The organism is Amycolatopsis sp. NBC_00348 (assembly GCF_036114655.1).
In the GTDB taxonomy this organism is placed as follows: domain Bacteria; phylum Actinomycetota; class Actinomycetes; order Mycobacteriales; family Pseudonocardiaceae; genus Amycolatopsis.
Genome location: NZ_CP107994.1, coordinates 619,011 through 674,978, shown reverse-complemented (window position 1 = coordinate 674,978; position 55,968 = coordinate 619,011). Strand labels below are relative to the sequence as shown.

The 55,968-nt window shown below is 72.3% G+C and carries 52 protein-coding genes, 1 pseudogene and 1 riboswitch (2 of these 54 running past the window's edge); of the genes and pseudogenes, 21 read left to right on the top strand and 32 right to left on the bottom strand.

Annotation, left to right across the window (positions count from 1 at the left end; all coding sequences use genetic code 11):
• Together OHS58_RS03240 and OHS58_RS03235 are read right to left on the bottom strand one after the other, a co-directional pair.
• Nucleotides 1–1,134 carry the 5' portion of a pyridoxal phosphate-dependent decarboxylase family protein gene (locus OHS58_RS03240; RefSeq protein WP_328647071.1) on the bottom strand. The gene continues 252 nt to the left of window position 1, outside the view, so the window shows 1,134 of its 1,386 coding nt (coding positions 1–1,134); it begins with the start codon at nucleotides 1,132–1,134; its stop codon lies off the left edge, out of view.
• 482 nt (nucleotides 1,135–1,616) lie between these two features.
• Complete coding sequence (locus OHS58_RS03235) at nucleotides 1,617–2,519, bottom strand: phosphatase PAP2 family protein (RefSeq protein ID WP_442875513.1); 903 nt, start codon at nucleotides 2,517–2,519, stop codon at nucleotides 1,617–1,619.
• 110 nt (nucleotides 2,520–2,629) lie between these two features.
• Between OHS58_RS03235 and OHS58_RS03230 the strand changes: the two genes are divergently transcribed.
• The 3 genes from OHS58_RS03230 (at nucleotide 2,630) to OHS58_RS03220 (ending at nucleotide 5,210) form a co-directional block, all read left to right on the top strand.
• Nucleotides 2,630–3,319, top strand: a complete 690-nt coding sequence (locus OHS58_RS03230) for a response regulator transcription factor (protein WP_328647070.1) — start codon at nucleotides 2,630–2,632, stop codon at nucleotides 3,317–3,319.
• Between the two features lie 65 nt (nucleotides 3,320–3,384).
• Entirely contained in the window at nucleotides 3,385–4,725 is a 1,341-nt protein-coding gene (locus OHS58_RS03225) for an ATP-binding protein (protein WP_326960157.1), read from the top strand.
• Entirely contained in the window at nucleotides 4,722–5,210 is a 489-nt protein-coding gene (locus OHS58_RS03220) for a hypothetical protein (protein WP_326951898.1), read from the top strand. Before OHS58_RS03225 ends, OHS58_RS03220 begins: the two co-directional genes overlap by 4 nt.
• Nucleotides 5,211–5,228: 18 nt before the next feature.
• On the opposite strand, the gene OHS58_RS03215 is transcribed toward OHS58_RS03220, so the two are convergent.
• Nucleotides 5,229–5,819 (bottom strand): NADPH-dependent FMN reductase, encoded by a 591-nt coding sequence (locus tag OHS58_RS03215; RefSeq protein WP_328647068.1) that lies wholly within the window; start codon nucleotides 5,817–5,819, stop codon nucleotides 5,229–5,231.
• A 97-nt stretch (nucleotides 5,820–5,916) separates the two neighbouring features.
• Here OHS58_RS03215 and soxR point away from each other — a divergent pair, with 97 nt between their 5' ends.
• On the top strand, nucleotides 5,917–6,396 hold the full coding sequence (gene soxR, locus OHS58_RS03210; protein WP_247054440.1) for a redox-sensitive transcriptional activator SoxR: 480 nt from the start codon (nucleotides 5,917–5,919) through the stop codon (nucleotides 6,394–6,396).
• On the opposite strand, the gene OHS58_RS03205 is transcribed toward soxR, so the two are convergent.
• The 3 genes from OHS58_RS03205 to OHS58_RS03195 form a co-directional block, all read right to left on the bottom strand.
• Nucleotides 6,397–6,903: a mycothiol transferase gene (locus OHS58_RS03205; RefSeq protein ID WP_326951391.1), complete on the bottom strand. Its 507-nt coding sequence runs from the start codon at nucleotides 6,901–6,903 to the stop codon at nucleotides 6,397–6,399. It abuts the gene before it with no gap.
• A 73-nt stretch (nucleotides 6,904–6,976) separates the two neighbouring features.
• Nucleotides 6,977–7,552, bottom strand: coding sequence for a hypothetical protein (locus tag OHS58_RS03200; RefSeq protein WP_328647067.1), 576 nt, complete (start codon nucleotides 7,550–7,552; stop codon nucleotides 6,977–6,979).
• 2 nt (nucleotides 7,553–7,554) lie between these two features.
• Nucleotides 7,555–8,343, bottom strand: a complete 789-nt coding sequence (locus OHS58_RS03195; protein ID WP_328647066.1) for a hypothetical protein — start codon at nucleotides 8,341–8,343, stop codon at nucleotides 7,555–7,557.
• A gap of 269 nt (nucleotides 8,344–8,612) precedes the next feature.
• Between OHS58_RS03195 and OHS58_RS03190 the strand changes: the two genes are divergently transcribed.
• Complete coding sequence (locus OHS58_RS03190) at nucleotides 8,613–9,353, top strand: SDR family oxidoreductase (RefSeq protein WP_328647065.1); 741 nt, start codon at nucleotides 8,613–8,615, stop codon at nucleotides 9,351–9,353.
• A 29-nt stretch (nucleotides 9,354–9,382) separates the two neighbouring features.
• Entirely contained in the window at nucleotides 9,383–10,270 is an 888-nt protein-coding gene (locus OHS58_RS03185; protein WP_328647064.1) for an SDR family oxidoreductase, read from the top strand.
• Here the strand turns inward: OHS58_RS03185 and OHS58_RS03180 are convergent.
• Nucleotides 10,251–10,691 (bottom strand): DUF6314 family protein, encoded by a 441-nt coding sequence (locus OHS58_RS03180; RefSeq protein ID WP_328647063.1) that lies wholly within the window; start codon nucleotides 10,689–10,691, stop codon nucleotides 10,251–10,253. The genes OHS58_RS03185 and OHS58_RS03180 overlap by 20 nt on opposite strands.
• A 148-nt stretch (nucleotides 10,692–10,839) precedes the next feature.
• Between OHS58_RS03180 and recQ the strand changes: the two genes are divergently transcribed.
• Entirely contained in the window at nucleotides 10,840–12,690 is a 1,851-nt protein-coding gene (gene recQ / locus OHS58_RS03175) for a DNA helicase RecQ (protein WP_326951891.1), read from the top strand.
• Between the two features lie 7 nt (nucleotides 12,691–12,697).
• Here recQ and OHS58_RS03170 read toward each other — a convergent pair whose 3' ends face one another.
• The 3 genes from OHS58_RS03170 to OHS58_RS03160 form a co-directional block, all read right to left on the bottom strand.
• Nucleotides 12,698–12,910 (bottom strand): antitoxin, encoded by a 213-nt coding sequence (locus OHS58_RS03170; protein WP_442788184.1) that lies wholly within the window; start codon nucleotides 12,908–12,910, stop codon nucleotides 12,698–12,700.
• A gap of 328 nt (nucleotides 12,911–13,238) precedes the next feature.
• Entirely contained in the window at nucleotides 13,239–13,574 is a 336-nt protein-coding gene (locus tag OHS58_RS03165; RefSeq protein WP_328647062.1) for an ArsR/SmtB family transcription factor, read from the bottom strand.
• Nucleotides 13,571–14,026 (bottom strand): SRPBCC family protein, encoded by a 456-nt coding sequence (locus tag OHS58_RS03160; protein WP_247054460.1) that lies wholly within the window; start codon nucleotides 14,024–14,026, stop codon nucleotides 13,571–13,573. The genes OHS58_RS03165 and OHS58_RS03160 overlap by 4 nt, the downstream gene beginning before the upstream one ends.
• Nucleotides 14,027–14,157: 131 nt before the next feature.
• On the opposite strand from OHS58_RS03160, the gene add reads away from it, so the two are divergent.
• Nucleotides 14,158–15,132, top strand: a complete 975-nt coding sequence (gene add / locus OHS58_RS03155) for an adenosine deaminase (protein ID WP_328647061.1) — start codon at nucleotides 14,158–14,160, stop codon at nucleotides 15,130–15,132.
• On the opposite strand, the gene OHS58_RS03150 is transcribed toward add, so the two are convergent.
• Both OHS58_RS03150 and OHS58_RS03145 read right to left on the bottom strand, forming a co-directional pair.
• Nucleotides 15,110–16,471, bottom strand: a complete 1,362-nt coding sequence (locus OHS58_RS03150; RefSeq protein WP_326951889.1) for a vWA domain-containing protein — start codon at nucleotides 16,469–16,471, stop codon at nucleotides 15,110–15,112. The two genes, add and OHS58_RS03150, sit on opposite strands and share 23 nt — an antisense overlap.
• Nucleotides 16,468–17,349, bottom strand: coding sequence for an AAA family ATPase (locus OHS58_RS03145; RefSeq protein WP_247054467.1), 882 nt, complete (start codon nucleotides 17,347–17,349; stop codon nucleotides 16,468–16,470). Before OHS58_RS03145 ends, OHS58_RS03150 begins: the two co-directional genes overlap by 4 nt.
• 78 nt (nucleotides 17,350–17,427) lie before the next feature.
• Here OHS58_RS03145 and mgrA point away from each other — a divergent pair, with 78 nt between their 5' ends.
• The 3 genes from mgrA to OHS58_RS03130 all read left to right on the top strand — a co-directional run bounded on the left by mgrA (nucleotide 17,428) and on the right by OHS58_RS03130 (nucleotide 20,102).
• Nucleotides 17,428–18,456 carry an L-glyceraldehyde 3-phosphate reductase gene (gene mgrA / locus OHS58_RS03140; protein ID WP_328647060.1) on the top strand — a complete coding sequence of 343 codons (1,029 nt, stop codon included), beginning with the start codon at nucleotides 17,428–17,430 and terminating at the stop codon, nucleotides 18,454–18,456.
• A 93-nt stretch (nucleotides 18,457–18,549) separates the two neighbouring features.
• Nucleotides 18,550–19,215, top strand: coding sequence for a TetR/AcrR family transcriptional regulator (locus tag OHS58_RS03135; RefSeq protein ID WP_326951887.1), 666 nt, complete (start codon nucleotides 18,550–18,552; stop codon nucleotides 19,213–19,215).
• Nucleotides 19,216–19,232: 17 nt separating this feature from the next.
• A complete protein-coding gene (locus tag OHS58_RS03130) occupies nucleotides 19,233–20,102 on the top strand; it encodes a TIGR03564 family F420-dependent LLM class oxidoreductase (RefSeq protein WP_328647059.1) in 870 nt (289 codons plus the stop codon).
• Between the two features lie 180 nt (nucleotides 20,103–20,282).
• On the opposite strand, the pseudogene OHS58_RS03125 reads toward OHS58_RS03130, so the two are convergent.
• Nucleotides 20,283–21,194, bottom strand: a pseudogene (locus tag OHS58_RS03125) (PucR family transcriptional regulator); the annotation flags it as partial.
• 174 nt (nucleotides 21,195–21,368) lie between these two features.
• Entirely contained in the window at nucleotides 21,369–21,881 is a 513-nt protein-coding gene (locus OHS58_RS03120; protein ID WP_328647058.1) for a PadR family transcriptional regulator, read from the bottom strand.
• Between the two features lie 90 nt (nucleotides 21,882–21,971).
• On the opposite strand from OHS58_RS03120, the gene OHS58_RS03115 reads away from it, so the two are divergent.
• Nucleotides 21,972–22,532 (top strand): hypothetical protein, encoded by a 561-nt coding sequence (locus tag OHS58_RS03115; RefSeq protein ID WP_326951884.1) that lies wholly within the window; start codon nucleotides 21,972–21,974, stop codon nucleotides 22,530–22,532.
• Nucleotides 22,533–22,536: 4 nt separating this feature from the next.
• Complete coding sequence (locus OHS58_RS03110; RefSeq protein ID WP_328647057.1) at nucleotides 22,537–23,835, top strand: carotenoid oxygenase family protein; 1,299 nt, start codon at nucleotides 22,537–22,539, stop codon at nucleotides 23,833–23,835.
• A 4-nt stretch (nucleotides 23,836–23,839) separates the two neighbouring features.
• On the opposite strand, the gene OHS58_RS03105 is transcribed toward OHS58_RS03110, so the two are convergent.
• Complete coding sequence (locus OHS58_RS03105) at nucleotides 23,840–24,580, bottom strand: DUF427 domain-containing protein (protein WP_328647056.1); 741 nt, start codon at nucleotides 24,578–24,580, stop codon at nucleotides 23,840–23,842.
• Between the two features lie 101 nt (nucleotides 24,581–24,681).
• Here OHS58_RS03105 and OHS58_RS03100 point away from each other — a divergent pair, with 101 nt between their 5' ends.
• Nucleotides 24,682–25,881 (top strand): ROK family protein, encoded by a 1,200-nt coding sequence (locus OHS58_RS03100; RefSeq protein WP_247054490.1) that lies wholly within the window; start codon nucleotides 24,682–24,684, stop codon nucleotides 25,879–25,881.
• 124 nt (nucleotides 25,882–26,005) lie between these two features.
• Nucleotides 26,006–26,332 (top strand): nuclear transport factor 2 family protein, encoded by a 327-nt coding sequence (locus tag OHS58_RS03095; protein ID WP_328647055.1) that lies wholly within the window; start codon nucleotides 26,006–26,008, stop codon nucleotides 26,330–26,332.
• Here OHS58_RS03095 and OHS58_RS03090 read toward each other — a convergent pair.
• Nucleotides 26,329–26,835 (bottom strand): PaaI family thioesterase, encoded by a 507-nt coding sequence (locus OHS58_RS03090; RefSeq protein WP_326951411.1) that lies wholly within the window; start codon nucleotides 26,833–26,835, stop codon nucleotides 26,329–26,331. The two genes, OHS58_RS03095 and OHS58_RS03090, sit on opposite strands and share 4 nt — an antisense overlap.
• Nucleotides 26,836–26,969: 134 nt before the next feature.
• On the opposite strand from OHS58_RS03090, the gene OHS58_RS03085 reads away from it, so the two are divergent.
• Genes OHS58_RS03085 through OHS58_RS03075 form a run of 3 tightly spaced genes read left to right on the top strand, consistent with a single transcriptional unit; the run spans nucleotide 26,970 to nucleotide 30,485 of the window.
• Nucleotides 26,970–27,344 (top strand): ArsR/SmtB family transcription factor, encoded by a 375-nt coding sequence (locus OHS58_RS03085; RefSeq protein WP_247054496.1) that lies wholly within the window; start codon nucleotides 26,970–26,972, stop codon nucleotides 27,342–27,344.
• Nucleotides 27,345–27,353: 9 nt separating this feature from the next.
• Complete coding sequence (locus OHS58_RS03080; RefSeq protein ID WP_326951412.1) at nucleotides 27,354–28,082, top strand: HAD family hydrolase; 729 nt, start codon at nucleotides 27,354–27,356, stop codon at nucleotides 28,080–28,082.
• Nucleotides 28,083–30,485: a glycoside hydrolase family 65 protein gene (locus tag OHS58_RS03075; RefSeq protein ID WP_328647054.1), complete on the top strand. Its 2,403-nt coding sequence runs from the start codon at nucleotides 28,083–28,085 to the stop codon at nucleotides 30,483–30,485.
• A 75-nt stretch (nucleotides 30,486–30,560) separates the two neighbouring features.
• Here OHS58_RS03075 and OHS58_RS03070 read toward each other — a convergent pair whose 3' ends face one another.
• Together OHS58_RS03070 and OHS58_RS03065 are read right to left on the bottom strand one after the other, a co-directional pair.
• Nucleotides 30,561–30,743, bottom strand: coding sequence for a hypothetical protein (locus OHS58_RS03070; RefSeq protein WP_247054502.1), 183 nt, complete (start codon nucleotides 30,741–30,743; stop codon nucleotides 30,561–30,563).
• Nucleotides 30,744–30,793: 50 nt separating this feature from the next.
• Nucleotides 30,794–31,765 carry a Ppx/GppA phosphatase family protein gene (locus OHS58_RS03065; RefSeq protein ID WP_326951414.1) on the bottom strand — a complete coding sequence of 324 codons (972 nt, stop codon included), beginning with the start codon at nucleotides 31,763–31,765 and terminating at the stop codon, nucleotides 30,794–30,796.
• Nucleotides 31,766–32,016: 251 nt separating this feature from the next.
• Here OHS58_RS03065 and OHS58_RS03060 point away from each other — a divergent pair, with 251 nt between their 5' ends.
• The gene (locus tag OHS58_RS03060; protein ID WP_328647053.1) at nucleotides 32,017–32,628 is read left to right on the top strand and encodes a class F sortase; all 612 of its coding nucleotides are present in this window, start codon (nucleotides 32,017–32,019) and stop codon (nucleotides 32,626–32,628) included.
• 10 nt (nucleotides 32,629–32,638) lie between these two features.
• Here OHS58_RS03060 and OHS58_RS03055 read toward each other — a convergent pair whose 3' ends face one another.
• The 4 genes from OHS58_RS03055 to OHS58_RS03040 all read right to left on the bottom strand — a co-directional run bounded on the left by OHS58_RS03055 (nucleotide 32,639) and on the right by OHS58_RS03040 (nucleotide 41,144).
• A complete protein-coding gene (locus OHS58_RS03055) occupies nucleotides 32,639–33,679 on the bottom strand; it encodes an LLM class F420-dependent oxidoreductase (protein WP_247054508.1) in 1,041 nt (346 codons plus the stop codon).
• Between the two features lie 39 nt (nucleotides 33,680–33,718).
• Complete coding sequence (locus OHS58_RS03050) at nucleotides 33,719–34,648, bottom strand: YihY/virulence factor BrkB family protein (RefSeq protein ID WP_326951417.1); 930 nt, start codon at nucleotides 34,646–34,648, stop codon at nucleotides 33,719–33,721.
• A gap of 299 nt (nucleotides 34,649–34,947) precedes the next feature.
• Nucleotides 34,948–36,159 carry a fumarylacetoacetase gene (gene fahA / locus OHS58_RS03045; protein ID WP_328647052.1) on the bottom strand — a complete coding sequence of 404 codons (1,212 nt, stop codon included), beginning with the start codon at nucleotides 36,157–36,159 and terminating at the stop codon, nucleotides 34,948–34,950.
• Nucleotides 36,156–41,144 (bottom strand): DUF885 domain-containing protein, encoded by a 4,989-nt coding sequence (locus tag OHS58_RS03040; RefSeq protein ID WP_328647051.1) that lies wholly within the window; start codon nucleotides 41,142–41,144, stop codon nucleotides 36,156–36,158. Before OHS58_RS03040 ends, fahA begins: the two co-directional genes overlap by 4 nt.
• 134 nt (nucleotides 41,145–41,278) lie before the next feature.
• Between OHS58_RS03040 and OHS58_RS03035 the strand changes: the two genes are divergently transcribed.
• On the top strand, nucleotides 41,279–42,298 hold the full coding sequence (locus OHS58_RS03035) for an AsnC family protein (RefSeq protein WP_328647050.1): 1,020 nt from the start codon (nucleotides 41,279–41,281) through the stop codon (nucleotides 42,296–42,298).
• Here the strand turns inward: OHS58_RS03035 and OHS58_RS03030 are convergent.
• The 10 genes from OHS58_RS03030 to ileS form a co-directional block, all read right to left on the bottom strand.
• Nucleotides 42,295–43,224, bottom strand: a complete 930-nt coding sequence (locus OHS58_RS03030) for an RluA family pseudouridine synthase (RefSeq protein ID WP_326951421.1) — start codon at nucleotides 43,222–43,224, stop codon at nucleotides 42,295–42,297. The two genes, OHS58_RS03035 and OHS58_RS03030, sit on opposite strands and share 4 nt — an antisense overlap.
• Nucleotides 43,221–43,838: a signal peptidase II gene (lspA, locus tag OHS58_RS03025; protein WP_328649764.1), complete on the bottom strand. Its 618-nt coding sequence runs from the start codon at nucleotides 43,836–43,838 to the stop codon at nucleotides 43,221–43,223. The genes OHS58_RS03030 and lspA overlap by 4 nt, the downstream gene beginning before the upstream one ends.
• A gap of 75 nt (nucleotides 43,839–43,913) precedes the next feature.
• Nucleotides 43,914–44,171 (bottom strand): hypothetical protein, encoded by a 258-nt coding sequence (locus tag OHS58_RS03020; protein WP_328647049.1) that lies wholly within the window; start codon nucleotides 44,169–44,171, stop codon nucleotides 43,914–43,916.
• Nucleotides 44,111–44,749, bottom strand: coding sequence for a hypothetical protein (locus OHS58_RS03015; protein WP_328647048.1), 639 nt, complete (start codon nucleotides 44,747–44,749; stop codon nucleotides 44,111–44,113). The genes OHS58_RS03020 and OHS58_RS03015 overlap by 61 nt, the downstream gene beginning before the upstream one ends.
• Before the next feature lie 16 nt (nucleotides 44,750–44,765).
• Complete coding sequence (locus tag OHS58_RS03010; protein ID WP_326951872.1) at nucleotides 44,766–46,109, bottom strand: aminotransferase class V-fold PLP-dependent enzyme; 1,344 nt, start codon at nucleotides 46,107–46,109, stop codon at nucleotides 44,766–44,768.
• A gap of 38 nt (nucleotides 46,110–46,147) precedes the next feature.
• Nucleotides 46,148–46,262, bottom strand: a riboswitch (SAM riboswitch).
• Between the two features lie 93 nt (nucleotides 46,263–46,355).
• Entirely contained in the window at nucleotides 46,356–47,006 is a 651-nt protein-coding gene (locus tag OHS58_RS03005; RefSeq protein WP_328647047.1) for a M23 family metallopeptidase, read from the bottom strand.
• Nucleotides 47,007–47,760: 754 nt separating this feature from the next.
• Nucleotides 47,761–49,239 carry a potassium/proton antiporter gene (locus OHS58_RS03000; protein WP_247054527.1) on the bottom strand — a complete coding sequence of 493 codons (1,479 nt, stop codon included), beginning with the start codon at nucleotides 49,237–49,239 and terminating at the stop codon, nucleotides 47,761–47,763.
• 97 nt (nucleotides 49,240–49,336) lie between these two features.
• A complete protein-coding gene (locus tag OHS58_RS02995) occupies nucleotides 49,337–50,017 on the bottom strand; it encodes an ArsR/SmtB family transcription factor (RefSeq protein ID WP_328647046.1) in 681 nt (226 codons plus the stop codon).
• 44 nt (nucleotides 50,018–50,061) lie between these two features.
• Nucleotides 50,062–51,690, bottom strand: coding sequence for a penicillin-binding transpeptidase domain-containing protein (locus OHS58_RS02990; RefSeq protein ID WP_328647045.1), 1,629 nt, complete (start codon nucleotides 51,688–51,690; stop codon nucleotides 50,062–50,064).
• A 153-nt stretch (nucleotides 51,691–51,843) separates the two neighbouring features.
• Nucleotides 51,844–55,011 (bottom strand): isoleucine--tRNA ligase, encoded by a 3,168-nt coding sequence (gene ileS / locus OHS58_RS02985; RefSeq protein WP_328647044.1) that lies wholly within the window; start codon nucleotides 55,009–55,011, stop codon nucleotides 51,844–51,846.
• Between the two features lie 372 nt (nucleotides 55,012–55,383).
• On the opposite strand from ileS, the gene OHS58_RS02980 reads away from it, so the two are divergent.
• On the top strand, nucleotides 55,384–55,968 hold the start of the coding sequence (locus OHS58_RS02980; protein ID WP_328647043.1) for a hypothetical protein. The gene runs 984 nt beyond the window's last position; only the first 585 of its 1,569 coding nucleotides appear in the window; the start codon lies at nucleotides 55,384–55,386; its stop codon lies off the right edge, out of view.

Genomic DNA, 55,968 nt, shown 5'->3' with positions numbered 1-55,968 from the left:
GAGGCGCTGCCCGAGGTCCCGGGCCAGCGCGACACAGCGCTCGACGATCTCGCGGTGCCCGTCCCGGCCGTAGGCCACGAGCGAGAACCAGGCGGGCAGGGCGCGCAGCCGCCGGGAGTTCTCCGGCGTCAGGTGCAGGAAGTCCGGGGTCTCGCCGATCTCGCCGAGGTAGGCGGCGTTGTTGCTGAACACCCGCAGCTGCAGGTCGCGGCGGCGGGTGAACTGGACGGCCGAGTCGTAGGGCACGTTGAGCCACTTGTGCAGGTCGACGACCACGGAGTCGGCCTGGTCGAGGCCCGCGGTCAGCGCGGCGTGCTCCGGGGCCAGTGCGGCGAACCCGCCGAACGCGGCGTCGACGTGCAGCCAGAAGTCGTGCCGCTGCTTGAGCGCCGCGATGGCGCGCAGGTCGTCGAAGTCGACGGTGTTCACCGTGCCCGCGTTGGCGACGACGACGGCCGGGCCGTCGAGCGCTTCGAGCATCTCGTCGAGCTTCGCGACGTCGACGGCTTCACGCCCCGGCAGCACCGGCACCTTCCGCAGCGCGGACCGGCCCATCCCGAGGAACGACAACGCTTTCGGGATGCTCGAGTGCGGCGAGCCGGACAGCACGGTGACCGGACCGAGCGCGGCGGCGCCGTCGTCGGTGACGGACACGCCGGCCCGCTCACCGAGCCATTCCCGCGCGATGGCGAGCCCGGTCACGGTGGACATCGTGGCCCCGGTGACGAAGGCGCCGGAGAACTCCGCGCCGAGCCCGAACAGCTCGGCGAGCCAGCCGACGGTCTCGCGCTCCAGGTCCTGCGCCGAGGAGTCCATGCCGCTGGCGGGGTTCTGGTCGTAGGCGGCGGTGAGCCAGTCCCCGGCCAGCGACGCGGGCGTCGCCCCACCGGTCACGAACCCGAGGTAACGAGGCCCGGCACTGGCGGCGAACCCGGGTTCCCACCGCTGCGCGAACTCGTCCAACGCCCCGAGGCCCCCGACCCCCTCGACCGGCAACGGAGCCCGGGCCATCACCCCAGGCGGCACAGCCGCGGCCCGCCCATCCAGCCCGGCAAGCGCCTCCCCGGCCAGTTTCCGCGTGGCGTCAAGAAGATCGGGCAGGGCGTTCAGGTCATGGGCCAGCCTCGGGTGCATGTCCCCGACGCTAAGCCCCGCAAGAACGCCTGTCGCGGGCCAATCCCCCAAAACTGGCCCGCCACCCACCGCACCGTGTCGACCCCCCAATCACGCGAGTCGACCCCAGGATCACGCGAGTCGACCCGCCAATCACGTGCGATGCCCCTCCAGACACACGTGATGACTCCCCGATCACGCGCGATGCCCCGCGAATCACGCGTGACGCCCGCAACCGCGGCAGCAACCTCGGCCGCAGCCGGGCGAACCGGGCGGGATTCTCGGACACCCGGTCCTCCCTCGCCCGACCGGACAGCCCGCACGCCCGCACGCCGGACGCCCGCCGGAGAACCCCGGGCACCGGCTCCGGCCGCTGGAACCGGCCGCCGGATCAGCGGCATCGGCACCGGCACCGGCTCCGGCCGCCGGCGGCTGCTGGGCGGCCGCCGGGCGGCTCCGGCCGGCGGCCGCCGGGCGCCGACCGCCGGATCAGCGGCGTCGGGTCAATGGCGCCGGAGCCGCCGGATCCGGCTCTCGGCCGGGTCGAACGCCACCCGGCGCAGCGGGCCCGTGAGCAGCAGCACGACCGCCATCGCGGACAGCGCGGCCAGCACCATCGCGGCGACGAACTGGGCCGCGCCGGACGTCGCCGTGGCCAGCACCGCGAAGCCGGCGAGCACCAGCGCCGGCGGCGCCAGCAGGCCGCAGAGCACCGGGACCAGCGGCACGCGGTCACCGTCGGGGCGGCGGGCGGACACCACCGCCGCCCCGGCGCAGGTGACCGCGGCGACCAGGAGACAGCCGCCGACGGTGTCGCTCAACCGGTGCCAGCCCAGCGCCACGGCCGCGGCCGCGACCCAGGCGACGCCGACCCCGCCGGCCACCAGGACCTGCAGGCGGAAGCGGCGAGGCAGGACGATCGCGAGCGCCAGCAGCACGGCCATCGCCGCGCTGACGTGCCCGCTGGGAAAGCTGTTGTGGGCGGCCACGCCCAGCCGGTCGCCGGTGCTGGGGCGGTCCAGGACGTACAGCTTGAGCAGCTGCGCCACCACCAGCGGGGCCGCGAGCAGGATCAGGGCCGTCACGCCGAGCGCGAACCGGCGCCGCAGCAGGGAGATCACCACGAGGAGCACCGCGACACCGCCGAGCACGACCACCAGGTCCAGGTCCGCCAGTGGCTGGGCCCAGCTCACCGTCGCCCCCGCGGACTGGGCGCTGCGGACGACGCCGTTCTCGACGCTGCGCCCGGCCTCGGTGCGCACGAAGAGCAGGTAGGCCGCGACGAAGGCGAGGGCGAACCCGGCCGTGCCCGCGAGGAGCACCGCGGTACGGGACGCGGCCCGGGTCACCAGGGCGTGCCGCGCGGGGCGGGCGGTGGGGGGTGCCTCGAAAAGAATCACTGCCATGTCCCCGAGTCTGGAGCCGGCATTTCGAGATCCCGTCAGCACGATGTCATGGTTTTGCTACAAGATCGCCCTGAGTCGCCACGACGTGCGGTTTTCCGAATAATGGCGCCGTGGCCGAGGTACTGGTGGTAGAGGACGACGCGGCGGTGCGGGAGGGACTGGAACTGGCCCTGCGCCGGCAGGGACACGTGGTGCACACCGCGGAGTCGGGCGAGGCCGGCATCGAGCTGCTCGTGCTCCGCAGACCCGACATCGTCGTGCTCGACCTGATGCTGCCCGGCATGGACGGCTTCGAGACCTGCCGCCGGATGCGGGCGTCGGGGCCGATCCCGATCGTCATGCTGACCGCGCGCAGCGACGACTTCGACATCGTCGCCGGGCTGGAAGCGGGCGCGGACGACTACGTGGCCAAGCCGGTCGAACCGCGGGTGCTGGACGCGCGGATCCGCGCCGTGCTGCGCCGCGCGGTCAGCGAACGGCCCAGCGAGCAGCCCGCCCCCGAGGAACGGCACGGCGACCTGGTGATCGACCGGGCCGGGCTGGAGGTGACGAAGCGGGGCACCCCGGTTTCGCTGACGCCGACCGAGCTCAAGCTGCTGCTGGAGCTCTCGCGCACCCCCGGGCAGGTGTACAGCCGCCAGCAGATCCTCTCGTCGGTGTGGGACCACGACTACCTCGGCGACTCCCGCCTGGTCGACGCCTGCGTGCAGCGGCTGCGCGCGAAGATCGAGGACGTGCCCGCGAGGCCGGAGTACGTGCAGACCGTCCGCGGCTTCGGCTACCGGTTCGGCCGGTCGTGACCTCGCGGATCCGGTCGTGGCTCGCCGGGCTGAGACCCCGGCTGGTCGCGGCGTTCGCGGTGATCATGATCATCGGCGCCACCGCCGCGGCGGGCGCCAGCTACGTCTCCGCCCGCAACGCCATCCTCGGCGGCTTCCAGGACCAGACGATGCTGAAGCTGCGCGACCAGATCGTCGCGTACCTGCCGACCGTGTCCCTGCCGCCGACCCAGGCGAGCCTCGACGCGTTCGGCACGGCGCTCAAGTCCAGCAACGCCGTCGTCGTCTACCACGGCCTGCGCTCGGGTTCGGGCATCAGCGTGGACAGCGTGCCCGCCGACCTGCGCCATGCCGTGTCCGTCAGCACGAACATCCAGTTCCAGCGGGTCGACACCGGGGGCTTCCCCCAGTTCTTCGTCGGCGTGCCGGTGCAGACCGGGACGAGCGGCCGGACCAGCGGCATCGAGGTCTACACGATGGTGTCGCTGGTCCAGCAGCAGGCCGCGATCGACGAGCTGGCCCGCACGGCCTGGCAGACCTCGGCGCTGGCGCTCCCGTTCGCGGTGGTGCTGGCGCTGCTGGCCGCGCGCCAGGTGCTGCGGCCCGTGCGGGCGCTGAACACCGCGGCGAGCCAGCTCGGCCGGGGCAAGCTGGACGTGCGGCTGCGGGTGAAGGGGTCCGACGAGCTGGCGCAGCTGGTCACGACGTTCAACAACACCGCGGCGGAACTGGAGCGCACGGTCGGCACGCTGCGCACGATGGAGTCCGAGGCGCGCCGGTTCGTCGCCGACGTCTCGCACGAGCTGCGCACCCCGCTGGCGGCGATGAACGCGGTCACCGACGTCCTCGACGAGGACGCCGACCAGCTGCCACCGGACACGGCGGTCGCGGCGCGGCTGGTGTCGGCCGAGACCCGGCGGCTGACCCGGCTGGTGCAGGACCTGATCGAGATCTCCCGGTTCGACGCCGGCCGCGCGGAGCTGCGGCGGGAAGACCTGGACGTCGCCGCCGCGGTCACCGACAGCCTCGCCGCGCGGGGCTGGGAACCCGGCGCCGACGTGGTCGCCGACCTGCCGCCCGGCATCACGGCGCGGCTCGACCGGCGACGGCTCGACATCGTCGTGGCGAACCTGGTCGGCAACGCGCTGCGGCACGGCGCGCCGCCGGTCGAGGTGTCCGTGCGGGCGGCGGGCGGCGACATCGTGCTCACCGTCACCGACCACGGGCCGGGCATCCCGGAGGCGGTGCTCCCCCGGGTGTTCGACCGCTTCACCAAGGCCGACACGGCCCGGGCCCGGTCCGAGGGCAGCGGGCTGGGGCTGTCCATCGCGCGCGAGAACGCCCGCCTGCACGGCGGCGACATCGTCGCGGTCAACACCGGCACCGGTGCCCGGTTCGAGCTGCGCCTGCCCCGGGAGGCGTGGTGAAGAAGCTCCTCGTCCTGGCCGCGCTGCTCCTGGTGAGCGCGTGCGGCGTCAAGCCGACGCCGGTCGTCCCCGCCGGGCCCGCGCCGACCCTGCGGAACCCGGCGACGAATGGGCTCGGCACCGACCTGACCCTGTACTTCGTCCTCGACGGGCGGGTGACGCCGGTGACCCGGTCGACCGGTGACGCGGTCGGCGTCTCCGAAGCGTTGGCGACGTTGCTGGGCGGCCCGTCCTACGCCGAGACGGCCGACGGCTACGCGACGATGCTCCCGGCCGAAACCGGCCCGATCACGCTGAGCTCCGGCTCACCCACGACGATCACCTTTTCGTTCCCGCTGAAGCGGCTCACGCAGATCGCGGTCAACCAGCTGGTCTGCACCGCGGTCGCCGCCCTGGTCGCCGACGGCGGCTACGTGGCCGACGGCGCCATCACCCTCGCCGGCTCCGACTTCCAGCTCCCGTCGCAGACCTGCCAGGCGTTCTGAGCGACCCCGGTCCCGGCGTCAGCCGGGGTAGGGCCGGGCCGCGCGGGCCTCGGACAGCGATCGCGCCCACCACTGCAGCTGGTCCAGCAGCGCCTTCGCCGCGACACCCGCGCTGTCGTCCGCCGGGACGCCGTCGGCGCCGAACCGGGTGTGCGCGCCGTGGAAGCTGACCGTCTCGCGGATGGTCACCGCGTGCAGCTCGGCGAAGACCGCGCGCAGGTGCTCGACCGCGCGCAGGCCACCGGACATGCCGCCGTAGGAGACGAACGCGACCGGCTTCGCGGCCCACTCGGTGCGGTGCCAGTCGATGACGTTCTTGAGCGACGCCGGGTAGCTGTGGTTGTACTCCGGGGTGACCACGACGAACGCGTCCGCGGCCGCCAGCCGCGGCGTCACTTTGGCGGCCTCGGCGAGCACCGCGGGCGACGGCGTGCTCCCGAACGCCGGCATCGCCAGCGGCAGGTCCGGTTCGGCGAGGTCGATCACGTCGACGTCGAACCCGCCGTGCTCGCCCGCGACGGCGGCCAGCCAGTCCGCGACCACCGGGCCGAACCGTCCTTCCCGGACACTTCCCACGATCACGGCGACCCGTACCGGAACTTCGGACACGCTTCCTCCTTGACACAGCGGCGTTGTTGCCGTCCGGGTCAGGATGAGACTTCAAGCTCGCTTGAAGTCAAGCGCGCGGCTGTGGTTGGCTGGGAGCATGGTGAACGCCACAGCCCGGAGGCTGCCCGACCTCACCGTCGGCGAACTGTCGCGACGCAGCGGGGTGCCCGCGTCGGCCCTGCGCTTCTACGAGGACGAGGGGCTCATCCGCAGCCGGCGCACGGCCGGCAACCAGCGCCGCTACTGCCGCGACACGCTGCGGCGGGTGACGTTCGTCCGGATGTCGCAACGGGTCGGGATGCCGCTGTCGGCGATCCGCGAGGTGCTCGCGCTGCTGCCCGACGACCGCACCCCCACGCGCGCCGACTGGGCACGGATCTCCCGCTGCTGGCAGGAGGACCTGGACGCGCGGATCCGGCAGCTGGCCCAGCTGCGCGACCAGCTGGGCGACTGCATCGGCTGTGGCTGCATGTCGCTGTCGAAGTGCCGGCTCGCCAACCCCGGCGACCGGCTCGGCGCCGCCGGTCCGGGGCCGCAACGGCTCCCGGACCACCGCGGCGACGGCTACGAGGACTGACTAGCGGCGTTCGAGGACGCCGCGGACGAACTGGGCCTGCCCGGCGTGCTGGATGTCGTCGTCGACGACGCTCACCAGCCGCACGCCGAGGGTGACCGGCGGGTCCCAGGCCTCGTCGACGACCCGGTCGAGGGCCTGGCCGTCGAGCCCCTGGACGTACTTGAGGGTCTGCTCGTGCACCGCGTCGTAGTACCCGGTGAGCAGCTCGGCCTCGACCCGGACCGCGTCGACGTCGGCCGGGCGGTGCCCGTAGCCGGTGTCGCCGGCCGGGAACGGGAGGCCGAACCGGGTCAGCCAGTCCTGGCTCGTCCACACCTGCTCGGTCCCGGCCACGCCGGCGACGTGGTCGTCCTGGACGCGGGTCAGGTGCCAGACCAGCCAGGCGATCGAGTTGGCCTCTGCGTCGAGACGGGCCCCGAGCTGCTCGGCGGTGAGACCTTCCACCGCCGCGTGCACGGAGCCCTGGACCCTGCTGAAGCCGTCTGTGAGCAGATCGGCCACGTTCATCGGCTTGCCCTCCCCGTTCGCGGACACCGGTGTGCCGGCGTGCGTCGATCATGCACGCCGGCACCGGTGGTGGCTAGCGGGGCAGCAGCTGGTCGAAGAACGAGCGGTAGCGCCGCAGCGCCAGACGCAGGTCCTCGGTGGCCGGCTCGCCGTGCTGCCACTGGCCTTCCAGCTCGCTCTTGTGCTCGGCGAACGTCGTGGCCAGCGCGCTGATGACGCCCGCGACCAGCTCGTCGGCCTCGCGGACCGCCTTCTGCGGGTCGTCGACGAAGCCGGTCTGGACGCCCTGCCAGCGGTCGCGGAAGCCCGTGACCTTCTCCTCGTCGATCAACGGCTGCTGGTCGGCGCCGTCATCGGCCGACGGCCGCGCCGAGTCGGCGCGGGTGTCCGATGTGTCAGCAGTGGTGCCGGCAGCGGTGCCCGCGGTGGTGTCAGCGGCCGTGTCAGCACTGGTGTCCGCCGTGGTGTCCGTGGCGGTGTCGTGCCGGCCCGTCGCCGACGCCAGGTCGGCGGTGCTCAGGGCCTGGTCGTCCCCGTGGTCTTCGGCGACCGGCTCGCGGAAGTCCGTCCCGCCGGTCTCGCGCACGTCACCCTCGCGGGCGAAGTCGTCGTCCTGTTCGGCGCTGTGCCGGGTGAGGTGATCGGTCATGGTCAGCGTCCTCCGTTCCACTCGGTCCGCGGCTGTGCGGACGCTTCCCGCTCGGGCTGTACGCCGTCGCGGTCTCGTACTTTTTCGCTGGGGTCGTGCTCGGTGCGGTCCGGCGCACCGGCGGTGCGGTCCGCCGCGACAGCGGTGCCGTCCTGGGCGGTGCGGTCGTGCTCGCGCTCGCTGTGGTCGTGACCGTTGTGGTCGTGGCCGTTGCGGCGCTCGTGGTGGTCGTCGGCCGCGGCGTCCGCGTTGTCCGAACCATCGGAGCCGTCGGTCAGCAGGTCCTCGAACACGGTGCGGTAGTGCACCATCGCGTCGCGGAGGTCCTCAGTGGACGCGCCGCTGCGCTCGTGCTGCGTCGCGTGGGCGGCGCGGTAGTGCTCGAGGGTCTTGGCGTGCCGGACCGACAGGTCGGCCAGCTGCTGCTCGTAGCCTTCGGTCGGGTACCCGCGGTCGGACATCAGCGAGACCAGGACGCGGTCGGCCTCGGCCACCGCGGCGGCCGGGTGGTCGACAAAGTTTTCCTGGGCCTGCGCCCATTCCCGGGTGTAGCGCTCGCGCGCCGACGCCGACAGGGGGCGGATGTCGAGCTCCTTGTGGCGGCGCTCCCGCTCGGCCAGTTCACGCTGCGCGGCCCGCGGGCTGTCCTTCTCCTCGACCGTCCGGTCGTACTCCGGACCGAACCGCTGCTGCAGGCGTTTCCGCTGCATCTCCTGCGTCACCAGCCAGATCACGGCGCCGAGCACCGCGACGGCCACGACGACGATCACGACGATCAGCCATGTGGGCATCGCACAAAACTCCTTAAAGGATGTCGAGCTCCCCGATATGCCAAGGGTTCCCGCCCCACCGGCTCCGAAACCCGTTGGCGCGCCCGGACTTCCGATTCGGCCGTCCGGCGGATGCCGGTACCGCCGGATGCCCACACCCCCGGGAACGCGCCCGCGGTGTAACGACGATAACAGCTCAAGACTAGCGTCGTTAACGTTCGAGTGCTATCGTCGATAACAGCAAGACGGAAGCGGCGCTACCGGCGCCACCCGAGAGGAAGAAGGCACCGATGAGCACCACCGAACCCCGCGTCGCGATCGTCACCGGCGGCTCCCGCGGCATCGGCCGCCAGGTCGCCGAGCGCCTGGCCGCCGACGGTATGGCCGTCGTCGTCAACTACGCGGGCAACCGGACCGAGGCCGACGCCGCCGTCTCGGCCATCACCGAGCGCGGTGGCCGGGCGATCGCGGTCAAGGCCGACGTCGCCGACCTCGACGCGGTCGCGGACCTGTTCGACACCGCGGAGCGCACCTACGGCGGCGTCGACGTCGTCGCCCACCTGGCCGGCGTGATGACCGCGCCGACGCCGATCGCGGACACCGACTTCGACGTGCTGGACCGGGTGCACCGCACCAACATCCGCGGCACGTTCGCCGTGGCCCAGCAGGCGGCGAAGCGGGTGCGCGACGGCGGCGCCGTCGTCCTGACCTCGACGTCCGTGCTCGGGCTGAATCTGCCCGGCTACGGCGTCTACAACGCCACCAAGGGCGCGGTCGAGGCGATCACCATGATCCTGGCGCGCGAGCTGCGCGGGCGCGACATCACCGTGAACACCGTCGCCCCCGGGCCGACCGCGACCGCCCTGTTCCTGGACGGCAAGGACCAGGAGACCATCGACCGGATGGCCAAGCAGCCGCCGCTCGAGCGCCTCGGGCAGCCCGGGGACATCGCCGAGGTCGTCGCGTTCCTCGCCGGGCCGGCCCGCTGGGTCAACGGCCAGGTGCTGCGCGCCAACGGCGGGATCGTCTGAGAAACCCTTACTCGGAAAGGAAAAGAGCCATGATCATCGTCGTCACCGGCGCCTCCAGCGGGATCGGCGCCCTCTCCGCCCGGGCGCTGGCCCGCGCCGGCCACACCGTCTACGCGGGCATGCGCGACACCGGCGGCCGCAACGCGCCGCAGGTCGACGCCGCCGCCGCGTTCGCCCGCGAGCACGAGGCGGATCTGCGCTCGGTCGAGCTGGACGTCTCCAGCCAGGAGTCGGCCGACGCCGCGATCGCGTCGATCGTCGCCGAGCACGGCCGGCTGGACGTCGTGGTGCACAACGCCGGGCACATGGTGCTCGGCCCGGCCGAGGCGTTCACCGCCGAGCAGCTCGCGCAGCTGTACGACACCAACGCGATCGGCACCCAGCGCGTCAACCGCGCCGCCCTCCCCCACCTGCGCGCGCAGCGCGACGGGCTGCTGGTGTGGGTGTCGAGCAGCAGTGTCCGCGGCGGCACCCCGCCCTACCTCGCGCCGTACTTCGCGGCGAAGGCGGCGATGGACAGCCTCGCCGTCTCCTACGCCGCCGAGGTGGCCCGCTTCGGCGTCGACACCGCGATCATCGTGCCCGGCGCGTTCACCTCGGGCACCAACCACTTCCCGAACTCCGGGCACCCGGCCGACACGGACGTCGCGGCCGCCTACGAAGAGCGCTACGCGGGCCTGACCGACCACGTCGCGGCGAAGCTGGCCGAGATCACCCCGGCCGGCGCCGACGTCGCGACGGTCGCCGAGGAGCTCGCGCGCGTGGTGGACCTCCCCAAGGGGCAGCGGCCGTTCCGGACGCACATCGACCCGGCCGACGACGGCGGGTGGCTGGTCGCGGAGGTCGGCGACCGGATCCGGAGCGAGTTCCTGCGCCGGATCGACCTGGCCGACCTGCTCAGCCCGGCGGCCGGCTGAACCGGGTGACGATCACGTGGTCCTTGGCCGGCCCGCGGACCGCCCACTCCTGCCGCCAGCGGCGGGCGTCGAGCACGCGGTAGCTGCCGCGGTACAGGTCGTCGCGGCAGGGGTGGTCGGTCCGCCAGTGCCCCTCACGCAGGTCGAGCTCGTGGAAGAAGCCGCCGTGGTCGAAGTGGACGTCGGCCCGGCCGGGCGCGGTGGGCCGGTAGTGCAGCGTGCGCGTCACCGGGCCGGTGTAGCCGTCGAGCCGCATTTCGCCGGCTTCGCGGTAGACGAGCACGCCGCTCTCTTCGGTGAAGGTGGCGGTGCCGGTGACCTCGCCCGCGGGCTCGCCGCCGGCGGTGCGGATCTCGCGGTCCAGCCGCCACTCGCCGCCGAAGTGCGCGGCCAGGTCGGTCACCGGGAAGTACTCGTCCATCGGCTCCAGTGTGTCACCCGGCCGTGACGGGGACGGGTCCGGTCGCGGATCACGCGGCTTCCGCGGGGACGGCCCGCCTGAGCGCCTGTTCCGGCACGCCGGAGAGGGCGCACGGAAGTTGTCGTACCCCGGCTCTAGACTCGGCCGGGTGGCAGCCACCGAGACCCACCTCGAAGCCGGAACGGACTCCGAAGCCCTCGACACCCTGCGCCGGGTGTTCGGCTACGACAGCTTCCGCGGCGAACAAGCGGCGATCGTCGAGCACGTGATCGCCGGCGGCGACGCGCTCGTGCTGATGCCCACCGGCGGCGGGAAGTCGCTGTGCTACCAGATCCCGGCGCTGGTGCGGCCGGGCGTGGGCGTGGTGGTCTCGCCGCTGATCGCGCTGATGCAGGACCAGGTCGACGCGCTGCGCAACGCCGGCGTCCGGGCGGGTTTCCTCAACTCCACCCAGGACTACGCGGCCCGCCAGGAGGTCGAGTCGGCGTTCCTGTCCGGTGAGCTCGACCTGCTCTACCTTGCGCCGGAACGGCTTTCGGTGGAAGCCACCGTGCGGTTGCTCGACCGCGGCAAGATCTCGCTGTTCGCGATCGACGAAGCGCACTGCGTCGCCCAGTGGGGCCACGACTTCCGGCCCGACTACCTGCAGCTCTCGGCGCTGCACGAGCGCTGGCCGGACGTGCCGCGGATCGCGCTCACCGCGACCGCCACCGCGGCCACGCACAAGGAGATCGCGGCCCGGCTGAACCTCGACGAGGCCCGCCACTTCGTCGCGAGCTTCGACCGGCCGAACATCCAGTACCGGATCGTCGGCAAGAACTCGCCGCAGCGGCAGCTGCTGGAGCTGCTGCGCACCGAGCACCAGGGTGACGCCGGGATCGTCTACTGCCTGTCCCGGAACTCGGTGGAGAAGACCGCGGAGTTCCTGGTGCAGAACGGGATCCCGGCCGTGCCGTACCACGCGGGGCTGGATTCGCGGATCCGTGCGAAGCACCAGTCGCGCTTCCTGCGGGAAGACGGGCTGATCGTGGTCGCCACGATCGCGTTCGGGATGGGCATCGACAAACCGGACGTCCGGTTCGTCGCGCACCTCGACCTGCCCAAGTCCGTGGAGGGCTACTACCAGGAGACCGGCCGCGCGGGCCGCGACGGGCTGCCGTCGACGGCCTGGCTGGCCTACGGGCTGCAGGACGTGGTGCAGCAGCGCAAGATGATCGACACGTCCGAGGGCGACGACGCGCACCGGCGCCGGCTCGGCGCGCACCTCAACGCGATGCTGGCGCTGTGCGAGACGGTCGAATGCCGCCGCGTGCAGATCCTCGACTACTTCGGGCAGAAGGCCGAGCCCTGCGGCAACTGCGACACGTGCCTGAACCCGCCGGAGAAGTTCGACGGCACGATCCCCGCGCAGAAGCTGCTGTCCACGATCGTGCGGCTGCGCAACGAACGCCGTCAGAAGTTCGGCGCCGGGCAGGTCATCGACATCCTGCTCGGCAAGTCCACGCCGAAAGTCACGCAGTTCCAGCACGACACGCTGAAGACGTTCGGCATCGGCACCGAGCTGCGCGAGCCGGAGTGGCGCGCGGTGGTGCGGCAGCTGCTCGCCCAGGGCTGGCTCGCCGTCGAGGGCGACTACGGCTCGCTGGTGCTCACCGAGGCGAGCGCCGAGGTGCTGGGCGGCGACCGTGAGGTCATGCTGCGGCGCGAGCCCGAGCGGTCCGCCCCGCCGAAAGCGCGTGGCGGCAGCAGGAAAGCCGCCCCCGCGGTGGACATGCCCGCGGAGGCGGCCCCGCTGTTCGAACGGCTGCGGGCCTGGCGGGCCGGCGTCGCGAAGGAGCAGGGCGTACCCGCCTACGTCATCTTCCACGACGCGACCCTGCGCCAGATCGCCACGCAGCGGCCGTCGTCGCTGGCGGACCTGGGCACGGTCAGCGGAGTCGGTGAGAACAAGCTCGCCAAGTACGGCGAAGGCGTGCTCGAAACCCTGTCCGCCGAGTGACCCGGGTCTAGCGGGCGGCCGGCCCCGGCCGCCCGTCCGGCCCGGTCACCGTGCTGACCTTGCGGACGACGCCGGCGATCTGCTGGTGGTACTTGCCCTTGGTCTTGTCGTCGGCGAACTTGGCGGCCTTGCCGACGGCCTGGTTCACCTTCTCGGGGTTCTTCTTGGCGTAGGCGCGGGCGGCGCCGGCGGCTCCGGCCAGCACGGTGAGCTTGCGCATGAAAGCCACGGTGGTCCTCCCTCATCGGTAACGGTCATCCTGACAACGCGGACGAACCCCCCAGAGGTTCCCCGTGTGACCTCCGCCAAACCTCCGGCCCGCCGGACCACCCGGTCTCCCCGCACCCCGATCTCGCGTGCCCGAAGCCGGAACCACCGTGTCCGAAGCCGTAACTCACGTGATCAAAGCCGGAACCGGCGTGATCGGGGCCGGAACTCGCGTGATCGAAGCCGTGACTCGCGAGTTCCGGCCCCAATCACGCGAGTCACGGGCCCAGTCACGCGGGTGACGGGCCCGATCACGCGAGTTACGGGCCGGGCGGGCGGCGTCAGTCTTGCTCGGCCTGCTCCGCCAGGCGCTTGATCGCCGACAACCGGGGCGACCACCGGGCGGCCACCTCGTTCATCCAGTGCGCCGTGGCCGCCAGCCCGGCCGGCCGGACCTGGTAGCGGCGCTCGCGGCCGTCGCGGCGGCCCGTCACCAAGCCGGCCTGATCCAGCACCGCGAGGTGCTTGACCACGGCCTGCCGGGTGACGGGGAGGTCCGCCGCCAGCTCCGTCGCCGTCGCGTCGCCGCGCCCGGACAGCAGCTCCAGCAGGCGGCGCCGGGTCGGGTCGGCCAGGGCCGCGAAGACCTCTTCGGCCGCGATGGGCTCCGTCGTCATACCGCCAGTTTCTCGGACAGCTCCCCGAGCTTGGCGATCACCGCCGTCCAGCCCTGCTCGTGGCTCTCGCGGGTGTCGTCCGGCGACGGCGATGGCGACGGCGCACGGGTGGTGAAGCCGCTTTCGACCACCTTCAGCCGCGTGCCGCCGCCCTCCGCCGACAGCGTGAACTCGACCAGCGTCGAGTTGTCCTCGTCGGCGACCACGCCCGGGAACCCGCTGGCCCAGCGGTACGACAGCGAGCGCGGCGGGTCCAGGGCGACGATCTTGGTCGGGAACGTGCCGTGGTCGCCGTGGTCGAGCCGGATGATCCCGCCCGGCCGCAGGTCCACCGGCGCCGGCGTGCCGTCGCCGAACCACCGGCCGACGTGCTCCGGCTCGGTGAGCACCGCCCACACCCGCTCGACCGGCGCGTCGATCACGATCTCCTGCTCGACCTGGTCCTGGTTCATCTTCATCCCCTTGAGTCGGTTCCCGTGCAACCACAGAGTTGCACGAGACGGCGTCAGGCGCAACCCACGAGTTGCGTCTCGGCCGGAAATTCGCGCGCGGATCCCGGCCCCGGCCCCCTACGCTCGCGATCATGCGCGACCTGGCCGCCCTGCCGAAGGCCCACCTGCACGTCCACCTGGAGAGCACGATCCGGCCGGGCACGCTCCGCGAGCTCGGTGCGGCCAACGGCGTCGACGTCCCGGCCGAGCAGCCCGTCTTCGACGGCTTTCGCGCCTTCGCCGACTACAACACGCTCATCCGGTCGTGCCTGCGACGACCCGAGGACTTCGAACGGATCGCCCGCGAGTACTGCGCGGACGAAGCCGCGCAGGGCACGCGCTACGCCGAGATCACCTTCACCGCGGCCGCCCACGGGGAACGCCTGGGCGACCCGGAAATGCCGCTCGCGTCCGTCCTCAAAGGACTCAAGGACAGCGGCGCCATCGAGTGGCGGCTGCTGCTGGACCACTCCCGCCGCCGGTCGGTCGAGCGCGCCGAGCGCACCCTCGCACTCGCCCTGAAGTACGACGACGTGTTCGCGATCGGCATGGCCGGCGAGGAGAACCACTCGCTCCGGCCGTTCGCGACGCTCTTCGAGAAGGCCCGCGCGGCCGGGATCCACCTGCTGCACCACACCGGCGAGGACGCCGGGCCGGACAGCATCCGCGAGGCCCTCGAAATCGGCCGGACCGAACGCCTCGGCCACGGCATCCGCGTCCTCGACGACGCCGAGCTGACCGCGGAGGTCCGCGACCGCGGGCTCGCCCTCGAGGTCTGCCCGTCGTCGAACGTCACGCTCGGCCTGGTGCCGTCGCTGCCCGAGCACCCGCTCCCCCGGCTGCTCGACGCGGGCCTGCGGGTCACCCTGAACACCGACGTCCCGTCGGTCACCGGCGCGCAGCTGGCCGGCGAATACGCCCGCGTCCAACGGGCGTTCGGCTACGACGACGCCGCGATGGCCGACTTCGCACGGGCGAGCGTGCACGCTTCGTTCGCGCCCGAGACGACAAAAGCCGGGATGCTGCGCGGCATCGACGCGTGGCTCACACCGGCAGCAGGCGGGTGACCAGCGTCGAGAGCTGGTGCACCGTGCGGCATTCGTGCATCTCCACGACGTCGGCGTACTCCAGCGCCGCCGAGTCGCCCGTCGACCACAGCGATCGCCGCTCGGGATTCAGCCAGTAGACGTGGCGGGCGCGCGACTTGATCGCGCGGACGGCGTCGAGGTTCGGGTCGCCGCCGTTGGTGCGGGCGTCGCCGAGGATGAGCACCGACGTGCGCGGGCCGACCGCGTCGAGCCAGTTCGCCGTGAACTGCGCGAGCGAGCCGCCGTAGTCGCTGTGGCCGTCCCAGCGCACCAGCGCGGCTTCGGCGAGCATGCGCGCGCCGAGCTTCTCCGGGTCGGCGACGCCGGTGGTGACCAGGTGCGTGACCTCGTCCGCGCTGTCGACGAACGCGAACACGCGGATCTTGCTGAACTGGTCGCGCAGCGCTTGCACGAGCAGCATGGTGAAGTTCGCGAACCCCGCCACCGAACCGGAAAGGTCGCACAGCAGCACGATTTCCGGCCGGCCGGGCCGGCGGTGGCGGTACGCCGGGCGCAGCGGCACGCCGCCGGTCGAGAGCGAGCGCCGCAGTGTGCGGCGCAGGTCGATCTGCCCGCGCGTGGTGCGCTTGCGGCGGGCCGCGAGGCGGGTCGCCAGCTTGCGGGACAACGGCTGGATCGTGCGCCGCAGCTCGGCGAGCTGGCTGCGGCTGGCGATGAGGAAGTCGACGCGGTCCGCCGCGGGCGCGATGGCGTGCTTGGCGACGCGCTCGCGGCCGCGGACCTCGGCCGCGCGGCGGCGGGCCTCGGTGCGGACCTGGCCGCGGAAGCCCTCGACGCGACGGCGGATCTCGTCGCGGTCGAGCCGGTCGGTGAACTCGCCGCGCGCCCCGCCGCCACGCATCGCCGCGAGCACGCGCGCGATGAGCGTCTGCGGCTGCAGCCGGTCCAGGGTCTGGTGGGCCGAGAAGCCGCCACCGGGTCCGGACGACGAGCCGTACTGGCCCAGCATGTCGACGGCGAGCCCGGCCAGCTGCGCCAGGGCCTGCTCGTCGCCCGCGGTCAACGCCGCCGCGAGCTGCTCCCGCAGCTCTTCGAGGGTCGTGTCCGACCGGGCCCGTTCGGGCGTGCCGATCCCGGCCGGGAAGTACAGGTCGAACGCGGCGTCGAACACCGCGCGCTGCCCGCCGCGGCGGACCAGGGCCGCGGCCAGGCCCTCGCGGACCAGCTCGCGGTCGTCGAACCCGAGGACCTCGAGCGCCGCGGCGGCGTCGACCGTCTCGGCCGGGCCCGCCGGGATGCCCTGCACCCGCAGCGCCTTGACGAACGACGCGAGCCGCTCCGGCACGCCGCCGGTCACGACGCGTCCAGGACCTGTTCGAGCTGCAGCCCGGCGCCGGCCTTGGTGATGTCGTCCTGGTGCTTGAGCACGACGCCGAGGCTCTCCCGCACCACCTGCTCGCTCAGCGTCGTCGCGCCCAGCGCGAGCAGCGTGCGCGCCCAGTCGATGGTCTCGGCGACCGACGGCAGCTTCCGCAGGTCCATCGCGCGCAGCGCGGCGATCACCCGGACGACGGAATCGGCCAGGGCGTCGTCGATGCCGGGCACCTTGAGCCGGACGATCTCGCGCTCCAGGTCCTCGTCCGGGAAGTCGATGTGCAGGAACAGGCAGCGGCGGCGCAGCGCTTCGGACAGCTCGCGGGTCGCGTTGGACGTCAGCACGGCGAACGGCGCGCGCGTGGCGGTGATCGTGCCCAGCTCCGGCACGGTCACCTGGAAGTCGCCGAGCACCTCCAGCAGCAGGCCCTCGACCTCCATGTCGGCCTTGTCGGTCTCGTCGATGAGCAGCACGGTCGGCTCGTCCGACGAGATCGCCGTGAGCAGCGGGCGGCGCAGCAGGAACTCCTCGCCGAAGATGTCGGTGCGGGCGTCCTCCCACGTCTCGTCTCGGCCGGCGGTGATCCGCAGCAGCTGCTTCGCGTGGTTCCACTCGTACAGCGCGCGGGCCTCGTCGATGCCCTCGTAGCACTGCAGGCGCACCAGCCGCGAGCCGCTGACCTGGGCGACGGCCTTGGCCAGCTCGGTCTTGCCGACGCCGGCGGGGCCTTCGACCAGCAATGGCTTGCCGAGCCGGTCGGCGAGGAACACCGTGGTCGCCACCGCCGTCGACGCCAGGTAGCCGGCCTCGGCCAGTTTCGCCGACACGTCGTCGACGGAGGTGAAGAATCCGGTGCCCACCGATGGCCTCCTAAGCGCTCGCTCACCCCGGACTCTACCGGACTGGCGAGCGCGTCCCGGACGGTTAGCATCGGCCGCGTGACCTATGTTGCGGCTTCCGGCCGATACGACTCGATCCCCTACCGGCGCTGCGGGCGGTCCGGGCTGAAGCTGCCCGCGATCTCGCTCGGGCTGTGGCACAACTTCGGCCACGACAAGCCCCTGCAGACCCAGCGCGACATCACCCGCCGCGCCTTCGACCTCGGCATCACGCACTTCGACCTGGCCAACAACTACGGCCCGCCCTTCGGCTCGGCCGAGGAGAACTTCGGGCGGCTGCTGGCCACCGACTTCAAGCCCTACCGCGACGAGCTGGTGATCTCCACCAAGGCCGGGTACGACATGTGGCCCGGGCCCTACGGCGAGTGGGGCTCCCGCAAGTACCTGCTGTCCTCCTTGGACCAGTCGCTCGGCCGCCTGGGCCTGGACTACGTCGACATCTTCTACTCGCACCGGTTCGACCCCGAGACGCCGCTGGAGGAGACGGTGGGCGCACTCGACAGCGCCGTCCGCGCCGGGAAAGCGCTTTACGTCGGGATCTCGTCGTACAGCTCGGAGCGGACGGCCGAAGCGGCGCGGCTGCTGCGGGAGCTCGGCACGCCGCTGCTGATCCACCAGCCGTCGTACTCGATGCTGAACCGCTGGATCGAGGAGGACCACCTGCTCGACACGCTGGCGGACGTGGGCGCGGGCTGCATCGCGTTCTCCCCGCTGGCGCAGGGTCTGCTGACGGACAAGTACCTGACCGGCGTCCCGGCGGACTCCCGGGCCGCGCAGGGCAAGTCGCTCGACCCGGACACCCTCGACGACGACCGGCTGGGCCGCGTCCGCGCGCTCAACGGGATCGCCGGGCGCCGCGGGCAGTCGCTGGCCCAGCTCGCGCTGGCCTGGGCGCTGCGCGACGCCCGCGTGACCTCGGTGCTGATCGGCGCGAGCAGCGTCAAGCAGCTCGAGGACAACGTCGGCGCGCTCGGCAACCTCGACTTCAGCTCCGAGGAGCTGACCGAGATCGACGGCCACGCCACCGACGCGAACATCAACCTCTGGAAGCGGTCGTCGGACGGCTGACGGTCGCCGACCGGGACGGCGGGGTGCTGCGCGCCTCGCCGTTTCCCGGCCTGACGTTTGACCAGATTTCGTATTCGGTCATATGATGGTCACATGCCTCCTGCCGAAGACCGCGCCGAACGGGCCGAGCGGATCCTCGACGCCGCCGCCGAGCTGCTGCTGCGCGCCGGCTACCGGCGCACCACGATCGAGGACGTCGCCGAGCGGGCCGGCGTCGGCAAGGGGACCGTCTACCTGCACTGGAAGAACCGCGAGGAGCTGTTCCTCGCCGTCCTGCTGCGGGAGTCCGTCCGCAGCATCGAAGACCTGGTGCGAGCGCTCGAAGCCGACCCGCTCGCCGCGCGGCTCGCCACGCTGACCGAGGTCCAGTACACGAACGTGCTGGCCCGCCCGCTGCTGCGCGCCGGGTACGCCGACGACACCGAAACCCTCGGCAAGCTCCTGCCGAAGCTGCACGACAAGCTCGACCCGCGCCACGACGAGGCGTTCGTCGAGTACCTCGAGCTGCTGGCGGACAACGACCTGCTCCGCACCGACCGGCCGGCCCGCGAGCTCGCCGTCGCCTACCGCGCGGTACTGCACGGCTTCCTCGTCGGCGTTCCCCCGGCGGAGCCCGCGCTGATCGCCGACACCGTCGCCCACGCCTTCGAACCCGTGGCCGTCTCGACGACGCAGCTGCGCGCGGTCGCGCCGCGGGCCATCGCGCTCTTCACCGAATCCGTCGCGCTCGACCGGAAACGGCTCGAACGCGCGTACTGAACACACTGGGAGAACACATGCGCACCGGAATCCTGATCGACGAACTCGGCGTCGGCTTCGACGCCATGACCACGCAAGCACGCGAAGCCGCGAAGCTCGGCTACCAGACGCTCTGGCTGGCGCAACGCGGCGGCTGGGACGCCCTCACCGCGCTGCCCGCGCTCGGTGCCGCCGCGCCCGGGATCGAGCTGGGCACCTGCGTCGTGCCGACCTACCCGCGGCACCCGATCACCATGGCCGCGCAGGCGCTGACCGTGCAGGCCGCCACCGGCGTGCCGGTCCACCTCGGGGTCGGGCTGAGCCACCGGTACATCGTCGAGCACGAGTTCGGGTACTCCTACGACCGCCCGATCCGCCACCTGCGCGAGTACCTCCAGGCGCTGAACCCGATGCTGCGCGGGGAAAAGGCGGACGTCCACGGCGAGACGCTCACCGCGGCGGGCGGCGTGAACGCCCCCGGCGCCGGGCGGCCCGCGGTGCTGGTGGGCTCGGTGAGCCCGAAGTCGACGCGGCTGGCCGGCGAACTGGCCGACGGCGTGATCACGACCTGGGCCGGCCCGCGGGCCATCGGCGAGTTCGTCGTGCCGACGCTGGGGACCGCATCACGCGTCGTCTCCGGGCAGCTGATCTGCGTCACGTCCGAAGTGGACGAACGCCGGGCCTGGGTCGAGGAGACCTACGGCGCCGCCGCGAGCGTCCCGGCCTACCGCGCGGTCCTGGACCGCGACGGCTACGCGAAGGCGTCGGACAGCGCGATCATCGGCGACGAGGAAACCGTGCGGCGACAGGTGAAATCCCTCGAAGACGCGGGCGCGACGGAACTGCTGGTGATGCCCTTCGGCTCGGCTGCGGACCAAGCCCGCACGCGCGAACTGCTGGCGTCGTGACCTCTCAGGGCAACACGGCGATGTAAAGCCCACGTGAGGTGTCGCATCCTTCCTAGGGAAAGTGGCGCTCGCGGCAAAGCGTCTAGTGGGCGCCGACGTTCGCCACGGAGCGGCCTGAAAGCCGTGAAGGACTCCTTACCGGCTCTTAGCGCCGGTAAGGAGTCCTTCACGGCTTTCGGCTCAGCGCGGCGCGGGGAGGTGGGTCGCTTCCGGGAAGAGGTTCAGCGCCCGCAGTGCCGCGCCCAGCTCGGCGATGTCCGCCGGGTCGGTCAGGGAGCGGCCCAGCTCGTCGGTGACGCGGCGCAGGCGGTGGCGGATCGTGTTGGGGTGGCAGAACATCCGCTCCGACGTCAGCTTCGTCGAACCCTGGCAGTCGAACCAGGCGCGCAGCGTCAGCAGCAGCACGTTCCGGTCGTCGCCCGGCAGGTCGAGGATCGGCTGCAGCACGTGGTGGGCCAGCTGCACCGACGCCTCCGGCGAGCTGGCCACCAGCCCGGCCAGCGGCGACTCGGTGAACTGCACCAGCGACGGCGTGCCCGGCGCCAGGCTCGACAGCGCCACCCGCGCGAGGTGCAGCGCGCGGGCGGTGTGGGCGAGGCCGGTGAACACCGGGCTCATTCCGACGCGGCCCACCGGGTGCTCGCGGACCAGCTCCACGATCGCCTTCGACGCGCTCGGGTCGCGCAGGGACACGACGCCGACCTGCAGGTCCGGGCTGAGCCGCCAGGCCGACGCGTGGTGCCGTTCGCGCAGCCGCTGCTCGATCTGCGGCAGCGGTTCCTGGCCCAGCCGCGGGGTCTCCGCGGCGACCACCACGAACGTGCCGTCGAGCGAGAGGTCGAGCACGCGGGCGATGTCCCACAGCGTGCCCTCGGTCGCGGAGCCGCCGGCGAACAGCGCCTCGACCAGCGCCGAGCGCCGGTTCTGGTGCGCCACCAGCACTTCCGCCGTCGTGTCCCGGTAGGACGTCGTGAGCGCTTCGGCGAGGTCGTCGATGAGGGCCCAGATCGCCGTCGTCGCGGCGACGAGCCCGGCCAGGTCCTGCGACGAGCCGCGCGCGGTCAGCTCGACGAACCGGTGCCAGACCTCGGTGGGCGTCAACGCGGCGTAGTCGTGTCAGGCCATCTCTGTGACGAGATGACAGCGGAAGCCGCCGAATGTGTGCGCCGCCACAGTGCCGGACGGCGCAAACGAGTGCGCCGGCCGGTCCAGCCGACGTCGGGGCCGACCCGGCCGGGCGGTGCCGTGCAGGGCGTTATACGCGGGTCACTCGATCTGCTTGACGGCCCATTCGGACCACTCGCGGCTCATCGCCGAGAAGCGCTTGCCCCACTCCAGGACCAGGCGGCCGTACTGGGCCTCGTGGTCGTCGCCCCAGTCGATCGACGCTTCCAGCTCCGTGAGGCGTTCTTCGCGCTGACGGCTGTTCTCGCCCATGTACTCGATGAACTCCTTCGCCTTCTCCGGCGACACCGAGCCCAGGAAGTAGACGCGCAGCAGGACCTCGTTGCGCGGGGACCGGTTGGGTTTCACCTCGACCAGCCAGTGCCGCAGCTCGACGCGGCCGTCCTCGGTGATCTCGTACTCCTTGCGCCCGCGCGGGCCCTCGGCGAGGACCCGGATGAGGCCGGCCTTCTCGAGCTTGCCGAGTTCGCCGTACAGCTGGCTCTGCGTCGCCGCCCACACTTTGGACATCGCCTGCTCGAAGCGTTTCAGCAGGTCGTAACCACTGGCCGGCGCCTCGTCCAGCATGCCGAGCACCGCGTGTCGAAGGCTCATGTCCTCATCTTACCTTCCACTCTTGACATGTCCAATGATGACCCTCTAGCTTCGACATGTCATAGTTGGAACGTCACGAGGAGACCGGCCGTGAACTACCTCAAGAGCTTCATCCCGTGGATCGCCTTCGCGGTCGTCGCGACCCAGTTCGACTGGCGCTGGTCGGCCCTCACCGGGCTCGTCCTGGCCGCCGTCCTGCTCGCCGTGGCCCGCCGCGAAGGCCGCAAGGCGGCCACGCTGATCATCGAGCTGAGCGCGCTCGCCTTCTTCGCGCTGCTCACCGTCGTCGCGTTCAGCTTCCCGGCGTCGCCGCTGAAGACCTACACCGGCGCGCTCACCGACGCCTGGCTGGCGCTCACCGCCTGGGGTTCGATCCTCCTGCGCCGCCCGTTCACCCTCGGCATCGCCAAGACGATGACGCCGCCGGAGCTGTGGGACAACCCGGGATTCAAACGCGTCAACCTGATCATCACGCTCGTGTGGGCCGTGAGCTTCACCGTCACCGGCCTCGCCGGGATCGCGCTGCTGCACTACGCCCCGCACGCGACGGCGGCGCTGATCGTGCTCAAGGTCCTCGGCTTCGCCGTCCCCGTCGCCTTCACCGTCCGCTACCCGCGCATCGTCCGCGCCCGCGCGCAGAAAGCCGCGTGACCCGATGACCACGACCGACTTCCACCTCACCGGGGCGTACGCGCCCGTCCACGACGAGCTGACCGCGTTCGACCTGCCGGTGACCGGCGCGCTGCCGCCCGAGCTGACCGGCTGGTACCTGCGCAACGGCCCCAACCCGCGCACCGGCAGCAAGCACTGGTTCACCGGTGACGGCATGCTCCACGGCGTCCGCCTCGAGCGCGGCCGCGCCGCCTGGTACCGCAACCGCTGGGTGCGCACCGAGAGCTTCGGCGACGACGACGCCGTGCTCTACAACGCCGACGGCTCCCGGAACCTGCGCACCAGCACGGCCAACACCCACGTCGTCAACCACGCCGGCCGGACGCTCGCGCTCGTCGAGTCGTCGCTGCCGTACGAGATCACGACCGAGCTGGACACCGTGGGCGCGTACGACTTCGGCGGCGAACTGGCCGACTCGATGACCGCGCACCCGAAGATCTGCCCCACCACCGGGGAACTGCACTTCTTCGGCTACGGCAGCATCACCGCGCCGCACGTGAGCTACTACCGCGCCGACGCGAGCGGGAAGCTCGTCGTCAAGCAGCCGATCGACGTGCCGGGCCTGACGATGATGCACGACTTCGCGCTCACCGCGTCGCACGCCGTGTTCTACGACCTGCCGGTGGTGTTCGACCCGGCGTCGGTCGGCCAGGGCATGCCCTACCGCTGGGACGCCGGCTACGGCGCGCGCCTCGGTGTGCTGCGCCGCGACGACCCGGCCGGCGGCGTCCGCTGGTTCGACGTCGAGCCGTGCTACGTCTTCCACACGCTCAACGCCCACGACACCGCCGACGGCCGGATCGTGGTGCACGTCGTCCGCTACGACCACCTGTGGTGGGCGGGGCACGACCCGGCGCGCGGCGTGCTGTGGCGCTGGACGCTCGACCCGGCGACCGGCCGCGTCACCGAGGAGCGGCTCGACGAGCGGCCCGCCGAGTTCCCCCGCATCGACGACCGCTTCGCCGGCTCCGACGTCCGGTTCGGGCACGTCACGCAGGGCGGGCGCGACGGCGAGCAGAGCTTCCTGCGGCGCCACGACCTGCACACCGGCGGCGTCGAGCAGCACGTCTTCGCGCCCGGGCGCACCCCCGGCGAGGCCGTGTTCGTCCCGGCCGCGGGCGGCGACGGCTGGCTGCTCACCTACGTCTACGACGCCGCCGAAGACCGCAGTGACCTCGTGGTCTTCGACGCCGGAGACGTCGCGGGCGCGCCGGTCGCCGTCGTCCACCTGCCGCAGCGGGTGCCCGCGGGGTTCCACGGGAACTGGCTGCCGGACGCGTGAGCGGTCAGGCGAACTTGGTCTTGGGCCGCTCCTGCCGGACGTCGTCGACGTAGACGTCGACCTTCTCGTCGAGGAAGGCGACCAGCCCGGCGACGCGGGTGCTCTCCGGCAACGGCGTCGGGTAGCTCCAGGCGAGGTCCTCGTGCCCGGTCACCGAGAAGTACTCCGTCGCCCCCTTGTACGGGCAGTGCGTCACGGTTCCGGTCTTCTCGAGCAGATCCATCCGGACGTCCACGCGCGGCAGGTAGTACCGGGTCGGCAGGTTGGTCTCGAACAGCAGGTGCGCGCCGACGGTGTCCGCCACGGTCACGCCGTCGACCTCGATCCGGACGTGCCGGGAGCTGGGCAGGATGTCGACGCGCACCCCGGGATCGCGGGGGTGGGTGAAGATCTGCTCGTCCTCCTCGAACCAGTCGAACGCGGCGAAGTCGAACCGCACGTGGCCGCGCAGCTCCTCGATGGGCGAATCCGGGTACTCCAGCGCGCCGTCCACCGCCTCGGACCCGGCAACCTTTATCGTCGACAGAACACCTTCTCCCCGGCTGGGCGAGTGCGACGTCCGCCCGGAGGGGGTGAGGAGGCCGCTCTCCACGTCCGCGCGTGGGAAGTAGTACGTGGGATAGTACGGAACTTCCCACACCAGGAGGGGGTGCACCGTGTCCGCGACGTTCTGCCCGCCGAGGAACACCCGTACCCGCTTCGCGCCTTGTGCCACGCGGACCCGCCCGCGTACCGGAGTGCTCATGGTCGGCTCAACGGACGGCCTTCCGGCGGAATTCCCGTCCCCGGCGGCGGCGCGGCGGATAGGTTGGCAGTGAGCACGAGGACAACAGGAGGCGGGCACCGGTGGCCGGCGTAGAAATCCCCACGGTCGGCACCCCCGCCGGGATGCGGAAGATCAACCAGCGCGCGGTGCTGGACCTGCTGCGGCGCAGCGGCCCGGCGACGCGGCCGCAGGTCGCGAAGGACACCGGGCTCTCGAAGCCGACGGTCAGCCAGGCGCTGCTCGCGCTCGAGGCGGCCGGGCTGGCGCGTCCGACCGGGCACACCTCCACCGGCACCGGACGGTCCGCCGTGCTGTACGAAGCCGACCCGACCGCGGGGTACGTGCTGGGCGTCGACATCGGCCGCGAGCACATCCGCGTCGCCGTGTCGGACCTCGGCCGGACGCTCGTGGCGCGCCGCGACGAACGCAACTCCGCCCGCTCCGGCGCGACGCTGGTCGCCACGGTCGGCCGGATCGCGGCCGACGCCGTCGCCGAGGCGGGTCTGACGGCGGCCGACATCGTTGTCCGCGTCGTCGGCTCCCCCGGCGTCGCCGACCCGGACAAGCGCTGCTTCCGGCACGCGCCGAACCTGCCGGGCTGGGGCCGTGCCGGGCTGATCGACGACCTCGAGGCCGCGCTGGGCCCGGGCCTGGTGGTGGAGAACGACGCGAACCTCACCGCCGTCGGCGAAGGCGAAAGCGGCGCCGCGCGGGGTGTGGCGGTGTTCGGCTGCATCACGATCGGCACCGGCGTCGGCATGGGCATCATGGTCGACGGCCGGGTGTTCCGCGGCGCCACCGGCGCGGCGGGCGAGATCGGTTACCTCCCGTACGGCCGCACCCGCGCGGCCGACTCCCCGGGCCTGCCGCCCACCCGCGGCCACCTCGAAGAGGCGACGGCGGCCCAGTCGGTCGTGCGCGGCGCGCGCGAACTCGGCCTGGGCACCGCGAAATCGGCCCGCGAGGTGTTCCGCCTGGCCCGCGAAGGCGACGAGCTCGCCCGCCGCGCGGTGGAGACGGAAGCGGATCGCCTGGCGTACACGGTGGCCTCGGTGGCGGCGGTGATCGACCCGGAACTGATCGTCCTGGGCGGCGGCATGGGCACGGCGGCCGACCTCCTGCTGGAACCGATCGACCGCGCCCTGCGCGCGTTCACGCCGCTGGTGCCGAAGGTGGTCCAGGGCGAACTGGGCGAAGACGCGGTCCTGACGGGCGCCATCAGCGTGGGCCTGCGGGCGGCCGAAGGCCTGGTCTTCGACCGCCGCGTGGGCGCGGCCTGACTATCGAGCCGTGAGGGGCACCTGGGCAGTCGACGCGAAGTCCGCGCGGCAGAGCGGCCGACCGCCGAGGTGATTACCTCCGGCGTAATCGACGGCCGCCCGCGGAAAGCCGACCATGAACGCCATGAGCGAAACCCGCGAAATCGTCGTTGCCTGCCTCGAGAACCTGTTCGTGCACAAGGACATCGACGCCGCGAAAGCCGTGCTGCACCCCGATTTCGTCACCCACAGCCCCGGCCTTCCCTCCGGCCGTGACGCGTTCGCCGAAGCCGTGGCGAACTCGCCGCTGATGGGCGGGACCACGACGATCGAGCACGTCGTCGCCGAGGGCGACCTCGTCGCGGTGCACCTGCGCGTCCAGTTGCCGGGGAGCAGCTACGCCGTCGTCGACATCCTGCGTGTCGAAGACGGCCTGCTCGTGGAGCACTGGGACATCAAGGAAGCCCGCTAGCGCGTGATGACGCAGGTCCCCGACGCCGTGGCGAGCAGCTTGCCCTCGGCGTCGCGGATCTCGCCCTCGGCGAAGGCGATCCGCGAGCCCTCCTTCACGACGCGGCCGGTCGCGCGGATCTCGCCGCGGCCCGCGTGGATCGCGCGCAGGTAGCTGACCTTGAGCTCCACCGACGAGTAGCCGACACCCGCCGGCAGCGTCGAGTGCACGGCGCAGCCGACCACCGAGTCCAGCATCGTGGCCGCGACGCCGCCGTGGACCATGCCGATCGGGTTGTACATCGACTCGTCCGGCTCCAGGACCGCGACGACCTCGCCGTGGCCGATGCTTTCCCAGCGCAGCCCGAAGTGCGCGGCGATCGGCGGGCCGGGGATGCGGCCCTCGGCGATGGCCGTCAGGTACTCGAAGCCGGTCATCGTGCGGCCGAGCCGGGCGGTCGGCAGCGGGTCCTGCCAGGTGATGGTCTTCGAGCTGGTCCCGGCCTCGGCGGCGACATCGGTCATCTGGACTCCTCGGGCGAGCGGACTATGACAAGCGTCTTAATCCGACAGCGTCGTCCGAACCCCCGGCAGCGTCAAGCGGCGCGTGACCCAGGCCACCGGTGGTCCGCCCGGACCCCAGGTGGAATCATCCGGGGGTGAGCACCGACCCCGGCCGCAAGCTGATCGACCCGGAGCGGGTGGCCGCGGCGGCCGACGGGCTCGGCGACCGCGCCGTCATCGCCGAGTGGGCCCAGCGCTTCTCCGTCGTCGCCGACCCCTCGCGGCTCGCGCTGCTCGTCTCGATCCACTACGCGCGGGAGATCAGCGTCACCGACCTGGCCGCGGTCACGGGCATGACGGACACCGCGGTTTCGCAGGCCCTGCGGCTGCTGCGGGCGCACGGGCTGGTCACCACGCAGCGCACCGGCCGGGTGGTGCGCTACCGGCTCGCCGACGCCACCGTGCACGAACTCATCCATCGGGTGCGACCGCACCCCGAAGAGCCCGCGAACCCCGGCGATGACCGGTAGCGTGCGGGCATGACGGGATTGCCGGAAACCATCACCGCGTGCCTTTTCGACCTCGACGGGGTGCTGACCGGAACTGCGGTTCTCCACCGTGAGGCCTGGAAACGGACATTCGACGAATATCTGCGCGCCCGCGACGGCGCCGGGTTCCAGGAGTTCACGGACAAGGACTACGCGACCTATGTGGACGGCCGCCCCCGCGCCGACGGGGTGCGGGAATTCCTGAAGTCGCGCGGGATCGAGCTGCCGGAAGGCGATCCGGACGACGCGGTCGACGCCCCGACCGTCAACGGCGTGGGCAACCGCAAGAACGAGCTGGTGCTGAAGATCATCGACGAACGCGGCGTGAGCCCCTACCCCGGCTCGATCCGCTACCTCGAAGCGGTCAAGGCCGCCGGGCTCCGGATCGCCGTCGTGACGTCGTCGGCGAACGGCGCCAAGGTGCTCGACGCGGGTGACCTGAGCAAGTACATCGAAGCCCGCGTCGACGGCCTCACCATCCGGGAGCAGCACCTCAAGGGCAAGCCCGCGCCGGACTCGTTCCTGGCCGGCGCCGAAGCCCTCGGGGTCGAGCCCGGACACGCCGCCGTGTTCGAGGACGCCCAGTCCGGCGTCCAGGCCGGCAAGGCGGGCGGGTTCGGGTACGTCGTCGGCGTCAACCGGGCCGACCAGGCCGAAGAACTGCGCGCGCACGGCGCCGACGTCGTCGTCGACGACCTCGCCGAACTGCTGGAGGACTGAATGAGCGACGAACCACGCGGGTACGAGTGCTCGCCGTGGGAACTGCGGTGGCGCGGCATGGACGTCGACGCCCTGCAGCGCACCGAATCGGCCTTCGCGGTGTCGAACGGCCACATCGGGCTGCGCGGCACGCTCGAGGAAGCCGAGCCGCGCGGCCTGCCCGGCACCTACCTCAACGGCTTCTACGAGGAGCACGGGCTCCCGTACGCCGAGGCGGGCTACGGCTACCCCGAAGAGGGCCAGACCGTCGTCAACGTGACCGACGGCAAGATCATCCGGCTGCTGGTCGAGGACGAGCCGCTCGACATGCGCTACGGCGCGGCGACCGCGCACGACCGGGTGCTCGACTTCCGCCGCGGCACGCTGACCCGGACGACCGAGTGGTCCTCGCCCACCGGGCGCCGGGTCCGCGTGCGCACCGAGCGGATGGTGTCGTTCACCCAGCGCGCGATCGCCGCGATCCGCTACGAGGTCGAGCCGCTCGACGAGGACCTGCAGCTGGTCGTGCAGTCCGACCTGCTGGCCAACGAGCCGATCGAGTCCGACACCCGGGACCCGCGGGTGGCCGCGGCGCTGGAGTCGCCGCTGGTGGGCGAGTTCCACCGCGCCACCGACTACAACGCCGTGCTGGTGCACCAGACCCGCCGCTCCGGGCTGCGGATGGCCGCGGCGATGGACCACAAGATCGAGGTGGACGACGGGATCCGCGCCCGCATCCACTCCGAAGAGGACCTCGCGCGGCTCACCGTCGCGGTCGACGTCCCCAAGGGCGGCCGGCTGCGGATCACGAAGTTCCTCGCCTACGGCTGGTCGGCGCAGCGCTCGGTGCCGGCGCTGCGCTCGCAGGTCGAGGCCGCGCTGGCCGGGGCCCGGCAGACCACCTGGAAGGGCCTGCTCACCGAGCAGCGCGAGTTCCTCGACGAGTTCTGGGCCACCTCGGACATCGAGATCGACGGCGATCCGGAGCTGCAGCAGGCCGTCCGGTTCGCGCTGTTCCACCTGCTGCAGGCCGGTGCCCGCGGGGAAAGCCGCGCGGTCGCGGGCAAGGGCCTCACCGGCCCGGGTTACGACGGCCACGCGTTCTGGGACACCGAGTCGTTCGTGCTGCCGGTGCTCACCTACACGATGCCGGACGCGGCCCGCGACGCGCTGCGCTGGCGGCACTCCACAATGGACAAAGCCAGGGAGCGCGCGCACCAGCTGGGCCTGCGCGGCGCGGCGTTCCCGTGGCGCTCGATCAACGGCGCCGAGTGCTCGGCCTACTGGCCGGCCGGCACGGCGGCGTTCCACGTCAGCGCGGACATCGCCGACGCCGTGCTGCGCTACCTCAACGCGACCGGCGACGAGGAGTTCGAGCGCGACTACGGCGTCGAGCTGCTGCTGGAAACCGCGCGGCTGTGGGCGTCGCTCGGCCACCACGACCGGCACGGCGCGTTCCGCATCGACGGCGTCACCGGCCCGGACGAGTACTCGGCGGTGGCGGACAACAACGTCTACACGAACCTGATGGCGCGCCGGAACCTGCTGGCGGCCGCGGCGTCGTGCGAGCGGCACCCCGACATCGCGGCGCACTTCGAGGTCGACACCGTCGAGCTCGACACGTGGCGCGCCGCCGCCGCGGCGATGTACCTGCCCTACGACCAGGAGCTCGGCGTGCACCCGCAGTCGGAGGGGTTCCTCGACCACGACGAGTGGGACTACGAGGGCACCGACATGGCGCACTACCCGCTGCTGCTGCACTTCCCGTACTTCGACCTCTACCGCAAGCAGGTCGTGAAGCAGGCCGACCTGGTGCTGGCCCTGCACATGTGCGGGGACTCGTTCAGCATGGAGGAGAAGGCGCGCAACTTCGCCTACTACGAGGCCCGCACGGTCCGGGACTCCTCGCTGTCGGCGGGCACGCAGGCCGTGGTGGCGGCCGAGGTGGGTCACCTGGAGCTGGCCTACGACTACCTCGCCGAGGCCGCGCTGACCGACCTGCACGACGTGCACAACAACGTCCGCAACGGCCTGCACATGGCGTCGCTGGCCGGGGCGTGGCAGGGTGCGGTGGCCGGGTTCGGCGGGCTGCGCGACCACGGCGGCGCGCTGGCGTTCGCGCCGCGGCTGCCGCCGCAGCTGGACCGGATCACCTTCCGGCTGATGTTCCGCGGCACGCGGTTCCAGGTCGAGATCGATCCCGACCAGGCCACCTACCACGTGCTGGCCGGTGAGCCGCTGCAGGTGCTGCACCACGGCGAGCGCGTCACGGTCACCGTCGAGCCCCAGCGGTTCGCGATCCCGAAGATCGACGCGGGCGACCCGCCGCACCAGCCGCCGGGCCGCGCCCCGATGCGGCGCGACACGTCGAAGCTGCGTCAGTTCGAGGAGCCGTCCAACCCGATCACCGCCGAAGGCCGCTGACCTCGAAAGTCCGTGAATGCCACATCGAGGGACCACTCGTCCCTGGATGTGGCATTCACGGACTCCGGCGGCCGGTCACTGCGGGAGGTCGCTCACCGCGTCCCGGCCGGGCGGGTCCGGGATCTCCTCGGTGCCGGCCGGCTTGACGTCCGGGTCCGGCGTGGTGGGCACGTCGTGCGTCAGCTGCCCGGCGGTGGGCAGCTTGAGGAGCTCGTCGTCTTCGTCGTCCTTGCCGTGGGACCGCTGCGTTTGGCTCATACCTTCCGGGATACCCGGTTTTCCCGGCCACGACCAGGGGACGGCGGGATTCAGGCGACCTGCACCCGGCCGCGGCGGCCCCCGCGGCGGTGGCCCTTGGCGGCGTCGTCGCGCAGGGACAGCAGCAGGCCGTCACGCGTGGACCAGGGGCAGATCGTCACCTGGCCACCGGCGACGCTCAGCAGGGCCTCGGCCACGATCGCGCCCGCCAGGGCCTGGTGGGCGCGGTTGCGCGAGATGCCCGGCAGCTCGGCCCGCTTCGACGTCGGCATCGCGGCCAGCCGCGGGATCCAGGCGCGCAGGTCGTCGAGCCGCAGGTCGCGGGACTTGCCCGGCCGGGCGCCCGCGAGCCGCCCGAGCTGCTGCAGGACCTTCGAACAGCCGACCGTGCGGTGGCCCGCGATGTCCGCGGCCCCCAGCACGGCGGTGGCCTGGTCCAGCGCGTACGCGCGCAACGCCTTCACCTGCTTGCCCGAGACGCGCTCGGTCGGCAGCCAGTCGCGGGTCAGGGAGCGCGCGCCCATCGGCAGCGACTTCGCGAACGTGGCCTGCTCGCCGCAGCCCGCCGCGAGCTCCACCGTGCCGCCGCCGATGTCGAGGATCAGCAGCGGCCCGGCCTTCGGGCCGTACCAGCGGCGCGCGGCCAGGTAGGCCAGCTCGGCCTCGCGGCGGCCGGACAGGAACTGCAGCTCGACGCCGGTCTCGCCGGCGACGTGCCGGACGACGTCGGCGGAGTTGACCGCGTCGCGAATGGACGACGTCGCCAGTGGGTACACACTGCTGACACCGTGGCGGTAGGCGGTGGTCATGCCGGCCGCGACGGCGGCGGTCACCGAGGCGATGCCGCGGGCGGTCAGCCGGCCGCGGGCGTCGAGCTCGCGGTCCAGGCGCAGGCGCGTCTGGTGGTTGAGCACCGGCGCGAGGGACGCGCCGGCGACCGGCACCACCACCAGCCGGGCGCTGAACGATCCGACGTCCAGCACGCCCACTGTGCCCGCTTCCGGCTCTTCGATTTTCCGCACAGCTCGGCGCACCTCACTTCCGCCTGGTGAATATCCCCAGTCCGACCGGTCGAAACCAGTTATTTTGGCGGATCTCCCCTCACGGTGCCGGACATTGACGCATTTTGCCGCTCCCAACGGGCCTTTCTGACGTGCAGATCACAGGCAGATAACCCAATCGAGTGAACCTCGACACCACTGGACACGATTCGGTAACGCCACTCAGCGGATCGCGACTGTTGAGACATCGAACAGGTGTGGAGCAGGCGAACGTGAGCGAACGGCCCGAGCGGCGATCCGAGCTCGTGCGGCCCGTCGGCGTGGTGCTCGCCGTGGTGGCCGGGCTCGTCGGCGTCCTCGTCGGCGTGACCTTCGTGCTCACCCCGGACTCCTCGCTGCCCGCCGGCGCCCCGGACCCGGACCGCCCCGCCGCGGTGCCGTCCGGCGCCCCGCCGGCCGGGCTGCGGATCCCCGACCTCCACCAGACGCTCGACCACATCGTCGACCTCGGCCGGGCCGCCGGCGGCCGCCGCGAGCAGCCCGGCACGGCGTACGGCGTCGGCTGGTTCGCCGACGGCCCGGCGCCGGGCAGCCCGGGCGTCGCGGTGCTGTCCGGGCACTCCGGCTTCGGCTACGCGAACGGCGCGTTCGCCGGCCTCGGCACCCTGATGCCCGGCGCGGAGATCGTGGTGCGCGACGAAACCGGCCATGACACCAGCTTCGCCGTCCGCCACACGGAGGTCTTCCCGCCCGACGAGCCGGACAGCACGCTCATCGCCCCCGAGGGCGCCGGGCCCGAATTGCGCCTGATCACCAGCGACGGGACGTTCGACAGCGCCGGCGTCACCAGCCAGCGCGTCGCCGTCTACGCCGTGCCCAGCTGAGCGCGCGGGGTCAGCCGATCAGCTCGCGCAGCTGCGACACCGCCGCCACCCGGCCCTCGCGGCCCGGCTGCAGCGGGTTGACGATCACCGTCGTCGCGCCCGCCTCGGCGAACGCGGCCAGCCGCTCCTTCACGTAGCCCGCCGGGCCGACCAGGGAGATCGCGCGCAGCAGCTCCAGCGGGACCGCAGCCGCGGCCTCCGCCTTCTTGCCGTCGAGGTAGAGGTCCTGGATCAGCTTCGCCTCGGCCTCGTAGCCGTAGCGGCAGGCGAGGTCGTTGTAGAAGTTCTTGCCCCGGGCACCCATCCCGCCGACGTAGAGGGCCACCACCGGGCGCACGTGGTCCAGCAGCGCCTCGACGTCGTCGCCGATCGCCAGCGCGACCGTGACGTAGGTGTCCAGCTCGCCCAGCGCCGGGTCGCGCTTCGCCTGGCCCTCGGCCAGGGACGCGCCCCAGACGTCGGCGGCCTTCTCCGGGTGGAAGAAGATCGGCTGCCAGCCCTCGGCGATCTCGGCCGTGAGCGCGACGTTCTTCGGCCCGATCGAGGCCAGCAGCACCGGGATCCGCTCGCGCACCGGGTGGTTGATCAGCTTGAGCGGCTTGCCGAGGCCGGAGCCCTGCTCGGGCGGCAGCGGGATCGTGTAGTGCTTGCCCTCGTGCACGACGCGCTCGCGGCGCCACACCTGGCGGCAGACCTCGACGATCTCGCGGGTGCGGCCCAGCGGCGCGTCGTACTTCACGCCGTGGAAGCCCTCGATGACCTGCGGGCCGGACGCGCCGAGGCCGAGGACGAAGCGGCCGTCGGAGACGAAATCGAGCCCGGCGGCGGTCATCGCGGTCAGGGTCGGCGTGCGCGTGTAGATCTGGAAGATCCCGGACGCGAGCTGCACGCGCTCGGTCTTCGCGGCGAGGTAGCCGAGCTGGCTGACGGCGTCGAAGGAGTACGCCTCCGGCACGAAGACGATGTCGAGGCCGGCCTTCTCCAGTTCGACGACGTCGGCGACGCTGTCGGCGAAGCCTCCGGAGTAGCTGACCGCGGTCCCGATCTTCATGGACGTCCTCCTGTGGTGAGCAAGCGCTTAGTGCGGATGTTACCGGCCGGTCAGCGTGCGGACCACCAGCTCCGCCGAGGCGCCGGCCCCGAGCGTCGTGCCGGCGTACCGGACGTCGGCGCCGAGCGTGCCGGCCGGCGGGTCGTCCCGGACGGTGATCCACACCGTGACCATCAGCAGCCAGCGCACGATCAGGTAACCGAACAGCAGGACGCCGACGAGCGTGCCGAACGTCGCGACGGCCGGGGAGCGCCCGAGCAGGTGCAGGTAGAGGCCGCCGGCCTGCTGGATCGCGCCGAGCCCGACGGCGGCGGCCCCGGCCGGGCGCAGCGTCGAGCGCAGCGGCAGCGCCCGGCGCGGCAGCCGGGCCAGGCACCAGGCGATGACCAGCCAGTTCGCCGCCAGCCCGAGCAGGAGCGAGCCCGCGACCAGCACGACGTGCGCGAAGCCGCCGGTCAAGCCGATCAGGTCGAGCAGCCACGCGCCGGCCGCGCCGGTGAGCGACGCGAGCCCGAAGGAGACGGCCATCGCGATCCCGACGCCGGCGAGCGCCACGACGTCGGCGGCGATGCCGCGCAGCAGCGGTCGCGGGGTGCGTTCCTGGCCGAGCATCGCGGTGACGGCGTCGCGGACGTTGCTGATCCAGCTCCAGCCCGAGTAGACCGCGACGGCCAGCGCGAGGATGCCGATCCGCCCGCGTTCGCCGACGACGGTGTGCACGACGTTCGTGACCTGCCCGCCGAGCTCGGGCGGCAGCGACGCGGCGATGACCCGGTCCAGCTCGGCGGCCAGCAGCCGGTCGCCGGCCAGCACGAACCCGGCCACCGAGACGGCCACCATGATCAGCGGCACCAGGGCCAGGAGGCTGAAGAACGTCATCGCGGCGGCGTAGTGGTCACCGTCGCGTTCCCGGTACCGCGCCAGGGTCGCCCCGGCCCGCCGGAACGGCCTGCTCACGACGGCCTTCACCGCTCCACGTTGCACGCGCCGACCCTCTCATCCGCAGGTGTCCCCCGCAGTCCGGACACCCCCGCCGGGGAATCGTCACGGCCCGGGCCACACGTGCCGCAACCCGAATCTCGCTTCACCCGGCCCGGAACCCGCGTGATCCAGCCCGGATCTCGCGTGATCAGGCCCGTAACCCGCGTGATCCTGGCCGGAACTCGCGTGATCGGGACCGTGACTCGCGAGTTCCGGGTCCAATCACGCGAGTCACGTCTCTGATCACGCGAGATCCGGGTTCGGTCACGCGGGTGACGGGTCCGGGGTCAGGTGGGGACTACGGTGCCTCGGACTTCGCCGAAGCCGATGCGGGTGCCGTTCGGGCCGGGGGCCGTTGCGGTGATCGCGACTTCGTCGCCGTCCTCCAGGAAGGTGCGGGTGGTGCCGTCGGGCAGCTCGAACGGTTCGCGGCCGCCCCAGGACAGTTCCAGCAGCGAGCCCCGCTGGTGCGGCTCCGGGCCCGTCACCGTGCCCGACGCGTACAGGTCGCCCGTGCGCAGGCTCGCGCCGTTGACCGTCAGGTGCGCCAGCTGCTGCGCCGCGGTCCAGTACTGCGTGGCGAACGGCGGGCTCGACACCAGGTGGCCGTTGAGCCGGACCTCCATCGCCAGGTCCAGGCCCCACTTCTCGCTGGTGCGCAGGTACTCGAACGGCTCCGGGTCCTGCGGCGGGCCGGCGACGCGGGCGTGCTCCAGCGCGTCGAGCGGGACGATCCACGGCGACACCGACGTCGCGAACGACTTGGCCAGGAACGGGCCCAGCGGCTGGTACTCCCACGCCTGCAGGTCGCGGGCCGACCAGTCGTTGACCAGGCAGACGCCGAACACGTGCGCCGCGAAGTCCTCTGTGGACACCGGAGTGCCCAGGGTGGACGGGACGCCGACGACGAAGCCCACCTCCGCCTCGATGTCCAGCCGCTGCGACGGGCCGAACGCCGGCGCGTCCGCGTTGCGCGGCTTGCGCTGGCCGTTCGGGCGGACGACCGGCGTGCCCGACGCGACCACCGTGCCGGCCCGGCCGTGGTAGCCGATCGGCAGGTGCTTCCAGTTCGGCGGCAGCTCCACCGCGTCGGGCCGGAAGATCTTGCCCGCGTTGAGCGCGTGGTGCTCGCTGGAGTAGAAGTCGACGTAGTCCGCGACCTCGATCGCCAGGTGCGTGGTCACCTCGGTCAGCGGCACCAGGTGCGGCCGCAGCTGATCGGCGTACCGCGGCTCGGTCAGCCACTCCCGGACGCTCTCGCGCACCTCCCGCCACGTCGCCGGCCCGGCGGCCAGCAGCGGGTTCAGCACCCCGGACGTCAGCAGCGGCGCGAACGACGCCGCCGTCTCCGCCGCCGCGGCGGTCAGGTCGAGCACCCGGTCGCCGACCGGCACGCCGATCCGGCGCTCGGGCGCTCCGCCCACGGAGAACACGCCGTAGGGCAGGTTGTCCAGGCCGAACGGCGTGTCGTCGGCGAGTTCGAGCCAGGTCACGGTCACTCCTCGTCCTGGGTGGCGCGCGCGGCCACCCAATCGGCGACGGCGGTGGCGAGCACCGGGAGCGGGAGCGTCCCGTTGCCGAGCACGACGTCGTGGAACTCGCGGATGTCGAACGCCTCGCCCAGCGCCTGCTCGGCCTCGGCCCGCAGCCGCTGGATCTCCAGCCGCCCGACCATGTACCCGAGCGCCTGGCCCGGGTTCGCGGCGTAGCGGTCGATCTCCGCCTCGATCTCGAGCTGAGCCATCGGCGTGTGCTCGACGAGGTAGTCGACGGCCTGCTGCCGGCTCCAGCCGAGCGCGTGCAGCCCGGTGTCGACGACCAGCCGGCCCGCCCGCATCGAGTCCTGGGTCAGCATGCCCAGCCGCGAGACGTCGTCGGAGTAGAGCCCCATCTCGTCCGCGAGCCGCTCGGCGTACAGGCCCCAGCCCTCGGCGTACGCGTTGACGTGCGCGATGATCCGCAGCAGCGGCAGCCCGGTGAGGTCCTGGGCGAGGCACAGCTGGAAGTGGTGCCCCGGCACGGCTTCGTGGAACGCGATCGCCTCGCTGGTGAACCGCGGGCGCTTCTCGGCCTCGTGGGTGTTGGCGTAGTAGACGCCCGGCCGGGTCCCGTCGAGCGAAGGCTCCAGGTAGTACGCGATCGTGCCGCTCGCCGCCTCCGCCTCGGGCACCGGCGCGACCCCGCACTGCTGCGCCGGGACCCGCGAGAACCATTGCGGCGCCACGGCTTCCGCGCGCGTGATGGCCGTGCGCGCGCCTTCCAGCAGCTCCTCGCCGTCGCGCCAGCGCAGCGCGGGATCGGTCCGGATCCGGTCGAAGATCCCGGCCAGGTCCGTGGTGCCGAACAGCTTCCCGCCCAGCTCGCGGTACTCCCCCGCGAGCCGCTCGATCAGCGCCAGGCCGGTGTCGTGCAGGTCCTGCGCCGTGCGCTCGGTCGTCGTCTCCGCGCGGATCAGCGCCGCGTAGCGCTCGGCGCCGCCGGGCAGCTGCCCGATGCCCGCGGACGTCTCGGGCCGGGCCGCGGGCGTGACCTCGTCGGCCAGGAACGCGCGGTAGCGCTCGTAGGCCGGGCGGACGACCTCGGCGAGCAGCCGGTCGCGCTCGGCCTCGAAGCCGTCGAGCGCGTACTGCGGGGTCACCTTCAGCGGGTCCTTCTCCGGCGCGCCGAGATACCGCTCGACGTAGCCGATCCCGATGCGCACCAGGAACTCCGGCGGCACGAAGCCCTCGGCGACGGCGGCGCGCTGGCGCGTGATCAGCGCGTCGAGGTACTCACCGATGCCGCCGAGCCGGCTGAGGTAGCCGCGCACCTTCGGCTCGTTGTCCAGCACCGTCTGCGGCAGGTAGAGCAGCAGTTCCAGGGCGGGTGCGGCGAGCCCGTCGCTGACCGCGACGTCGGACCGGCGGGAGTCGATCACGTCGATCTCGGTCTTCGCCTGCGAGACCACGACTTCCCGGGTGATCCGCGTGGCGGCCGGCAGCCCCGTGACGTCGAGTGCCTCGGCCCGCGCGGCGATGTCCGCGTACCGGGCCCGGAAGCGGGCTTCGGCCTCGGCGCTCTGGTCGGCCAGCTTGTCGTGGTCGCCGGGCAGGCCGAACACCGACGGGAAGACCGGCTGCCGTTCGAAGTTCACCGCGACCAGCTCGTCGGCGAGGCTGTCCGGGGTGTCCTCGGCGCTGCCCGCCACCCAGTCCGCGACGACCTTGGCGAGGGCCGTCAGCGGCAGCATCCCGTGGCCCAGCACGACTTCGTGGAACCCGCGGATGTCGAACCGCTCGCCCAGCGCCTGCTCGGCCTCCGCGCGCAGCCGCTGGATCTCCAGCCGTCCGACCATGTAGCCGAGCGCCTGCCCCGGCCACGCCGTGTAGCGGTCGACCTCGGCTTCGATCTCGAGCTGGGCCATCGGCGTGTGCTCGACGAGGAAGTCGATCGCCCGCTGCCGGCTCCAGCCCAGCGCGTGCAGGCCGGTGTCGACGACCAGCCGGCCCGCGCGCATCGAGTCCTGCGTCAGCATGCCGAAGCGTGAGACGTCGTCGGAGTACAGCCCCATCTCGTCCGCGAGCCGCTCGGTGTAGAGCCCCCAGCCCTCGGCGTAGGCGTTGAACATGCCGATCCGCCGCAGCAGCGGCAGCTCCCGCAGTTCCTGCGCCAGGCTGAGCTGGAAGTGGTGCCCCGGAACGGCTTCGTGGAACGCGATCGCCTCGCTGGTGAACCGCGGGCGCTTGTCCGCTTCGTAGGTGTTCGCGTAGTACGTGCCCGGCCGGGACCCGTCGAGCGACGGCTGCAGGTAGTACGCGATCGTGCCGCTCGCGGCGTCCGCCTCGGGGACCGGCGCGACCTCGCACTTCTCCGCCGGGACGCGCGAGAACCACTGCGGGGCCACGGCTTCCGCCCGGGCGATGGCGTCGCGGGCGCCGGCGAGCAGCTCGTCGCCGTCGCGCCAGCGCAGGGCCGGGTCGGTGCGCAGCCGCTCGAAGATCCCGGCGAGGTCGGTGGTGCCGAACACCTTCCCGCCCAGTTCGCGGTACTCGCCGGCGAGCTGCTCGATCAGCGCGAGGCCGGTGTCGTGCAGGTCCTGCGCGGTGCGCTCGGTCGTCGTCTCCGCGCGGATCATCGCGGCGTACCGCTCGGCGCCGCCCGGGACGTGCCCGATGCCCGGCGCCGTTTCGGGCCGCCCGGCCGGTTCGACCTCGGTGCGCAGGAAGTCGCGGTAGCGCGCGTACGCCGGGTGGACGACCTCGGCGAGCAGCCGGTCGCGCTCGGCCTCGAAGCCGTCGACCGCCGCGGCCGTGTCCGCCTTCAACGGGTCGCCGTCCGGCGAACCGAGGTAGCGGTCGATGTACTCGACGCCGACCCGGGCGAGGTGGGCCGGCGGCACCAGGCCGTCGGCGAGGCTTTCGCGCTGCCGCTCGGTCAGCTCCGCGAGGAACGGCTCGATCGCGGCGAGCCGGGCGAGGTAGCCGCGCGCCTTCTTCTCGTCGTCCAGCTTGTAGAAGGGCAGCTGCATGAGCAGGCCGAGCGCGGGCGAGGTGAAGCCGGTGCTGACCGCGATGTCGGTCATCCGCGAGGCGAGCCGATCGGCCTCGACCTCGGCGGAGGCCACGATGACCTCGCGCGTCACGGCCTCTTCCGGCGTCAGTTCCCCGGCCGGCAGGGCCCGGGCCCGCGCGGCGAGCGCGGTGTAGGCCGCGCGGAAGCGCTCCTGGCCTGCCCGGGTCTGGTCGGCGAGCCGGTCGTGGCCACCGGGCAGGCCGAGCACCGACGGGGCCAGCGGGTCGTGCTCGAACATCAGCGCGACGAACTCGTCCGCCAGGGCGCCGACGGTGTCGCCGTGCCCGGCCACCCACTCGTCGACGACCGACGCGAGCACCGACAGCGGCAGCGCGCCGCCGGCCAGCACGACGTCGTGGAACGCGCGGATGTCGAACCGGGTGCCCAGCCGCCGCTCGGCGGCCGCGCGGATGCCCTGGATCTCCAGCCGCCCCACCATGTACGCCAGGGCCTGGCCCGGCCACGCGATGTAGCGGTCGACCTCGGCCTCGATCTCGACGCGCGCCATCGGCGTGTGCTCGACCAGGTAGTCGACGGCCTGCTGCCGGCTCCAGCCCAGCGCGTGCAGGCCGGTGTCGACGACCAGCCGGCCCGCGCGCATCGAGTCGCCGGCGAGCATGCCGAGCCGGGCGACGTCGTCGGAGTAGAGGCCCATCTCGTCCGCGAGCCGCTCGGCGTAGAGGCCCCAGCCCTCGGTGTAGGCCGTGAAGTCGCCGATGCGGCGCAGCAGCGGCAGGTCGGTGAGGCCGAGCGCGGTGCTGAGCTGGAAGTGGTGGCCGGGCACGGCTTCGTGGAACGCCGTCGTCTCCGCTGTGTGCCGGAGCCGCTCGGTGGCCTCGTAGGTGTTCGCGAAGTAGATGCCCGGCCGGGAGCCGTCGGTCGCCGGGTGGATGTAGTACGCCATGGGCGCGCCGGGCGCGGCGTCCTCCGGGACCGCCTCGACCGTCCACGGCTGCGGCGGGATCCGGCCGAACCACTTCGGTGCCTCGGCATCGGCCCGGGTGATGGCCGCGCGGGCCGTCTCCAGCAGCTCTTCGCCGCTGGTCCAGCGCAACGCGGGGTCGGTGCGCAGGCGCTCGAAGATCTCGGTGAGGTCGCCGGTACCGAACACCTTGGCCCCCAGCTCGCGGTACTCGACGGCGAGCGCGGCGATGATGTCCAGGCCGGTATGGTGCAGCTCGGCCGGGGCACGGTCGGTGGTGGTGTGGAGCCGGGCCTGGCGCGCGTAGATCTCCTCGCCGCGCGGCAGCCACGACACGCCGGGCCGGTCGTCCGGGCGGCCGTGCGGCGCCACCTCGGTGACCAGGAACTCGCGGTACCCGGCGAAGGCCGGGCGGACGACGTCGGCGAGCAGCTCGTCACGCCGGCGCGCGAACTCCTCGTCCGGCGCGGGCTGGCGGCGCAGCGGGTCGGCGGCCGGGTCGGCGAGGTAGCGGTCCACGTGCGCGACGGCGGACTCGACCAGGCGGGCCACCGGGGTCAGGCCGTCGGCCAGGCCTTCGGTGTGCCGCTGCGCGGCCTGGCGCAGGAACTCCGGCACCGCAGCGAGCCGCCCCAGCTGGGCATCGGCCGCCGCCCCCGCGGTCACGGACGTCATCGGCAGCGCGGTGAGCAGCATCGCCGCCGGGCCGGTGAACATGTCGGTCACGGTGAACTCGGTCAGCCGGGAGTCGATCGCCGCGATCCGGTCTTCCGCCGACGTGATCAGGACCTCACGGGTGACGCGGTCTTCGGCCGACAGCCCGGCCGGGTCCAGCGCGCGGGCGCGCTCGGCGAACTCCGCGAGCTGGGTGCGGTGGGCCCGTTCGGCGGCGGCCGTGACGTCCGGCAGCCCGGGCTCCGCCGGGCGCGTGCCCAGCAGCGCGGGCATCAGCGGATCGGCGGCGTACAGGGCTTCGACGAACTCGTCGGCGAGTTCGGTGACCGCGGTCATGGGCAGGACCCCCAGCGTCGATGGTGTGCTCGTTCGCGACCCTAACGGAGATCACCGACAGGAACGCGCGCTCGCCGCCCGGGGGCGGACGGCCTTCGACGCGACCGGACAGGCGAGGCGGTAGCGTGCACCGAGTGGCTGTGACCGATCCCGTGGATACCCGCCTGCTCGCCGCGCTCGCCGAGCTGGGCAAGGCGGCCGTGCACGAGCTCGCGGCCAAGGTCGGCATGGATCCCCGCGAAGTCGCCTACCGGCTGGTCGCGCTGTCCGGCAGCGGGCTGCCCCTGCTCGTCGGCGTCGAAAGCGACCCGAACGGGCTGCGCGCGGCCATCGCGGGGTCGCCGCCGTCGTGGGCGAACCGGCCGCCGGGCTCGCAGCAGTTCCCGGCCCAGGCCCCGCCGTCGCAGCCCGTGCCGATGCCACCGCCGAACGTCCAAGGGGTGCCCTCGGGGCCGTACAACGTCCAAGGCGCGCCTTCAGGGCCGTACAACGTTCAAGGCGCGCCGTCCGGGCCGTACAACGTTCAGGGTGCGCCCTCGGGGCCGTACAACGTCCAGGGCACGCCGTCCGGGCGCTACCCCGGCCCGCCGCCCCGGCCGCCACAGCAGCAGCAGTTCGCTCCTCCGCCGCCCCCGGCGCGGCCCGACCCCGTGGTGAGCACGTGGGGCGTGCCGCAGACGGCGTCGTGGGCCCGCGGCGACGAGCCCGCGCGCCCGGCCGGCGCGCCCGGCGGCAAGAAGGGCCGGCTCGGCGAGGTCATGGAGACCCAGGGCCTGGAGGGCGAGCAGCTGACGGTGCAGCTGCTCGAGGTCCAGGACCCGGCGGACTTCCTGTTCGGCGCGGCCGGCTACCGCCTGGAGGAGGGCGAGCGCTCGGTGGTCGTGCACACGGAGATCACCAACCGCGGCGCGATCCCGTTCGCGTCCCTGCCGGACAACTACCTCGAGCTGCTCACCGTCGACGGCAAGACGATCGGCAAGGCCCCGGTCTCGCTGACCTCGCGGCCGCCGCACAAGATCGGCGTCAAACCGGGCGAAACCCTCGGCGGCCACACGGTGTACGTGCTGCCGGACACGACCCGGGTGGTTTCGGTCCGCTGGAGTCCCCGGCCGGAACCGGACGAGCGCACCGTGATCTGGTCGATCGAGGACTAGTAGCTCTCGTCCTGCAGGATCTTGAGGGCGTTCGCCAGGTCGTCCGGGTACTCCGACTCGAACTGGACCCAGCGGCCGTCCGACGGGTGGGCGAAGCCGAGCGTCTTGGCGTGCAGCCACTGGCGGTTCAGCCCCAGCTTGCGGGCCAGCACCGGGTCCGCGCCGTAGGTCAGGTCGCCGACGCACGGGTGCTTCAACGCCGAGAAGTGCACGCGGATCTGGTGCGTGCGCCCGGTTTCGAGCTTGATGTGCGCCAGGGACGCGGCGCGGAACGCCTCGACGACCTCGTAGTGCGTCACGCTCGGGCGGCCGCCCTGGACCACCGCGAACTTGTAGTCGTGGCGGGGGTGGCGGTCGATCGGGGCGTCGATGGTGCCGCGCGTCGGGTCCGGGTGGCCCTGGACGATCGCGTGGTAGCCCTTGTCGACCGTGCGTTCCTTGAACGCGCGCTTCAGCACGGTGTACGCGTGCTCGCTCTTGGCCACCACCATCACGCCGGTCGTGCCCGCGTCGAGCCGGTGCACGACGCCCTGCCGCTCGGCCGCGCCGGACGTCGCGATGCGCAGGCCCGCCGCGGCGAGGCCGCCGACCACCGTCGGACCGGTCCAGCCCGGGCTCGGGTGCACGGCGACGCCGACCGGCTTCGAGATCACCACGATGTCGTCGTCGTCGTGCAGGATCTGCATGCCTTCGACCGGCGCGGCGACGATCTCCACCGGGTTCGCCGGCTCCGGCAGCGTGACCTCCAGCAGCCCGCCCGCGGCCAGCCGGTCCGACTTGCCCGCCGGGTGGCCGTCGAGCAGCACGTCGCCGGACTCGGCCAGCTCGGCGACGACCGTGCGGGACAGCCCGAGCATCTTGGCGAGGCCGGCGTCGACCCGCATCCCGTCGAGCCCGTCGGGCACCGGGAGCATCCGCGAGCTCACGCCTGGTCCTCCTGCTTGGTTTCCGCGGCCGGTTCGGCCTGCTTCTTGTCCTTGGTCTTGTCTTTGGTCGACGTGCCGTCGTAGTCCTTGCCCAGCAGGGACAGCAGCACGATCAGCGCACCGCCGACGCAGATCGCCGAGTCGGCGATGTTGAAGATCGCGAAGCCCTTGCCGTTCGGGGCGAACGCCGAGATGAAGTCGACGACGTGGCCCTGCAGCCCGCCGGGTGCGCGGAAGATCCGGTCGGTGAGGTTGCCCAGCGCGCCGGCCAGCACCAGGCCGAGGCCGATCGCCCAGCCGATCGAGCGCAGCCGCCGCGAGATCCAGATGATCGCGATGACGACGGCGAGCGCGACCAGCGCCAGCACCCACGTCATGCCGGTGGCCATCGAGAACGCGGCACCCGGGTTGCGGATGACCTGCAGGTAGATCAGGCCGCCGAGGATCCGGACCGGCTCCTTGCCCTCCAGGTTGGCGGTGACCAGGTTCTTCGTGATCAGGTCGATCGCCCAGAGCACTACCGCGACGGCGAACACCCAGCCCACCCGGCGCTTCGGCAGCGTCGCCGCCGTCGCCGCCGGGGTTTCCGGCGTCTCCTGGGCGGGCTCGGGCACCGCCTCGGCGGCGGCGTCGGTGTCGGGTTCTCCAGCGCTGGACTCGGTGCTCACCGGTCCATTGTCCACGCCTGGTCAGGGTGCCCCGGCGGCAGTGTCGCGGGGACGCCGAGGGAGGACCGCGAACGCGGCGGCGAACAGCACCCCCGCCGCGCTCGGCGCCCCGGTCACCGGCGTCGAGAACACCAGGCTGACCAGCGCGAACACCAAGGCCACGGCCACCAGGAACCAGCTGCGCTCGTACGCCGCCGGCACCAGTGCGACGACCGCCATCACGAGCTGGGCGAACCCCGGCGCCGCCAGCGGGAACCAGAAACGCCGTCCCTCCCCCATCGGGGCAGGGTAGCGGCGAACGCCCCGGCCACGAGCACGGTCGCGGAGATCAGCGCGCCCGGCAGGTCCGCGATCACCACGGCCACCGCACCGGCGGCCACAGCCACCGCGAGCACCAGCGGACTGCGTTCGTACCAGGCGACCAGCGCGAGCCCGAGCGTCGCCAGGAGGGGGCCGCGGGTGGCCGCGTCGAGACCGAACCGGCTGAACAGCAGCAGGTCCAGCACCGGGACGGCGAGCACGACGGCGACGATCGACGTCATCACCGTCCTCGCGCGCAGCCCGCCTGCCACGGCGTACGAGATCACGATGGCGAGGAACGCCGCGATGAGCGCGTACTGCCACGCCGGACCGGCGCCGCCGGTGTAGGCCACGACGGTGTCATCGAGGCTGAGGAACCGCGCTTTGGTGCCGTAACCGTCGATAGTCAAGCCGAACAGGCCCACGTAGCCGGCGGTCGCCGGCGGCAACCGCGCCGTCAGTTCCGCGGTGACGGCCGACCGGTGGAACAGTTCGGCCGTCACCAGGACCAGTTCCGCGAAACCCAGCAACGCCAACGGAATCCACTGCCGCCCCATCGGCCCAGGCTAACGCTCAGCAGAACGGCGGCAGCTCCCGCGGGTCGCCGACCGGGGCCCAGCGGCCACCCGCCTTCGTGTACCCCCAGCGCGCGCCGCGGGCGACGATCTGGCGCAGCGCCAGCAGCACGCGATCCACGTGCTCCTCGGTGCTGCCCAGGCCGAGGCTGACGCGCACCGCCTGCTGCCCTTCGCCGCCGGTGACGCCGATCAGGCGCTTGGCCGCGATGTGGGCGCAAAAGGCGCCGTCGCGGACGCCGATGCCGTACTCCGCCGAGAGAACCGCCGCGAGCCAGCCGGGGTCGAAGCCGGCGACGACGAAGCTGACCGTGCCGACGCGGTCGACCGGCGCGTCGAACAGCCGCAGCTCGGAGCAGCCCGGGATGCCTTCGAGGCCCCTGCGCAGCCGCACGAGCAGGGCCTGCTCGTGCGCTTCGACGGCGGCCCAGTTGCGGCTCAGGGTTTCGCAGGCGACGCCGAGCGCGTACACGCCGACGGTGTTGGGCGAACCGGCTTCGTGCCGCTCCGGGCCGGTGTTCCAGACGACGGCGTCCTCGGTGACGAGCTTGGTCGCGCCGCCGCCGGCGAGGTAGGGCCGGGCGGCGCGCAGCCAGTCGGCGCGGCCGATCAGCGCGCCCGCACCGAAGGGCGCGTACAGCTTGTGGCCGGAGAGGGCGACGTAGTCGACGTCCAGGTCCTGCATGGCGATCCTGCGGTGCGGCGCGAGCTGGGCGGCGTCGAGGGCGATGCGGGCGCCGTGCCGGCGGGCCACCGCGGCGATCTCCGCCACCGGAAGCAGCTCACCGGTCACATTGGACGCTCCGGTGAGGACCACCAAACGCGGCCCCTGCGGGGATTCCGCGAGGGCTTCGTCCACAGCGGACACCGCCGCGAGCCGGGTGCGCGGGGTCGGCAGGCGCCGGACGTTCGGCCCCTGCCACGGCAGCAGCGCGGCGTGGTGCTCGGTGTCGAACACGATCACCGCGGTGCGCGGCGGGAGGCTGCGGGCGAGCAGGTTGAAGGAGTCGGTGGTGTTGCGGGTGAACACGACCGTGTCGGTCCGGCGCGCGCCGACGAAGCTGCGCAGCGTGGCGCGGGTGCGCTCGTAGAGCTTGGTCGAGACCTGCGAGGCGAAGCCCGCGCCGCGGTGGACGCTCGCGTACCAGGGCAGGAACTCGTCGACGGCCACGCGGACGGCGTCGAGACAGGGCGCGCTGGCCGCGTGGTCGAGATTGGCGTAGCCGATGTCTCCGCCGGTGACGAGCGGAACTCGCAGCGAGGCACCAGCGACCGTGGGGATCCCTTGGGACGCAAGGGTTTCCTGGGTCTGTGTGCTGGTGCGGTCGATGGCGAGAGTCATCGTTAGCCTCCTCGGCGTTCCGGGGGGCCCCGGCGAGGGGCCCGCGCTTGCCGGTCGCACGGCGCGACCGGCCCGGTCTTCACCCGGGGCACCCCACCGCGGTAGGAGGGTTGCCGGCCAGCAAGCCGGGGCTTGACGCTGGCACTCATGACCTGATTCAAAAGGTAACCGAGAATCGGCGTGACGACCAGCCCCCACCGCACATTCTGAGACACCGACCACAAGTCGAGCAGGAATGGAGAAGCGTCAGATCTTCGCGCGGAAACGGCCCGGGAGCTGCGTCACGGCGTGGTCCGAGAGGTGCGTCGCGGTGCCGGCGTACTGGTCCGCGCCCGCCGTGAACAGCCAGCCGCCCAACGTCTTCCCGTCGATCGGCTCACCGTGCGCCGCCGCGACGGTGGTCGAGACCTGGCTGTAGGCGAGACCGTCCCAGTCGGCCGCGTCCGGCAGTGTCCACAGTGTGAAGTGCACGTGGGCCCCGGTGCTGCTGCCACCACACGGCAGGGCGTTGCCGGTCGAGCCGAGCACGTCGCCGGCCTCGACCTGCTCACCGTCGGTGACCTTGATGCCTTCCATGTGGTAGTACCCGGTGCGCCACCCGCCGGCGTGGTCGATGGTCACCCAGTCACCGCCCGCGCAGTGCTGCAGGTGCACGGTCCCGGCCAGCGGCGCCCGCACGGTCTTGTCGGCCGGGCTGAGGTCGAGGGCGTTCTCGACGCCGGTGCTGCCATCGTCGGAGTGGATGCCGGCGGAGTACACCTGCTGGCCGGCCTTGAACGGCAGCGCCAGCACCGGAAAGGGCCCCACCTCAGCGGCCGCCCCCGGAGCGGCGGCGAGCCCCACACCCAGGACGATCCCCGCGACCAGCCCGGCCCCACGCACGTATCGCTTCGTCACCCGGCGTACTCCTTTGGCTCTACGTTCACCCATTCGAGGTAATTAATGGAGCGCAGAGTAAGCCAAAAGAGGGAACGCAGGGAAGATCAGGTGAGGTTTTTGTGAGGATCACTCACCCTCACGGGAAAAGATCACCAGGTCGACGCGAAGAGCGGACAGGCACCGGACAACGGGCCGCCCCGAACGCAGCCCCCACCACTCCCTGGGGGGCGTCCCCTGTCCAGTCTACCGCCGCTGACCTGCAAAAACGTGCGCGCCGGAAATCTGTGGACAACTGGAGTGGATGTGGACAACTCGCGGCCGGCCGGGCTCGCGACCGCCGAGCGCAGCAGACGGCACGGTGGCCAAGCGGGCAACCCGCGATCGACGCCGCTCACCTCAAGCAAACCGACGCGGACAGCCCGGCGGCGATGCCGAGCCGAGCGGACACGGTTCCGCCCAACCCGCGAACGAGCCAGCGGTCCGACTCGCAGCGCCGGCGACCCCAGCGGACCGCACAGTGGCCAAGCAGGCAACCCGCGATCGGCCCCGCTCACCGCAAAGCCGACGCAGACGGCACGGTGGCCCGAGCAAGCAACCTGCGATCAGCCCCGCTCACCTCAAGCAAACCGACGCGGGCGACACACCGGCAAGATCGAGCATCCGATCAGCCACGACCCGCGCGACCCAGCGGCCCGACTCGATCACCAACCACCCCAGCGAGCGACATCGCCGCGAGACAGAGCGGGCACCAGCCGGCAAACCGCGAACCGCGTCAGATGCCCGACTCGCCGCGCCAGCGGGCCAGGCGGCCGGCGCGGTCCACCGCGCGCAGCCGGCGCTCGGCGTCGTCGCGGGCCGTGGCTGTCGTGACCACCAGGAGCTGGTCGTGCTCCTGCAGGCGGCTCGTCTTCTGCGGTGTGAAGCCCGAGCCCGCGCGCACGACCAGGCTCACCGTCGCGCCCACCGGCAAGCGCAGCTCCGAGAGGTAGACGCCGTGCAGCTTCGAGCCCGGCTGGATGCGGACCTGCAGCAGCTCGGCGCCCAGCTCGTCCAGTGGTGCGGAGTCGACGTCGATCTCGTACGCCTCGGACTTCTTCGACAGCCCGAGCCAGCGCGCGAGCGGGCCGAGGGTCGCGCCCTGGAGCAGTGTCAGCACGATGACCAGCACGAACACCGCGTCGACCAGGCGCTGGGCGCCCGGCAGGCCCTCCGACAGCGGGATCATCGCCAGCACGATCGGCACCGCGCCGCGCAGGCCGGCCCACGACAGGAACGCCTGTTCCCGCCACGGCAGCCGGAACGGCAGCATCGAGAGCACCACCGAGATCGGCCGGGCCAGCAGCAGCACGACGGCGCCCGCGACCAGGCCCGGCACCAGCGTCTCGAGCAGCCGGCTCGGCGACGCGAACAGCCCGAGCAGCACGAACAGCCCGATCTGCGCCAGCCAGCCCAGGCCTTCGGCGAACGACAGCGTGTCCGAGCGGTGCGGCAGCCGCGAGTTGCCCAGGACCAGCGCCGCGACGTACGTGGCGAGCAGGCCCGACGCGTGCAGCAGCTGCCCGGACGAGTACGCCACGACGCACACCGCGACCGTGGCCAGCGGGTACAGGCCGGTCGCCGGGAGCGCGGCGCGCCGCAGGGCGATGCCGCCGAGCCAGCCGAACGCCAGCCCGATCGCCAGGCCCGCCGCCAGCTCGTAGACCGCCAGGAACGGCAGCGTCCAGTCCACAGTGGTGCCCTCGGCCAGCACCACGACGGCGATGTAGGCCGGCGCGTCGTTGATGCCGGACTCCAGCTCCAGCGCGCCCACCAGGCGCTTGCCGATCCCGGCCGTGCGCAGCACCGAGAAGACGGCCGCGGCGTCGGTCGACGAGAGCACCGCGCCCCACAGCAGCGCGAGCCGCCAGTCGAGGCCCAGCAGCCAGTGCAGGGCCGCGCCGGTGACCGCGATGCTGACCACGACGGCCACTGTGGACAGTACGATTCCGATGCCCAGCGAGGGTTTCACCGCCGACCACCGGGTCGTCAGCCCGCCTTCGGCGAGGATCATGACGAGCGCGGCCAAGCCGAGCGACTGGGTCAGGCCGGGGTTGTCGAAGCGGATGCCGAAACCGGCTTCCCCCAGCACGACGCCGATGCCGAGGTACAGCAGCAGCGAGGGCAGGCCGAGCCGGATCGAGACGCGCACGGCGAGCACGGAGGCGAGCAGGACGACACCGCCGACGCCGAGCAGCACGGGAAGCTGGTCCATGCCGCCTCCCTCCCGAGTGCTGTGGGGCCCTCAGAATAGTGAAGCGGCCGGGTTAACTCCTTCGTGTACCACTGGGACGAGTCGGACAACCGGTGTGTTAAGGCCGGAGCAACGCCAGATCGACGCCGAGCGCGGCGAACGGCTTCTCCGCCGCGGGCAGCACCTTCACCGCGCGATGGCCTTCGGCGGCGACCCAGCCGGCGTCGACGGCCTTGCCGAGCAACGCCGCGGGCAGCGACCCGGCGAGGTGATCGCGGCGCTCCGTCCAATCCAGACAGTCGCGCAGGAGGGCGCGCCGCCCGTCCGGCACCGGCACGCCCAGCTCGTCGAGCACCTCGTGGCCGCGGCCGGTCAGCGTCAGCCCGGCGTCGGTGCTGACCAGCCCGGCGGCGAGCATGCCGTCACGCAGCGCGACGCCGACCTGGCCGGCCAGGTGGTCGTAACAGGTGCGCGCGAACCCGAGCCGCCGCACCCGCACCGACGACTTCAGCCCGGTCACCGGCCGGTGCTCGGCGTGCTGGGCCAGGTGCTCGATCAGCTCGGCGACGCGCGGGTCGGCGATCCGGACGTAACTGGCCCGCCCCTGCTTCACGCGGGCGACGAACCCGGCGTCGACCAGCCGGGTGACGTGCTCACTCGCCGTCGACAGCGCGATCCCGGCCGCCTTGGCCAGCTCGCCGACCGTCCACGCCCGCCCGTCGAGCAGGACGAGGCACATGGTGGCGCGGCTCGGGTCGGCGAGCACCGCGGCCACCTCCGCCAACGCGATCGTCTCCATGTCCCCACGGTACGACCCCGCCGGCTTCGGTGGCCGCCGAAGCGTCAGACGCCCTTGAGGAACTTCGCGGCCAGCTGCACGGCCGGTCCCGAGTCGTTCGAGTTCTCCAGGACGACGGCGAAGGCGACGTTCCCCCGGTAGCCGACGAACCAGCCGGTGGCCTGCTGCCCGTCGCCGAACTGGGCGGTGCCGGTCTTGCCGAACACGCTCCCGGCGCCCGCCGCCGCCTTGCCGGTACCGCTGGTGACGACCGCGCGCATCATCTTCCGGACCTCTCCCAGCACGGACGCGGGCGGCGGCGAGTAGCCCTTGACGACGACGGTGTCGAGGTCGTGCCACAGCTTCGGCGTGATCGCCTTGCCGCCGGCGACCGTCGCGGCCATCATCGCGCCGCCGAGCGCGCTGGCCTGGATCCGGCCCTGGCCGAACCCGTCCTCGACCTGCTCGTCCTTGCTCGCCGCGGGCTCGACCTTGCCCAGCTCGGTCTTGAGGCCCGGGATCTCGTAGTCGGCGTTGAGGCCCAGCTCGTTCGCCGCCTTCACGAGCCCGTCCGCGGGCAGGTTCAGCGAGAGCTGACCGAACGTGGTGTTGCAGGAGCGCGCGAACGCCGTCTGCAGGTTCGTCGCGCCCAGCTCGAAGCCCTCGTTCTTGACCGTGCGCGTGCCGATCGTCGCGACGCCGGGGCAGTCGACCGGCGAGGCCGCGTTGAGGCCGCTCTGCTGGATCGCCGCGACCGAAGTGGCGATCTTGAACGACGATCCGGGCTCGTACAGCCCGTTCAGGGCCTTCGGCGAGAGGCCGGCGGCCGCGTTCTGCGCGACGGCGAGGATGTCGCCCGAGCCGGTGTCGAGCGCGACGAGCATCGCGGACCCGGAGTAGCCGTCGACCGCGGCTTGCGCGGACTGCTGCGCGCCCACGCTCAGGCTCGACGTCAGCGGCTTCGCGCCCTCGTCCGACGCCTTCCCGAAGAGCGTCTCCAGGTTCTTGCCGCTGGTGTCGGTGCGGACGACCGCGAACCCGGTGCCCGCCGCGGCCGTGGCCTGGCCGAGCAACGCGGACCGCAGCAGCGGCGCCGGGTTGCCGTCGGCCGGGCGCAGGCCGCCGGCCCCGCTGATGATCAGCGGCTTGCCGTCGCGGTCGGCGACGGCGGTGCTGTCCTGGACGGCCGTGCTGATCGCCAGCCGCTGGCCCGCTTCGAGCTTCGGGTGCAGCAGCGTCGGCGCCCAGTGCACGAGCCACTTGCCGCCGGCCTGAGCCAGCGTGAACGGCACGTCGTAGGACCAGACCTGACGATCCTTCAGTGTCCAGGCCAGGTGGTAGGTCCCGCTCGTCTGCTTCGCCCCGGCCGGGGTCGGCTGCAGCACGGTCAGCTTCGCGGACAGCGCCGACGGCTGGAGCGTGTTGCGCGCGTCCCGCAGCGCCACCGCCGCCGCCGTGTTGTCGTCGGTCAGCCGGGCCGCGGCGTCCGGGTTGTTCTCGGCGAAATCCTGCAGGTACTCGGTGATCGCCGAGTTCGGGTCGAGCGCGCCGGGGCTTGCGACGGCCGTCTCACCCGGGCCGGCGGCCGCTTCGGGTGCACTCCCGCTGTTCAACAGGAAGAACGCCGCCACCACGACCGCGACCACCGCCAGCGCGCCGCCGATGAGAATGCCGCGTTTTCTGCCAGGACTCATTTCTCGCGTACCCCTCCCCAGTGCGCGCCTCCCGCGCGCACAAGGGCCCAGCTTGCCGATTCCCGGCCCTTTCGGGTGAGAAAGCGACCGATTCGTGACCGGCCTCGTGAGTGTTTAGGGCGGTTAGAACCGCCCTAAACACTCACGACGGGTTCAAGCCTTGGCGACCGAGACAGTCACCTTCGTACCGTCACCGACCGTCCCGGCGAAGCCGCCATCCACCGCCGCGTAGGTCACCGACGTTGCCAGCGTCTCCGAGGCCAGGAACTTCTCGTGCCGCGTCGCCGCTTCGACGACGTCGTCGGGCGCGTCGATGGTCAGCGCGATCCGGTCGGCGACGTCGAGGCCGGCGTCGCGGCGGGCCTGCTGGACCACCCGGATCAGGTCGCGGACCAGGCCTTCGGCCGCCAGGTCCGGCGTCACCTCGGTGTCGATCAGGACCAGCCCCGAGCCGCCGGGCAGCTCGGCCGCCGCGCCGCCGCCCTTGGCGACGAGCCGGCGATCGAACTCGCCTTCCTGCAGCTCGATCCCGGCCGCGACGACCTTGCCGCCCTGCAGCGACCAGTCCCCCGCCTTGACCGCCTTGATCACGGTCTGGACGTCCTTGCCCAGCCGTGGCCCGGCAGCACGCGCGTTCACCGCGACCTCGAACCCGCCGTGCGCGGCGACGTCGGCGGTCAGCTCGACCGCCTTGACGTTCACCTCGTCGCGCAGGATGTCGGCGAAGGCGCCCAGCGACTCGGCGTCGTCGGCCGCCACGACCAGCGACGACAGCGGCAGCCGCACGCGCAGCTTGTTGCTCTTGCGCAGCGACAGCGCCGACGACGCCACCTGCCGGACCCGGTCCATCGCCGTCACCAGCGCCGCGTCCGCGGGCAGGTCGAGCGCGTTCGGCCAGTCGGTCAGGTGCACCGAGCGGCCGCCGGTGAGCCCGCGCCAGACCACCTCGGTGGTCAGCGGCAGCAGCGGCGCCGCGACCCGCGACGTCACCTCCAGCACCGTGTGCAGCGTGTCGATCGCGTCCTGATCACCCGCCCAGAAGCGGTCGCGGGAGCGCCGGACGTACCAGTTGGTCAGGGTCTCCAGGAAGTCCCGGACCGTCTGGCACGCGCCCGCGACGTCGTAGTGGTCCATCGCGGACTCGACGTCGGTGACCAGCTCGTGCGTCTTCGCCAGCACGTACCGGTCGAGCACGTTCGCCGAATCGGTGCGCCACTTGCCTTCCACGCCCTCGGCGTTCGCGTACAGCGCGAGGAAGTAGTACGAGTTCCACAGCGGCAGCACGGCCTGGCGGACGGCGTCGCGGATGCCCTTGTCGGTGACGACCAGGTTGCCGCCGCGCAGGATCGGGCTCGCCATCAGGTACCAGCGCATAGCGTCGGAGCCGTCGCGGTCGAAGACCTCGTTGACGTCCGGGTAGTTGCGCAGCGACTTGGACATCTTCGCGCCGTCGGAGCCCAGCACGATGCCGTGCGAGACGCAGGTGCGGAACGCCGGGCGGTCGAACAGCGCCGTGGCCAGCACGTGCAGCAGGTAGAACCAGCCGCGGGTCTGGCCGATGTACTCGACGATGAAGTCGCTCGGGTAGTGGTGCTCGAACCAGTCGGCGTTCTCGAACGGGTAGTGCACCTGGGCGTAGGGCATCGAGCCCGAGTCGAACCAGACGTCCAGGACGTCCGGGACGCGGCGCATGGTGGAGTTCCCGGTCGGGTCGTCCGGGTTCGGCCGGGTCAGCTCGTCGATGTAGGGCCGGTGCAGGTTGTCCAGCCGCACGCCGAAGTCGGCCTCCAGCTCGTCGAGCGAGCCGTAGACGTCGGTGCGCGGGTACTCCGGGTCGTCCGACTGCCACACCGGGATCGGCGTGCCCCAGTAGCGGTTGCGCGAGACCGACCAGTCGCGCGCGTTCTCCAGCCACTTGCCGAACTGACCGTCCTTGACGTTCTCCGGGTACCAGGTGATCTGCTGGTTGAGCTCGACCATCCGGTCCTTGAACTGCGTCACCGCGACGAACCACGACGACACCGCGCGGTAGATCAGCGGGTTCCGGCAGCGCCAGCAGTGCGGGTAGGAGTGGTCGTAGGTCTCGTGGCGCAGCAGCACGGAACCCTGCTGCCCGGCCGAACCCGTGCCGTTCTTGAGGTCGCGGACGATGTTCGGGTTGGCGTCGAACACCTGCTGCCCGGCGTAGTCGGGCACGGTGTCGTCGAACTTGCCGTGCGCGTCGACCGGCGTGACCGGCGGGATCCCGGCGGCGTCGGTGACGGCCTTGTCCTCTTCACCGTAGGCGGGCGCGATGTGCACGACGCCGGTGCCGTCGTCGGTGGTGACGTAGTCGGCCGCCAGCACGCGGTGCGCGTTCTCGGTGCCGGTGAAGTACGGGAACGGTGGTGCGTAACGGTTCCCGAGCAGCTGCGCGCCGGTGTAGCGCGCGACGACCGCCGGCTCCTCGCCGAGCTCACGCGCGTACGCGGCGACGCGCGCTTCGGCGAGCAGGAACCGCTTGCCGGGGAGGTTCTCGCTCTCGACCACGACGTACTGCACCTCGGGGTGCACCGCGGTGGCGAGGTTCGACGGCAGCGTCCACGGCGTGGTCGTCCAGATCAGCAGGTAGGTGCCGTCCAGCTCGTTGTCGTTGCCTTCCATCCGGAACCCGACCGTGACGGCCGGGTCCTGGCGGTTGCGGTAGACGTCGGCGTCCATGCCCAGCTCGTGGTTGGACAGCGGCGTCGCGTCGCGCCAGCAGTAGGGCAGGACGCGGTAGCCCTCGTAGACGAGTCCCTTGTCCCACAGGCGTTTGAACGCCCACAGCACCGACTCCATGTAGGTGACGTCGAGCGTCTTGTAGTCGTTGTCGAAGTCGACCCAGCGCGCCTGGCGGGTGACGTAGTCGCGCCACTCGCCGGTGTAGCGCAGCACGGACTCGCGCGAAGCCTCGTTGAACTTCGCGATGCCCATTTCTTCGATCTCGGACGTCTCGGTGATGCCGAGCTGGCGCATCGCCTCGAGCTCGGCGGGCAGGCCGTGGGTGTCCCAGCCGAAGCGGCGCTCGACCTTGCGGCCCTTCATCGTCTGGTAGCGCGGCACCAGGTCCTTGACGTACCCGGTGAGCAGGTGGCCGTAGTGCGGCAGGCCGTTGGCGAACGGCGGGCCGTCGTAGAAGACGTACTCGTTGTCACCGTGCTCGCCGGCGGGGCGCGCGTCGATGCTCGCCTGGAACGTCCGGTCGCTCTCCCAGTAGGCGAGGACGTGGGTCTCCAGCTCGGGGAAGGACGGCTGCGACGGCACTCCGGCGCTGTCGCCGAGCTTGGCCTGGGGGTACATCCGGGTGCTCCTCGGTTCGTCACTCTCGTACGGACGACCGGCTCCCGGTCACCCACACGGGGACGAGACGCCTTCCGGCGTTCCGCGGTACCACCCCGCTTGCCTGGCGATGAAGGCTGCCGGGCCGCTCGTTCCACGGCTGTCACGGGCCGCACCCGTCCGGTTCTACTGCGAGCGGTGAGGCTCGGTTCTTCCGGAAGCTCCCCGGTGATGGCCGGATCGACGCTGTGCTGGTACCAGGTTAACCGCTCCGCGCAACCGGGTTGTCACGAGGGCCGCCGCCGGAAATGGAGGCGCCTTCGCGGACGCGTCGCCGTTAGCATCGCCGGGCGCCGCTTTCGGCGTGCAGCGGGCGAAACACGGGGGACGTTCATGGTTCTGTCCGGCGCGGAACTGGCGGACTTCGCCGCGCGGGAGTCCTTGCTGGGCCGGGCCACCGACGCGATCTGGGCCCGGTTCGACGAGCTGTGTCCCGAGCCCACCGGCGAGCTGCTGGCGCTGCGGCTGATGGCGGCGGCGAACCGCGACGACCCCGCTGCCGCGTCGCGAGACCTCGAGCGAGCCGCCGCGGCGGCGGAGGAGGCGGGCAACGCCGTGCTGGCCGAGTCGGCACGGGGCGCCCGGCTCCTGCTGCTCGCGCCGGCGGCCGCCGAGACCGCGCTCGAAGCCGTCGCCGGCCGGGTGGCGGCGCTCGGCGACGCCGAAGGACACAGCTTCGCCTTGCTGCGGCTGGCCACCGCACACTTCGCGCGGCAGGACTTCCCGGGCGCCCGGGAGGTCCTCGACCGCGCCGAGACCCCCATCCACGCGACCGGCAGACCCGAGCTGGCCGGGCTGTGGCTGGCCCGCCAGGCGGTCCTGTCCGCCAACCTGGGCGACTTTCCGCGGGCGATCGGGCTGGCCACGGAGGCCGCGGCGCGCTACACCGAAGCCGGGTCCCCGGAGCGCACCGCGCAC

Excerpts from the sequence above, each read along its gene's own strand:
- OHS58_RS03235 (WP_442875513.1), bottom strand. The coding sequence starts at position 2,519 with ATGGCAGTGATTCTTTTCGAGGCACCCCCCACCGCCCGCCCCGCGCGG.
- OHS58_RS03225 (WP_326960157.1), top strand. The coding sequence starts at position 3,385 with ATGATCATCGGCGCCACCGCCGCGGCGGGCGCCAGCTACGTCTCCGCC.
- soxR (WP_247054440.1), top strand. The coding sequence starts at position 5,917 with ATGGTGAACGCCACAGCCCGGAGGCTGCCCGACCTCACCGTCGGCGAA.
- OHS58_RS03205 (WP_326951391.1), bottom strand. The coding sequence starts at position 6,903 with ATGAACGTGGCCGATCTGCTCACAGACGGCTTCAGCAGGGTCCAGGGC.
- OHS58_RS03200 (WP_328647067.1), bottom strand. The coding sequence starts at position 7,552 with ATGACCGATCACCTCACCCGGCACAGCGCCGAACAGGACGACGACTTC.
- OHS58_RS03195 (WP_328647066.1), bottom strand. The coding sequence starts at position 8,343 with ATGCCCACATGGCTGATCGTCGTGATCGTCGTCGTGGCCGTCGCGGTG.
- OHS58_RS03190 (WP_328647065.1), top strand. The coding sequence starts at position 8,613 with ATGAGCACCACCGAACCCCGCGTCGCGATCGTCACCGGCGGCTCCCGC.
- OHS58_RS03185 (WP_328647064.1), top strand. The coding sequence starts at position 9,383 with ATGATCATCGTCGTCACCGGCGCCTCCAGCGGGATCGGCGCCCTCTCC.
- OHS58_RS03180 (WP_328647063.1), bottom strand. The coding sequence starts at position 10,691 with ATGGACGAGTACTTCCCGGTGACCGACCTGGCCGCGCACTTCGGCGGC.
- OHS58_RS03170 (WP_442788184.1), bottom strand. The coding sequence starts at position 12,910 with ATGCGCAAGCTCACCGTGCTGGCCGGAGCCGCCGGCGCCGCCCGCGCC.
- OHS58_RS03165 (WP_328647062.1), bottom strand. The coding sequence starts at position 13,574 with ATGACGACGGAGCCCATCGCGGCCGAAGAGGTCTTCGCGGCCCTGGCC.
- OHS58_RS03160 (WP_247054460.1), bottom strand. The coding sequence starts at position 14,026 with ATGAACCAGGACCAGGTCGAGCAGGAGATCGTGATCGACGCGCCGGTC.
- add (WP_328647061.1), top strand. The coding sequence starts at position 14,158 with ATGCGCGACCTGGCCGCCCTGCCGAAGGCCCACCTGCACGTCCACCTG.
- OHS58_RS03135 (WP_326951887.1), top strand. The coding sequence starts at position 18,550 with ATGCCTCCTGCCGAAGACCGCGCCGAACGGGCCGAGCGGATCCTCGAC.
- OHS58_RS03130 (WP_328647059.1), top strand. The coding sequence starts at position 19,233 with ATGCGCACCGGAATCCTGATCGACGAACTCGGCGTCGGCTTCGACGCC.
- OHS58_RS03120 (WP_328647058.1), bottom strand. The coding sequence starts at position 21,881 with ATGAGCCTTCGACACGCGGTGCTCGGCATGCTGGACGAGGCGCCGGCC.
- OHS58_RS03110 (WP_328647057.1), top strand. The coding sequence starts at position 22,537 with ATGACCACGACCGACTTCCACCTCACCGGGGCGTACGCGCCCGTCCAC.
- OHS58_RS03105 (WP_328647056.1), bottom strand. The coding sequence starts at position 24,580 with ATGAGCACTCCGGTACGCGGGCGGGTCCGCGTGGCACAAGGCGCGAAG.
- OHS58_RS03095 (WP_328647055.1), top strand. The coding sequence starts at position 26,006 with ATGAGCGAAACCCGCGAAATCGTCGTTGCCTGCCTCGAGAACCTGTTC.
- OHS58_RS03090 (WP_326951411.1), bottom strand. The coding sequence starts at position 26,835 with ATGACCGATGTCGCCGCCGAGGCCGGGACCAGCTCGAAGACCATCACC.
- OHS58_RS03080 (WP_326951412.1), top strand. The coding sequence starts at position 27,354 with ATGACGGGATTGCCGGAAACCATCACCGCGTGCCTTTTCGACCTCGAC.
- OHS58_RS03075 (WP_328647054.1), top strand. The coding sequence starts at position 28,083 with ATGAGCGACGAACCACGCGGGTACGAGTGCTCGCCGTGGGAACTGCGG.
- OHS58_RS03070 (WP_247054502.1), bottom strand. The coding sequence starts at position 30,743 with ATGAGCCAAACGCAGCGGTCCCACGGCAAGGACGACGAAGACGACGAG.
- OHS58_RS03055 (WP_247054508.1), bottom strand. The coding sequence starts at position 33,679 with ATGAAGATCGGGACCGCGGTCAGCTACTCCGGAGGCTTCGCCGACAGC.
- OHS58_RS03040 (WP_328647051.1), bottom strand. The coding sequence starts at position 41,144 with ATGACCGCGGTCACCGAACTCGCCGACGAGTTCGTCGAAGCCCTGTAC.
- OHS58_RS03020 (WP_328647049.1), bottom strand. The coding sequence starts at position 44,171 with ATGGGGGAGGGACGGCGTTTCTGGTTCCCGCTGGCGGCGCCGGGGTTC.
- OHS58_RS03015 (WP_328647048.1), bottom strand. The coding sequence starts at position 44,749 with ATGGGGCGGCAGTGGATTCCGTTGGCGTTGCTGGGTTTCGCGGAACTG.
- OHS58_RS03010 (WP_326951872.1), bottom strand. The coding sequence starts at position 46,109 with ATGACTCTCGCCATCGACCGCACCAGCACACAGACCCAGGAAACCCTT.
- OHS58_RS03000 (WP_247054527.1), bottom strand. The coding sequence starts at position 49,239 with ATGGACCAGCTTCCCGTGCTGCTCGGCGTCGGCGGTGTCGTCCTGCTC.
- OHS58_RS02995 (WP_328647046.1), bottom strand. The coding sequence starts at position 50,017 with ATGGAGACGATCGCGTTGGCGGAGGTGGCCGCGGTGCTCGCCGACCCG.
- OHS58_RS02990 (WP_328647045.1), bottom strand. The coding sequence starts at position 51,690 with ATGAGTCCTGGCAGAAAACGCGGCATTCTCATCGGCGGCGCGCTGGCG.
- ileS (WP_328647044.1), bottom strand. The coding sequence starts at position 55,011 with ATGTACCCCCAGGCCAAGCTCGGCGACAGCGCCGGAGTGCCGTCGCAG.